The sequence below is a fragment of the Flavobacterium araucananum genome (assembly GCF_002222055.1).
Lineage (GTDB): Bacteria > Bacteroidota > Bacteroidia > Flavobacteriales > Flavobacteriaceae > Flavobacterium > Flavobacterium araucananum.
Genome location: NZ_MUGS01000014.1, coordinates 230,687 through 288,357, shown reverse-complemented (window position 1 = coordinate 288,357; position 57,671 = coordinate 230,687). Strand labels below are relative to the sequence as shown.

Sequence of the window (57,671 nt, the reverse complement as noted above, 5' to 3'; positions counted from 1 at the left end):
GGAATCTTTTACCGAGATTTTAGAAACCTGCGAGAGGGCCATAAAAAATCTTACGGCAGATGAAGTGCCTTTTTTTTATAAAAGAAAATTAGAAACCTATATCGAACTTATCGATGGAAGTTTTGGGAGTTGGTATACCAAAAACAAAGATCTGACAGATCAATTTATAGGCGAAATGCTACAAAAATATCCGGAGAATATCTCTGTGCTCAAAAGACTGCACAGGTTATACGATGTGCTGGGCAGAGACGATGAAGCAGCAACACTATTAGACAAAATGTATAAAATGACCAATGGTAATGATTTTAGGGTGATGATCTTGAAAATTGGTGCTCTAAAAAATACCCAAAATACAGAGGAAGCCATAGAAATACTCGAAACCTATGTCGAGAAATACAAAGACGGGGCCAATAATCTAAAAAATATTTATACCCAACTTATCGCTTTGTACAAGAAAATAAACAACCATGCAAAAGCAAATTATTACGACACGCTATTAGATAATATAGATTAAAATGAAGATAGAAATACAAGAGACAGAACCTGTAGATTATAATTTTGCGTATAAAAAAGACAGTTTTTATAAAACAAAAGCGTTATTGAAAACAAAAAGCAACGGTAAATTTAATCTTAAAATCAATACAGATACCAATTTAGAATTGGTTTTTAAAAGCAAAATTTACAACAATACTATTTCAACTGATCCCTTGGTATTTAGCCCCGTAAAGCTTAATTACGATGTAGAATCGAACTTGTATTTTATAAAAAACAAAGAACATATCAGGCAACAATGGGATCGCTATAAAGAGAAATATCGAAATAAGAGTAATCTGGCTACGTTATTACTATTCGAAAGATTATATTTTTATATTCCCTTAGGATTAGAATATGATCTGTTATCGAATGGTGCATATTTGCCCTTTTTTCTAAACATATACGATCAGGAGCTACAATCAGACACTGTTTATGCGGGTATGAACTGGGTACACTCTCCTTTGAATTTACCCTTAAAAATTAATTATGAATTTGATTATCAAAGAGAAAATGTAACTTATTTTGGAGGTCAGGTGATATTGGATGATCAAAAATTAGCGAAACTTATAGCCGATAAACATTTTCAGAAACACCTGAAACCGTATCATTATACCAAAGATTTTACCATTGAATCTGATATTAAAATTGCCTATAATACAGAAACGGGATATATAATGTCGTCTCTATTTTGGCTGAAAATTTATAGTAAAGCCGAAGAAATCAATGAAGAAATTGAATTTGAGGTTGTAGAGGATAAAAAAGATAATCTGTTAGCGTTTCATAGTTCTAAACAAAATTATAAGAGTAACCTTCCTGATTCGCCAAAACGTATCGAAGAAAAAGAAGCAGAGAGTAAGAGACTATTGGTGTTATTGTTATGTTTATTATTGGTTCTTTTTATGTTTTTTGGAGCGTTACTTTATTTAACGGAAAGCAAAAATTAGATCCTTTTATGGCATTAAAACAGGGTTACGCCAAAACTCCATCCCATCCATCCGCTTAACCCTTTGCTGTTTTCTTTGATCACAGTATACCGTTTTGTACGATCCTGAACAAAAGTAGACATATTGTTATCCGATGCATTTTTGTCGCTGCTTTGAGACGAATACACATTAAAAGCAGGTCCCGCAGAAAGTGCCACTCCTTTGAATATGCGGAAACTAAAAGAAGAATCGAACTTATTCAATGTGTTTAAGCGGTCCCAATTTCCTAAATAAAGATAGTGCGTACTAATTTCCGGATTATAGGTAAAACGATTGCCCAGTTTAATATTTGTTCCTAATCCTACCCCAAAAGAAGTTAGCTTTTCTTCGCCTTGTCGGTCACTTCGTCCTACCGTTAGAATAGTGTAGAGCTTATTGTCTCCCGTTTTTACAGAGAGATTGAGATCTGAAATTTCATTGCTGGTAATACTGATTTTTTTGTATCCGTTCTTTTTAAAATTTAACAGACCAAAACTATATCCTGATGGTGACCCCGTAATATTGATCAGTCCAAACTGAACTCCGTTTAATTCCTTGGCATAATTTAAAATTCCGGCAATTTGAGCCCCTCGAACCGCTTCGTTCCCAATGTTATAAATTCCGGAAATTTGCAATCCGTCCTGAGAACAATTGACAGTATTATGAATAGCGGCCATTTGCATTCCTTTAGAATCGTTTTGTACACTGTTGAAAATACCGCTTATTTGTAACCCTATTTGTGATCCTTTTACGCTATTGTGAATTCCGCTCATTTGCAAACCTTTCAGATCACCAAATACATTATTATAAATTCCGGCTAACTGAACTCCTTTTACAGTTCCTCCCACAGTATTAAATAGTCCTGCCATTTGCAAGGCATCAACATTCATGCGGTTAATATTGTACAGTCCTGCCATTTCCAGTCCGCGAACCCCACCGGTATAACCTCCTAATAAGTTCAAAGAAAAATTACTGTTTATTTGAGAATTCATCATACCCCGTGTGCTCAAACTCGGAATCAGGGATGCCTGTACAGGAACATTAGAGATAAAGCCTCCAAGGTTAAGCGATTGTATTTTTTGTTTAGAAGAAATAAAGAAACGACCAATTCCCGTTCGTTCAATTTCAGAGAAATCACCATCGACATAATCCGTGGCTGATTTTCGGGAACCCATCTGGATCTTAATTTCAGAGAGAAAAATCGTCGTGATCGTTTTATAGTTTTCCTTTACAACGGTGAGTTCGATGCTTTGTGGTATGTTTTTTAGCTTTAGTTCAAAAAAGCCATCCTTATCGGTCAGGGTAGATTGCAGCGCATTCCTTTCGAGAACACTGGCATTCTCGATTCGTTTGTTGGTTTTTGCATCCATTATGTAGCCACTTACAATTTGTTGATCGCCCACAACACTGTTTTTTTCTAACACCAGTGCAAGGTCTAAAGGAGCATAACGGAGAATAATAAAGCCTTTCGATTCTTTGTATTCATACCGGTTGTTTAATAACTGATCCAGGATTTCTTTTATGGCATACTGATCTGCATGAATGCTTACCAGACTGTCTTTTACGACTAGTTTACCGTAATACGCAAAGCGAAAATTTCCTTTTTGCTCCATAATGTCGAGCACATCACCTAATGGTTTTTTATCGGCATGTACCGACATTGGGGTGTCCAGCATGGCTTGTGCATAAACAGGGGAAAAAATACCTGAAATAAGTAGTAATAAAATCGATACAAAAGTGAACTTTGAATTTTGGAGCATAAAAAAAAGAATTACTCTAATAGAATTTGGTTACCATTGCGTACAATATCAATCATAAAGTCTCCTGAGCGACTTCTAAAGCCTGATCGTTATATACACTACATAATTCAATCAAAGATAGAAATACTTTAGATATTCAGCGCTTTAATTTCAGGTGTCAAAAAGCATATTTGAGGACTAAAATAAGATTGTTCAGTCATTTTTTTACTACAGTGAAATTGATAATTAAAGATCTTTACAAGATATAGATAACTTAATTAATAAAATTTATGATGTCCTTTTTTATTATTCTTGTTGTGAAATTCTTTTGTATCCTGTCGCATTATTTGATTAGTTATGTGCTGGATTTTACTAAAACATCACAAGCCGAACTTATTCGTATTAATTCTTTGTGCAGGATGGAGGTAACCATTTCCAGAGTATGCGCCTGATATTTTATTTCTTCATAATAGCAAAGCACATACAGTGAGCGTGCTGGCTTCTGTATTTTTTGATTTAAAAGTACCAATGGTACTTTTTAGAACAATGATTAAAAATATTGGATTTTTTTTTCAGGAAATATAAGTACAATCACAAATCAATCAAAAAGATTGTCTGCATATCTGATCCTGTGACGGAGGATCATTGGTACCAAAGTTTTTGATGTTGCAAAAGAAGTTGTTGTTTATACTATCTTTTAAAAAAAAACTTAAGTTATGCCAAATTAAGAAAGAGCTGTCTACAAGACAGCTCTTTCTATTTGAATGATCTAAAAATCTTTATTTGATTTTAAGCATTTTCTATTTTGTCTGCCCGGCCAGATTTCGAAGTTCAGCAATTGCTATTGTATTAGACAATTTTGCTGTGTACAAATCTGTTTCTGCTTCTGCCAGCTGCGATTTTGCTTCCAGAAGAGCTGTTTTTATACCCAATCCTGCATCTTCCTTATCTTGCTGCTCTTTTAAGGCATCTTTGCGGTAGCCAACCAATTTTTTGGCCGACGCTATAAGACCTTGTGATAATTCGACTTTGCGCCAGGTTTGGTCAATAGTACTGTTAACCTGCTTTTGGGTGTAGGTGATGGTTTCTTCGGCTTGCCTGAGCTGAAACTGCCTTTGATTTTTTAACTCATTATTAGAGAAAAGGTCCTGAAGATTCCATTTTAAGCTTAGCCCTGCAAAGGGGCTGTTTTTGGGTAGAAACGGACTTCCTTGCTGTACATAATAACCTGCCACAAGTCCAAAATCAGGGAGGTTACTTTCTTTTGCCGCCTGTATGGCCAATACTGCTTTTTCTTTTTGCAGCCTGGCAATCTCCATATCGGGATTATGATCCGCCAGATTTTTATAATCGTTCACAGCAAAGGTGTTTATATTGCCCTGCTCTTCGTCCTGGGGCTGCAGTACTACTATAGAAAGGGTAGTGAGCCTGCTTAATTCCGCAAGGTAATCTTGCAGTTGAAATTCAATTTTCAAGAGATTTTGTTCCTCGCCGGCGATCACAGCCTGAAGACCGGAAAGATTAGCCTGGATGGTTTTGCCTGTAGTTAAAGCTCCCTGAGCATCATATAAGCGGGACTTTGCCAATTCTAGCTTTGCCTTTGTGGCATCAGTTTGTTTTTGGGCAATTATTGCCCCGTAATACAATTGTTCTATGGCAAGCTGTAGCTCCAAGGCTGTTTTTTCTTTTTCTGCCTGTCCCAGTTTAATATCAACCTTGTCCATATTCAGCCCAGTATTTATTTTGAATAATTGTGTTACGGGCTGGTAAAAGTTCAGTCCAACATTATAGCTTCCTTTTTGACCTGTAGGAAACTTACTTGCCTGTGAGGGCAACAGCTGGGTCTGGCCATTACCGGTATCAATTGTTCCTAATGAGCCCGCAGGTATTGTGATCTCGGGTTGATTAAAACTATATTGGTAGGTTCCGTCAACTATTGCCGAAGGATATTGTTTTATTTTATTTTCCTTAAGCTTGCTCATTTTTTCCTGAACCTGATATTCTTTTATCCTGATCAGGGAGTTATTTTTTTTGGCAGCTTCTATGAGTTCTTGTAAGGAATACGATGATTCCTGGGCAGATAAGCGCAATGAACCCAGTAATATGGCACCCAGTAATTGCAGGCCAGTTTTTATTTTATGATTCATGTGGCATACTTGTTTTATTATTTTCTAAAATGTCTTTTTTATCATTCTCGTTTATGATCCCTATGTACATTACAGGTACAGTAAGCAAAGCCATTATCATACTCCACACTACACCAAAGGCCAGTACACTTGCCAATGGTGCCCACATAGGCGATTTTGAAATGATCATGGGCAGTACACCCACGGCAGCTGCCATGGCGGTAAGAAAGATGGGACGAAGCCTGCGTTTGGCTGCTTCCATAGCGGCAGTTTTTATATCCATTCCCTGTTTGAGCAGGATGTTGGTATAATCTACCAAGATGATGGCGTTACGAACGACAATACCCGATAGTGAAATGATTCCGATAAAAGCGGTAAAACTGAAGTTATTGCCCGTTATAGCCAGACCCAGTATCGCTCCAAACAAACTCAACGGAATGGTGGCCATAATGATCAGTGCTTCTTTTATGTTTTTGAATTGAAACAACAGAATAAAAAAGATCAGTACCAGACTTAAGGACAATGCCATTACCATATCGCTTTCTGTTTCTTCTTTTCCACCTTCTTCTCCACCATATTCTATGCGGTATCCATTAGGAAGTTTAAGTTTGCTTATCAGAGGTTTTACCTCTTCAAGAAGTTCTGCCGGGAGAACACCAAATTTGGTTTCGCTTTGTACGGTTAATGTTTTCAGGCCATTACGATGCATGATTTTACCACTTTGCCATTGCGGTTTGAGCTCGGCAATTTGTCTTAAGGGTACCTCAGCATTGGTAATTGGCGAGTTGAGATAAATGTTTTGGAGATCTGCCGTGTTGCGGCGTACAGCTGCATTGAGTCGCAATGAAATGTTGATGGGATTATTGCCCTCATACATGATTGAAACCGGTGTACCGCTGAACCCTGTAAAAACAGATTGGGCTATGCCGCTGGTTGTGAATCCCAAACGGTCTGCTTCCTGGTTTGGCGTTATTTGTATACCATAATAATCCTCTGCAAAATCATTTCTGACCAGACGTCCTCCTTTGGCTTTTCGTAAAATATCTGCTATTTGTTCCCCTGTGGTTTTTAGCTGTGTTAGATCATCGCCTATAATACGTACTTCTACCGGTGCTTTTAAATCAGATCCCTGCTGCATTAATTTGACAAAAAAGGTTCCGTCAGGGGCAAGGTGTTTTACTTTTGCTGAAAGCTCCTCTGCCATTTCTTCGGTAGTTTGCTCAGTGGTGGTATTAACCAGAATCAAAGCATAATTAGAGGTTGTCATCTCTGGCGAAAAATTATAATAAAACCTCGGTGCCGATGTTCCTGTAAAAGTGGCATAGGATAAAACTCTTTTGTCTCCTTTTATCAGTTTTTCCGCTTTTAAAATAGCAGTACTTGTTTTTTCGAGTTTAGTCCCGGTAGGCATCCACAATTCTACTATAAACTGGTTGCGTTCTGCCGGCGGAAAAAACAGATCACGAACCCCGTATTTAAATACCACACCGGTAAGCATTATAAATACGATGCTGGTGATAATGGTAAGTTTAGGATGTTTTACACACCATGACAAAGCTGTATTATAGCCATCCTGCATGTAGGTCAGGATTGACTTTTTTTCTTGATGAGCTGTGTGTTCGCCTCCTTGGTCATTATGCTGGTGCAGTCCTTTTTTGATAAAGGTATAACACAGAAGAGGAGTAAGGAACAAGGCCACAAAATAAGATGCAATAAGGGCTACAGCTACTGTGATGGGTAATGTAAATATAAACTCTCCGGTAGAACCTTTAATGAGTACCATTGGCATAAATGAAGCAATAATGGTAACAGTTGCGGCAAGTACAGGTATAAGCAAATCATGTGCACTGCGCCATGCTGCGGTCCATCGGTCCAGACCTTCATCCAGGAGTTCGACATAATTATCTGCAATTACAATGGCATCATCCACAACCATACCCAGCACCAATATAAGACCCGCAAGTGAAACCTGATGCAGTTCAATACCCAGTGCGTTCAAAATGGCAAAAGTCAGTGCCACGGTCATTGGTATTGCCATTGCCGATACAGATGCAATGCGGAACGGCAGTAACAAAATAACTACCACAATAACCGATAATATAGCAAGGAAAAACTCCTTGATAAAGTGTGATATGTTTTCGTCAACCAGTGTTGGTTGTGATACCAGTGTGGTGATTTTTATATTCGAGGGCATTAGTTTTTTTGCCTCAGCTATCTTTTTTTCGACTTCCTTACCAAAATCAACGATGTTGTTGCCTTCATGCATTTGTATAGACAAAAGCATGGCTTTATTACCATTTACCGTTATCGTACTTTCCGGTTCGGTATATCCTCTTTTAAGCTCTGCTACATCACCTAGTTTTACCGGTGAACCGTTAGACGAAGTACCTACAATTTTGTTGGCAAGTTCTGTTTCGGTATGAAAGTAACCATCGGTGTACAACGGGGTTTTACTGTTGGAGGTTTTAACTTCTCCGGTAGCATCTATCGTATTTTGTGCTTGCAGGACCTGGGCTACCTGACCGATATTTATGCCATATTGCGATAACTTGTTTGAGGAGGAGGAGATAACAACTTCTTCTTTTTGTTCTCCAATGCGTTTTATTTTAGAAGCCTGTTTTATGGTGCGAATCTGCTCTTCAACCTTTTGTGTATACCCTTTTAGCTGCTCATAAGTAGCATTGTTACTTTCCAGGGCTATCACAACAGCTTCAGTATCCCCAAAGTCAGAATCAACCATTGGTCCCTGGACACCTTGCGGGAGGTCGACTGCTTTTGAGTTCAGTAACTGATGTCTTAATTTGCTCCAGAATATATCGGGCTGTTTCACACGCTCTGTAAGCTCAACATTAATAACCACTGATCCGTCTTTAGTGGTAGAAATGGTTTTGTCTTTATCAACTTCTTCGTATTGAAAAAGATATTCTTCGAGTTTTTTGGTCACCTGTTCCTCTACCTGAGTAGAGGTTGCGCCGGGAAAGTAGGCTACGACCAGTCCGGTTCTAATGGTAATTTTAGGATCTTCACGACGCGGCATATTGAGCAATGAGTTAACTCCCACAGCAAAAAGCATCAACAAGACCGCCAGGGTAACATGTTTGTATTTAAGCGCTCCTTCTATAAAATTCATAATACTTATTTGTTTTCAATTGATATTAGCACACCATCAGAAAGTTTGGTCTGTCCTGATGTAATTACGGTTTCTCCAAGAGCCAGCCCGGATAAGATTTCGATTTTGTTGGCTATCATTTTGCCCAGACTTACTTTACGTTTAAAAGCTTTTTGCTCATTTTTATCCACAACATATACAAAGCTTTGGTTTCCAAGATCACTTATAATACATTCTGTAGGCAATTGAATACCTGTTTTGGGTTTAGTGATTATAATTCTGGCCTCGGCGATCATACCCGGACGGATCTGCATACCAATATTGGCGACTTCTATTTTTATGGTAAAAGCCCGTGAAGCGGCATCAGCAATGCTTCCTATTTCGGTTATCCTGCCTGCAAAGGTTTTGTCAAGCGCGGCAATATGTACATTGGCTGCTTGTCCAATATGCAAGCCGTTAAGTTCCCCTTCTGGGACAAAGGCCAGTACGGTAACTTTTTTAATATCAGACACAACAAAGAGTTCTGTTCCTGCATCAATAATTTCGCCTGTCTCGGCCTGCTTGCTTAGCAGTACGCCGTTAATTGGAGAATGCAGTTTTGTATCGTTTAGTTTTTTTAATTCCAGTTTTTGCTGTGCCTGTGCTTTTTGCAGTGCAAAACCTATTTTCGAGAAATCACTTTGGCTCAGGCTTCCTCTGCTGTGCAGTATTTTTAAACGTCCGTATTCATCGGTTACTTCACTTAGTTCTACATCAGCAAGCTGCTTGTTAAGGGCATAGTTGGTAGGATCAAGACTGGCTATTAGTTGTCCTTTGGTTACAAACTGTCCCACTTTGCTGGTTATCAGGTTGATTTTTCCAGGAACCATAAACCCCATTTTTACAGTAGTTGCACCTTCTATATTACCGCTTACAGAAATTTCGTTGGCCATTGATACAGCAGCTACTTTTTCTGCTTTTACTTGTATGGGATCCTCCGTTTCTTTTACCGGATCTTTTTTATCACTGCCGCAAGCTGCGCATAATACTGCTGCAGTAATGGCCATAAAGATGTTTTTCATGGTGTTTTTCTTTATTTTATTTTGTTTCATTTTTTTAATATTTCAGGCAAAACTAGATAAAGACCCTGCGCGTATTTTTGAAAAACTGACTGAACTAACGAAAATTGAAACTGAGATTCTGGTTAAGGGAACTGAATTAAAAAAAGGCATACAGGCTTTAAAAATAGCTGTGGGAGCAGGGATCTAAAGAAATTAAGGATACTCTCAAAATGTAAAATTTGATTTGAGTTTACGTATATTAGAGTTCAGATATAAAATTTACGGGTTGGGTTGTTTTTACACTTTAAGAGCTTTGTTTACTTACTACCTTGCGCTCTTAAAGACAGATTATCAATAGCGATAATTAAATTAGGAAGTGCTGTCTGGAATTATTTTATATATAATTATTAAATTTATGGTTATGCAGGCACATTATAAATATGTCAGACTATATGGTTATCCGGTTTTTGCACTGGTGCTTTATTTTATCATGATAATCATTGATTCTGATGCAGAGAATACCTTAGAATTAATGCTCTCTCATGCTACAGACTACATAGTCGAGGCATTGTTTTGTCTGCTTTTTACCATAACATTATTCGAAACGGGTTTGTGGCTCTCGAAGTTATCAAACAACAAATTTCATTGGTATACAAATAATGCTATACGTTTTAGCCTTCAGCTTATCCTTCATATAGCAATAGTAAGTGTGGTTATTTTATTATTCTTTACCATCGAACTCCCTAAAAGATATCATTATGATGACCTGACCATTCGCAGAGCTTTAATTTTTGGAGCTATTTTTTCGATATTGATCTCGACGGGTTTTACTGCCGTACAGTTATTCAGGAATTGGACAGAAAGCAGTCTTGAGGCAATGGAAATCAAAAAACAGGCACTTCAAGCGGAGCTTAACGCACTAAAGCTTCAGTTGGATCCTCACTTTCTTTTTAACAATCTCAGCACACTTACTTCATTAATTGAGGAAAATCAAGGTATGGCGGTAAAGTATGTAGCCAATCTTTCGGCAGTATATCGTTATGTATTGTCCAACAGGCATAAAAACATGATTGCCCTAAAAGTCGAACTTGATTTTATCAAAGAGTACTTGTTTCTTTACCAGATTAGGTACGGTGATTCTATTAAAGTAAAAATCTCAGACGAAAGTCTTTATTTATCCAGTTACATTCCACCCTTGACACTTCAGCTTTTGATTGAAAATGCCATAAAGCATAATTCATTTTCTCTGGTAACTCCCCTTATAATAACGATAAGTTATCAGGATCAATTGATTATTGTACACAATAATAAATCAGCAAAGTTTGCTAACGAACACAGCGAGGGAATAGGACTGGAGCATATTTTTCATAGTTACAGGCTTTTGGGAAGCAGTGTAATGCCAGAGGTTCATGATCTTGAAACTGCATTTGAGGTTAGAATCCCTTTGCTTAACAATAAATAAAATATTTTATGATACGTGCTTTAATTATAGAAGATGAACCGGCAAATGCTGTCAGATTGCAGAAAATGCTCCTTAAGGCCGAAGGAGAAATTGTAGTAGCGGGTATTTTGCAGACCGTTCGCGAGAGCATTACCTGGCTTAAAAACGAAGAGCATCCAGATGTTATCTTTATGGATATACGACTAACTGATGGTCTGAGCTTTGAGATTTTTAATCGTATTGATATAAGCTCTTATGTAGTTTTTACCACTGCTTATGATGAATACGCCCTTCAGGCATTTGAAGTAAACGGAATAGATTATCTTTTAAAGCCGATAGAGCAAAAAAAACTGGAGTTCAGCATCCAGAGGATTAAAGGTTTTATGACCAATAATGTAGATCAGAGTCTTGCTGATGTTTTAAAGAAAATGAGTACGTATAAGAGTATTTACAGATCCCGTTTCTTAATTAGTTATAAGGATTTTTATATCCCGATAGCGACCAATGACATTGCTTATTTTACTTCTGATAATAAAACAGTTTATCTCACCACACACGCTAACCAGCGATATGCAATCAGACAGAACCTTGACGAGCTCATAGAGGAGCTTGATCCGGATGAATTTTTTAAAGTTACCAGAAGATATATAGTCTCTGTAAAATCAATTTCAAAATTGTCTCAGTCTTTTGATTATAAGCTCAAACTTGAATTAATCCCTGCAGTAAATGAAATTATTTTACTGAGTCGCGAAAAGGGTATTTCTTTTAAAAACTGGCTCGACAGAAAATGATAACCTGACAGTCATTCCGGGAATTTAATTCTCAATTATTTCGTAAAACATATTTAAACAGATCGTAATTCGCAGGCATTTATTTAACACTTAAATGCTTTGAGCTTAAACGATGATAGTTTGAAGGGGCTTCTTGTGCCTAATTTTTTTTAAAAAAGTATCATGAATTTAGATCAATCAAATAAAAATTTTATTAAACCCATTCCAATTATGAAGAAGAAGTTATTGTTGTTCTCACCGCTATTATTATGTATGTATGCCAACGCTCAGGACAATGAACAAACAGATAAGCAAAAGATAGAGGCAGCAATTGCCGATAAATTTTCTTTTGCGAGGATTATAGATGTAAAATACACTCAATTCCTGCCAGCCGACTTTGACAGTGAACTTTATGATAAAGATTTTGTAAAGGGACGTATAAAAAATAAATCCAAATTTAATGCGATTGTCAATCTTCCTATTATTATGAAACCTACCTGGAATCTTACCGGATCAGCAGAATATAAATATGAGGCTGCAGATCTCGAGCAAGTAAAAGATTATAATGGAATACCACAGTCAACTTTTGACAAAAAGTATGATTTTCATTACCTCTCAGCAGCGTTAAGTTTTACTTATTTTGCAACGTTATTCGAAAAAACAATTATCTATAACGCCAGTCTTATAGTAGACGGGACAGAAAAAGATCCGCAGCGTATTAAAGGACTTGTGGGAGCTTCTATAGTATTGAAGGCCACCGAAAAAACTATAATTACAGTAGGTGTGATTGTTTTTGCAGACCCAACATCGACATTGCCTTTGTTTCCTACTTTTAGTCTTGAACATCACTTTGCTTCAGGATGGGTTGCAGATATTGTATTGCCACAACGAATATATTTTACGCACAACATATTCTCTAATGGCAGACTTTCGCTTGGGAGCGAACTTATTACAGATGGTTTCTACATGCAACCACAACAATCAGGACTGTCAAAAGTATTCGATTATCGCCAGATGGAGGTCAAATCAGGACTTACCTACGAACATTGGCTTGCCAAAGATCTGATCGCTACATTTAAGGTGGGGGTATCCAATGTTTTTAATTCAAGGCTTACCGAAAGAGGAAAATCTACCAATGATTATATTTTAGATACCAAGCAAGACGGTATGGGCTACTTTAGTCTTGGATTTTCATTTAATCCATTTACCAAAAAGAAAAAGTAACAACACCACAGTCTAAATTGGGTATTAGACTGTGGGTATAAGGAGAATATGAACCTACCTACTGATTCAAATTTTGTTTAAGAAATTCAAGACTTCCCGCAGCGAGTTCCTGCGCATTATGGGGAGATGTTTGCCACAATGAAACTGCCTGTTGCATACCGGGTACAGCCGATGAGAAATTTTCCAGGACCAGATTACCTTCAAAATCAATTTCTTTAAGAGCCTTAAAGAGTTCATCCCAATTTACAGTCCCTTCTCCCGGCATACCACGGTTGCTCTCGGTAATGTGCAGGTGTTTTAGCCGTTTGCCCGAAGCTATAACGGGATCATAAAAATTACGTTCTTCAATATTCATGTGAAAAGTATCGAGATGAACCGCCAGATTTGGCATCTTCGTTTTTTCGATAAGTTCTATCACGTTGGCAGCCGTATTGCACACGTAACTTTCATAACGGTTGATAGGTTCTATGCCAATCGTTATACCCAGTTTTTGGGCATAAAGAGCTGCTTGTTGCCAGGTATCGACAATAATTTGTTTTTCATCGCTGGTTATTGGGTTTCCTGAAAATACGCCTATGCCACCGTGTAATACCCCTCCTAAAAAAACAGCATCAAGAGCCGCTGTTTTATCGAGTGCTTTGCAGATTAATGCTAAAGCTTCTTGTGGGTAAAACGGGATATGTGCTTCTTTAGGCAAATTAAGGGAACAGGCTACAGCAAGGTTGTTTTCTATAAGTTGTTTTTTTACTGTTTTTGCATCAAAGTCCATACTATTGGGCAAGAGTATTTCGATCAGGTCAAAACCCGTCTGAGCAGTTTTCTGTATGGCATAATGTCCCGCTTCGGCTGTCCATAAAGGAGTTATCCAGGAGAGGAGCGAAGCCCCGAATTTTATTTTCATTTGTATTGTTTTTAAGTTAAAATATCCACCACTCTGAGCGGACACCAAAATAAGTTCCGATTCTTTTTTGTCCTGCTTGTTGCAGAAATGGAGAATACATGGCATTTTTTGCGTAGTCATTGTATCGGGAGACTTCGGCTATAAAGCGAATATGTGGTCGCGCCCACGGACTGCGCTCGGCAGTAGGAACAATAGTAGGAGCCAGAGCAAACTTAACCATCGAAGCCGTTGGGTTGTAACTGTCTTTTCGAGCCGTGTAATGCAGTTCTGAAACGAGGTGAAACCAATTGGTGAGATAATAAATTACCCTGGTGCCCATGGCGAGATCAGTTTTATAGTTGTAAATGTCTTTATTATAAAAGTCAGGTGCCTTTCCGTTTGTGTCAGCTCCACCTTTGCTTTGTGTGTAAACCGCATAGGGGTTAATACTGATCCTGTCCGAAAGGTTAAGCATAAGATGTTCTACCATCGTAAAAGAGTAGGCACCCTTGTAAGTCCGGTCATCTGCACTTGGTGCGCCAAAAGTGCGCCATGTTTGTGTGTTACCGTTATCGCCACCATTGGCGATTCCTGTTCCGTACCGAATAGAAAATTGGTTAAACGATCCTGTTTTTCTTGTTTTAAGATCAGAATTTATTTTGACACCTGCGACAAACCCATTATCAGACGGATAGGCTGGATCTGCATTTTTATGTACCTCCGGTACGTGGTGATATTCTGCCAATAATTTTATAATGTGCTTTTTAGATACATTAAAACTATGTTCTGCAACCATAACCTCACGCTGTCGATAGGTAAGATTCTTATTCCCGGAGATGATGTTAGAATAAGAATAAGGAGATGTACCCGCAGAAGACGTCGTATCTATTGCCGCAGGGAAAAACATAGAGAACGAAGTTTTTTTGTATTTGATCCCAAATCCCTGCGAAGAATGGTCATCAAAATAAAAATAATCTGCAATGTGCACATCATCATAACGCATGTATCTCGCTCCTGCCCAAACACTCCATTGACTTCCTATGATATTGCGGGCTTCTACAAAAGCTTCAGGCAAACTAACGATCATACCGTCTGTTGAGCCCGAGTTTACATTGCCCAAAAAAGTACCGTTTGAGGAATAAAAAGCAAGCCTTGCCTGAAAATCAATTTCGGTACTGTCTTTACTGGCGTTTACAGGCATGAAATGAAAGGAGGGTAGCAAGTCTACATAATCGCCCTGATCCATTCTGCCGCCTAGTGAACCCTGATTTAAAAGATTTAACTGACGCCCGGTATGTCCTTCAATATCCGGAGTATAACCAAATCCAATTCTTCCGGTAGTACCAAAAGAGAAATTTTTGTTTTTGATTACAATCTGACTCTGTACAGTAATCGTACAAAATAGTAAAAGGACTACCGTTATTAATCTGAAAAAAGCATTGGATATCATAAACCTGTTTCGTTTATAACCTTAGCCTGAATATCTAATGTTTTTGGTTTGTAGTATTTTACGGCAAATAAAAGGATAACAATATAGCAAACAATAGGCAAAAGATAAGCATAAGCAATGTTGGTATTGGCAACAAACCCCATGATAGGAGGGAATACCGCACCACCAAACATAGCCATAACTAAAAACGAAGAAGCCTGTTCTGTTTTATTGCCTAACTTTTTTAATCCCAGACTAAAAATAGTAGGATACATAACGCTTAGAAAGAAGTTGAGCATGATTAATGCGGCAAATGAAACCCAGCCAAAACTTTGAGAAATTATGATACAAAGAATCATGTTGCAAACACTGTACACGGCAAGTAATTTATTGGGAGCGATGTAGCGCATTAAAAAAGTTCCAATAAAGCGTCCTGCCATCATCATTGCCATGCTTAGCGAAAAATAATAGGCAACCTTATTATCAGCCATTCCTGTTTTTTCGACTCCATAATTAATAAAATAGGCCCATGTACCACCTTGTGCACCTATATTAAAGAACTGTGCCGCTACTGCCCACATAAAATGACGCTGACGGTATAAAGGGGCATTAGGAACCACATTTGGGTTTTCGAGGTCGGTTGTATTTTCTCCATGCCCTTCATGCGGATCTTTTAGTGCCGGAACTTTTACAAACCAAAAAGCAAGGGCGATGGCAAGAATCACACCTCCAATAATCATATACAGCGTTTTTACAGATTCCAGACCTTCGGCACCTTTGGTATTGAGTATAAAAAAGCCACCCAAAAGAGGTCCTATAATAGCGCCAAGTCCATTAAAGGATTGTGCAAAATTAATACGCTGATCGCTGGTTCGCTCATCTCCCAGTGCCGCTACAAAAGGATGAGCAACGGTTTCAAGAGTGGCAAGACCGGATGCAAGTATAAACAAAGCAATCCTGAAATAAGTAAAAGATTCGTTTTGCGCTGCCGGAATAAATAAAAAAGCACCCAGAGCATATAGAATAAGTCCTAATAATACGCCTTTTTTGTAGCCATATCTTTTCATGAATAAACCTGCCGGAATTCCCATAACGGCATAAGCGCCAAAAATAGACAACTGCACCAGTCCGGATTCTGATTTACTAATGTGCAGTACATTCTGGAAGTGTTTGTTCAGGACATCACCCATTGTAATGGCGATCGCCCAAAACAGAAACAAAGAGATTACAAATACGAAGGTAATGGTATATTTTTTTTCGGTAAATTTTGCTTGTGACATTTTTTTTTGAGGTTATTTAGAGGTTAGTTAAAGTTGATTGTAGGCCAGTTCATTCTGATCCTTAAAAGATTCAAAATCTTTTAAGCTGTAAGAAGGGCAGGCACCTTCTTTTGAAGTGATAAAACCACCCAGAGCCACAGCTTGTTTCATGATTTCCTCCGGACTTGAATTCATTATTCGTTTAGAAAGAAATCCTGCCAGAAATGCGTCACCGCTTCCTACAGTGTCGGCAATCGCAACGGGCACTGCGGGAGTCTGATAATGATGATCTCCATTATAATATATAGCACCTTTACTGCCTTTACTGATCAGAACTTCTCTAATGTCAAAAGTATCCTGTATGTAGCGGATGCTGTCGTCTTCATTGTGATAGTCTTTGGATAAAAAATCTAGAATAAGCCTGAGTTCCGCTTTGTTCATCTTAACCAGATCTGCCTTAAAAAGAAGCTCTTTAAGAACAGGAAGAGAGTAAAAAGGAGGTCGTAAATTGACATCGAATACCTTAAATTTTGCTATTTCCAAAAGTTCGAAAAGAGTCTTTCGAGATTTTTCGCCTCTGGTAATAAGGCTTCCAAAAACAAATGCTGCCGCAGCATTTACTTTATTGGTATGGTTGGCATCGAATTCGATAAAATCCCAGGCAGCAGGTTCAATAATATCATAATGCGCCTCATTGTGTTCGTCGATAGTAGCAATTACAGTTCCGGTAGCATATTGAGAATCTGTTTGTATGTTTTGGGTCGCAATATTCCAATTGGTCAGCTGGCTTAAAAGATCGTTTCCCAGTTTGTCATTGCCAACGCGGCTTATCATTTGGGCATCAATTCCCATTCTCATTAAATTGTAAGCAACATTAAACGGTGCTCCGCCAGCGCGTGATCCGGCGGGAAAGATATCCCATAATACTTCTCCATAACAATATACAGAAGGTTGAGTTGGTGTTTGTTTTTTCATAATTAGACAGGTTAAACGTTTAAGCAAATTGATAAATAAAAAAAGTGTGGTTAATTTTTATGTTTTGAAGAATCCCTAATGTGCATTTGAGCATTTAATACAATAGTTTTAAAAGGCAGTAAAGGATCTGTAATTTTGTCGTGGAGCAGTGTTACAGCCGAGATTCCAATATCGGTTAGCGGCTGGCTTACATAAGATAACGGTACGCTAAAGAGTTCATAAGCTTCTGTTTCATCAAAGGCAACTATGGCAAGATCAGCAGGTATGTTTATACCTGATTTCATGAGCTTTTTAAGACCGGATACGGCAAGTTTATTACTGGTAAAAAAGACAGCATCAGGTTTGCTATTGGTTTGAAACAAGCGATTAAAGCCATTGTCAATATCCTGATCGATATAATCTTTGTTGACATTTAATAGGTTATCCGGAGTAAATTCTAAATTATTTGCTTTTAAAGCATCCGTAAACCCTTTGTTTCTTTGTAGTAAATGTTCCAGCATTGTATCGTAAGCAACCAAAAGGATGTTTTTACGACCTCCGTTTATAAGATGCTGCGTAACGGTATAACTTATGTCATAATTGTTAATCTGAATACTATCCGCCTGCATTTTTGGTAGGTAACGATCTATAAAAACAAAGGGCAATTTTTGTTTTTGTAATTTCTCCAGGCAGATCTCAGAATTTTCGACCGGTGCAATAATCAAACCTTCGGCCTGGCGGTGGTAAAACATATTAAGGAGACTTTCAAATTTCTCTTTATTCTCGTCAGAACTACCAATAATAAGCGTGTAGCCTTTTTTAGTAGCTTCGTTTTCGATAATTCGGGCAATTTGCGAGAAATAGGGATTGGCAATATCGGCCACAATTAGCCCTATAATATTAGTACGTTGTGTTTTCAGGTTTTTGGCAGCAGTATTGGCACGATAATTAAGTTCCTCGGCTGCTTTAATAACCTTGTCTGCAGTGTCTTTGCCAATGCGGCTGTTTTCTTTATTATTAAGCACATAAGAAACCGAGGCGATCGATACACCCGCTTTTAATGCTACATCTTTTATAGAAACTTTTTTCACTATAACGTTTTCTTGATGGCAAATATAATAAAGTTAAACGTTTAAGCAAATTTTATTAAAAAAATATTATTGGCTGAATTTTTCTCATATAACGCACTAACAGTAAAGAAGCGATTGTTTTTTAGAAATGATATAGGTAAACTTAAAGATATTGAACAGTAAACTTGTTAAATTTTTGAATGACGTATTAAAAATCATTTTATATTTACAAAAAAATTAATATGAAAAAACTTTACATTTTCTTTTTTATCATTTTTAATGCATATGCTCAAAATCCAGCAGACAGAGATCCTACTTTTAATACTTTTAGCCTGCCTTTGGGAAGTCATTTTGTAGATTATAACATTTTGAAATCAGGTGTTCAGTCCGATGGAAAATTTGTTTTCCTGAAAAGCAAAAATTCCGGAGGTATGGAATTGATAAGGGTTAACAATAATATATTAGATACCGGTTTTAATACCGGAACAGGATTTAAGTATGCAGGGTATAATTTTAAAATTCAGACGGATGGAAAAATTATTGCAATTGGTTATTTTACTGCTTACAATGAGGTAAGTGTTACTAATATAGTACGCTTAAATACAGACGGTAATGTAGATAAAAGTTTTGTTTTAGCACCGGGAGTGTCTATTAGCGGAAGTAGTGAAGATAACATACCCGATGTTGCTATACAGCCCGACGGTAAAATTTTGATATCAGGAGTTCTCAACTCAAAAGGAGGCGTGATACGACTTAACAGCAACGGAAGTCTGGATAATTCGTTTACTCCTTTTACCGCCATAACCGGTGGTGTAACTGCTATAAGGTTGCAGCCTGATGGCAAAATTATTGTTGCCGGAGCAACCAGCAGTGTAAATAAAGTTTTCAGGATCAATAAAGACGGAAGCTTAGATACAGACCTGACCCCTTTATTGGATAAAATAAGCGTTCAATATGATATTGTCTCACAAACGGATGGAAAAATTCTGTTTTCGGCAGCTTTTGAAGGCCCTAATAATACTTACAATAGTAAATTAATCAGGTTAAATAATGATTGTACTATTGATACGAGCTTCAAAACAAATACGATCAGTGCCTCGACAAAGCCTGGAATTGCGAGAATTATAGTCCAGCCTGATGGTAAAATCCTTCTTGGGGGGAGATTTAATATAACAGGTTCGAGTTCTACCGGAATGATTAGACTTAATGCTGATGGCACAATCGATACCACTTTTAAAACAGGAGTTGGAACAGATTATCAGATTAATGATTTGAGTTTGCTTCCTACCGGAAAAGTACTTGTTTCCGGACAGTTCAATAATTATAACAAAGAAGTTGCCAATTATGTCTTATTACTAAATAGTGATGGGACCAGAGACAGCAGTTTTAGTAATATCGTAACAGGTTTTGATTCCGGAAATGCAGTTGCAATAACAGTTCTTCCCGATGATAAAATTTTAGTTCCCGGAAATTTTTTTAGTTATAACGGCAAAACAACACCTAATGGTCTGGTACGATTAAATAGTGATGGAAGCCAGGATGAGTCCTTAACATTTGGGGGTTTACGCGGATTTACGGATCAGTCTATGTTTTCGACGGTAAATTCTATAGCCGTACAAAAAGATGGAAAAATGGTAGCCGGAGGTAATTTTTTAGGATTCAATGGTATTACTACCAATAGATTAGTGAGACTAAATAATAACGGTAGCAGAGACAATACATTTGTTATTGGTACAGGATTTAATTATGAAGTAAAAAAAGTAGTTGTACTTGCTGATAACAAAATACTGGTTGCAGGAGATTTTACCACCTATAAAGGTAATACATGTGTAGGGCTGGTACGCTTGAATACTGATGGATCTGTAGATACAACTTTCAAAGCGGTATGGAAAGGGATGAATGATGCTTTCCTGCCTTATGTATCAGACATCATAGTCCTGACAGATGGCAAAATTTTAATGTCATCAAGTACATTTCAAAATGGGAGAGGATTAACAAGACTTAATACGGATGGATCAGAAGACGCTTCATTTGTGCTCGATCCTATTGTAAAGCCAAATGGAAGTGGAGTATTTGTTCAAAGTGATGGAAAAATTATTTTCTCTGGACAAAAAAATAAAGTTAATGGGGTTTTTAGATTGAATCCTGATGGAAGTCTGGATAATTCTTTTAATTATAAAACTATAGATACTGAGGATTACGGAACATTTTTATCAGGAATACAGAAAGATGATAAAATTTTGGTTTCAGGATATAGTGCAAATAATAATAGCAATCATTTTTTTGCCAGATTAAATTTAGACGGAAGCTATGATGAAACCTTTACTAATATATTTCATAACAAGGATATAGATTATACAGCCAAACTTTTACCGCAATCAGACGGAAAGCTTATTTATGCAGGAAGTTTTGTCAATTACAGAGGAGTACCAGCGGGCAAAATAATTCGTTTGTTAGGACAGGATTATAAATTTGTTCAGGGACAAAATAAACTAGATTCAGACAATAATGGCTGTGATCTTAATGATGTTCCTTTTGCTTCTTTAAAATTGAATATTGCTTCAGGTCCCGATACAAAAAGTTACATCACAAATAATACAGGAAATTATACCCTTACCTTAAAAAATGGATCTCATACGATAACGCCTGTTTTCGAAAATCCGGATTATTTTAATGTACTTCCTGCCAGTCTTACAGTAGATTTTCCTTTGCAGGCGAGCCCATACAATGGTAATTTTTGTATTACTCCAAAAGGGATTCACCCGGATCTGGAAATTGTTATTTTGCCATTGACCCCGGCAAGACCAGGATTTGATGCCAAATATAAAATTGTATATACCAACAAAGGAAATCAGCAGCTTTCAGGCACAGTATCTTTTGATTTTATGGATGCCGTGATAGACGTTGTAGAGGCTAACCCTAATTATACCAATCAGTCCGAGAACAATTTAAAGTGGGATTTTGTTAATTTGAAACCGCTGGAAACAAGAGAAATCACAGTTGTGCTCAATGTAAATTCGCCTCAGGAAACACCACCTGTCAATGGAGGAACGTTATTGAAATATACAACAAAAATTTCTTCGTCCCAAACAGATGAAACTCCGGCAAATAATACCTTTGCATTCGATCAGGTTGTACTTAATTCATTTGATCCAAATGATAAGACCTGTATCGAAGGAAATGTTATTTCGAAAACAAAGGTTGGAGATTATGTACATTACATCATTCGTTTTGAAAATACAGGTACTTATCCTGCACAAAATATTAGTGTAAAAGACATAATCGATGGCACCAAGTACGATATAAATACCTTGTCTCCCCTGAGCGGAAGCCATTTATTCTCGACGGAGATATCAGATAATAATAAGGTCGAATTTAAATTTGAGAATATCAATCTCCCTTTTGATGATGCACACAATGATGGTTATCTTGCTTTTAAGATAAAAACAAAAGCAACATTGGTCGAAGGAGATACCTTTGGTAACTCTGCCAATATCTTTTTTGATTACAACAGCGCAATTACAACAAATGTGCCTACTACAACAATCAGTAAAACACTGGGAGTTCAGGATTTCCCGTTTAGTAAATACTTTGTTTTATATCCAAATCCTGTAAGCGAAACGTTGAATATAAATGCCAACAGCGACATTCAATTGTCTACCATACAAATTTACAATGTATTAGGGCAGTTAATAAGAGTAGTTTCTAATGCCAATAACATTCATGCTATTGATGTTTCGACACTAACACCAGGTAATTATTTCATTAAAATTGTTTCTGACAAAGGAACTTCTAACGCAAAATTTATAAAAAAATAAATAGAATTTATTGCTATTCTAAAATCCTGAAAATGAATAATTTTCAGGATTTTTTTTTATCTATTATTTATACAAATTCAAAGAAGTGTTTTAGTAATGGAAGTTGTTCCATTAGAATTTAGGTAATCTTTTAGTCAAAGTCAATGGCAAAAACAGAAATAACGAATTTAAATCTCAACAGATTGAAACTTAAAAAGACGAAGGCTCTATTTTAATTAAAAGAATTTCTAAATTCTAAAGGAGTCAGATTCGTTTTGGTTTTAAACAACTTGCTAAAAGATTGCGGATGTTCAAACCCTAATTCGTAAGCGATTTCAGTCGCTGATAAATCGGTAGTCGAAAGTTTTAATTTGGCTTTTTCTATAATCTTTTGATGAATGTGCTGTTGGGTATTCTGGCCCGTTAAAACCTTAAGTAATTCACTTAAATAATTGGATGACATATGGAGTGCTTCAGCAATTTTATGAACCGTTGGCAATCCTTTACCAATTAATTTATCGTTATCAAAATAACCGTTTAGGATATCTTCTAAATTTTCTAAAACTTTATGATTCGTTTTTCTTCTTGTCAGGAATTGACGTTGGTAAAATCGCTCTGCATAATTTAGCAAAACTTCGAGTTGGGAAATGATGATGTCATGACTGAATTTATCAATATTAGAATGATATTCCTGTTTTATATTTTCAAGAATAGTATTAATAACAGTTTCTTCTTTTTGCGAAAGGAACAAGGATTCATTTACGGAGTAGTCGAAGTAGTTGTACTTTTTAATATTTTTTGCGAGAGATGTATTCCAAATAAAATCAGGATGAATAAGCAACATCCACCCTGAATGATCGGAGATGGCATTTTGCTCCATTTCGATTTTTAAGACCTGCCCGGGAGCCAGAAAAAACATAACTCCTTCATCAAAATCATATTTTTGCTGGCCGTAAAATAATTTATAATTTAAATTTCGTTTAATAGAAATCGAATAAAAATCAAAGACAGCGCTTGCTGGATTATTTTCCGGAGAATGCTGAATCTTCGAATAATCGACGATGCTGATGAGCGGATTTTCCGGAAGCGGAAGTCCCATTTTTCGATGAAATTCTGTTATCGAATTAATCCTGAATAATTTTGATTGTACCATCTTTTATACCTGTTTTGCTTTTGCCTTTTCGATACTTTTATCCATTACATTCAATATAAAATTTGGAGCCACCCGACTCATGAATTTCAACACTCTGGCCAAGCCGGGTTTTATTTCAAAATTATTTTTTAATAAACCTTCTATAGCAATTTGAACCATTTTGTCCACTTTCATGTTCTGTTTGGGATCAATAAGCCCTTCAAAAGCATCACCCAAAGGTGTTTCTGTACTTGGTGGAGCAAGTTCAAATACTTTAATATTAGAGTTCTTCAATTGCAGTCTTAATACCTGAGTATAAGAATGTATACCTGCTTTTGTGGCACTATAAATTGGCGATATCGGAAAAGGTACAAATGCCAAACCCGAGGATACGTTTACAATAGCGGCACTTTTTTTTGTTTTTAAATGGGGCAAAAACTGATGCACCATTCTAATTGGACCAGACAAATTGATTGCTATCTCACGGGTAATATTTTCTAAATCCATACTCGTGTCCTGCAAATCTAAATTACGCATTATTCCCGCATTATTGATAATAATATTCAACTCCGGGAATTGTTGAGTGACCTCAATATACAATTTTTCTATTTCTTTGGGCTTACTAACATCACTTTGAAAGGTATAAATGTTTGGAAACTGTTTTTTTGCTTTGTCCAGTTTTTCAGGATCGCGTCCCGTTATTATAATATTTTTGACCTCTTTTTTAGTAAGTTGTTTAACAAACTCAAGTCCAATTCCGCTTGTTCCTCCTGTAATTAGGATCGTACTGCCTTTTAATTCCATTTTTTCTATTTGTTTTATTTCATGACAAAGGTAAATAGCGACCCTCAATGGTTTTGTAGCTAAAACCATGTTTGCAGTAGTCAAAATCAGGTTTGTTGTATCTTATTTTTTCAGAGCTTATAAAAGGCAGCTATTATGTAGTCGAAAATAGCGAAATCTTCTTAGATTTGTATACCGCACCAAAAACTTTTCGTATCATGCCAGTAATTGAACAATCAGAATATAATTTTCCTTCGATTATGCATAGAAACAGGCATGTTTCTACTATTTATGCTGCTTTGTTTAAAAAGTTTGAAGTTCCGGGATATACAAGACAAAAACATGAATTAAGCGACGGCGATTTTATCAATATCGATTTTATTATCAACGATCCTAAAAAAGCAGTTATTTTATGTCATGGTTTAGAAGGAGATTCCCGCAGAACTTACAATAATAGCTGTGCGAGTTATTTTCAGGAAAAAGGTTTTTCGGTTTTTGCATGGAATAATCGAACTTGCGGGGGCGAAATGAACCGTTTGCCAAGACTTTATCACCACGGCGCAGTTGATGACCTGGATGATGTGGTTCAGTTTGTTTTGCAAAAAGGATTCGAAGATGTTTACTTAATTGGGTATTCGATGGGAGGAGTACAGCTGCTGAATTATTTTGGCTGGACAAAAATCGATGAACGCATCAAGGCAGGAGTATCGATTTCGGTACCTACACATATTGCAACAAGTGCAGAGATACTCAAACAAGGGTTTAACAGGGTTTATCTAAAGAATTTTACAATTGATATTAAAAGAAAACTGAAACACAAAGCCGCACAGTTTCCTGATTTTATAAACAGCGATCAAATTGATAATATTACTTCTTTTGATGAAGTAGACCATTACTTTACCGCGCCGCTACATGGTTTTGCCAGTCGGGATGATTATTATGAGCGTGTTTCTCCAGAATTTTCTCTTCAAAATATTACGACACCCGTTTTGATCATTAATTCGCTCGATGATCCTTTTTTAGGCGAACGATGTTATCCCAGAGCTATCGCAAGAGACAGTGCTTATGTGTATCTCGAAACGCCTAAGTATGGCGGACATTGTGCTTTTCCGCTCCGCAATTCGACCTATTCGTATGCAGAGAAAAGAGCCTATGACTTTTTTAAATCCTACAAATAACCGGTACAACTTATTCTTTTTTAGTTTCAAGCTGCACCTTAAATTTACCCCAAAAAGGAGTGTCGGCCATTTGCGAATCTCCAACAACCAGAGTAGTAGGATGAATAGAATCTAACATACCGCTGTAAGTACAATCTCATATTGTATATTTGTTATTGTATTAATATGAAGTGTTTTTTAGTATAATATTGAATAAGTTTTAAAATAAATATACCCTAACCAATGAACCCTAGCGATAAAAATGTTTTACAAGGAATGACAGATAGTGACAGACGCTATTTTTCGCTCTTGTCAGATTCGCCTTTCGCTGTTTCGGTTATGCTTGGCAAAGAGATGCAGATTGTGTATGCAAACAGTCTTATGAAAAAAATCTGGGGTAAAGGCGATGCTGTAGAGGGAAAATTCATGACAGAACTCAATCCTGAAGTCAGGGATCAGCCCTTTCCGGAAATATTTGCAGCTGTTTATGAGACAGGAGTCGCAATTGAGAAAAAGGAAATACTTGCCCGATTAAACCATAATGGAATTATTAAAGAAAGTTATTTTAACGCTGTTTTCCAGCCCCACCGCGATACTGACGGAAAAATAATTGGAGTAATTACGATTGGTCATGAAGTTACAGATCAGGTAATTGCACGTCAGGCAGCACAAAAATCAGAGAGCCAGTATCATAACCTGATTTATTCCTCTCCATCGGCAGTTGGAATATTGTATGGTGAAGAATTTATAATTACCATTGCCAATGATGCCATGCTTGCTATTTTTGGCAAAGGAAAAGAAGTTATAGGCAAGCCTTATTTTGAGGTAATGCCGGAGCTTATAGATCAGGGTTACCGCGAAATTTTTGCAGAAGTGTACCACAAGGGTAAAATCTACAATGCCATAGAAACGCCCATGAATATTTTGCGCAATGATACCATGAATCAGGAGTACTATAATTTTATGCTGCAGCCACAGCGGGATGGATATGGAGTAATTAACGGAGTTGGTATTTTTGCTGCCGAAGTTACGATTCATGCACTGGCTAATCAGAAAATTAAAGCCAGTGAAGAAAAATTCAGAAGAATGTCTGATCTGGTTCCTGCAAAAATCAGTAATGCAAATGCAGATGGTGAAGTCACTTATTTTAACCGCCACTGGCTCGATTATACCGGCAAGAATTTTGAAGAACTCAAAAGTTTTGGTTACCATAATATCATGCATCCTGATGAAGTGCCCGAATTTCAGACGCTGTTGCAATTTGCTGCTGAAACAGGAAAAACGATTGAAATGGAAATGCGCTTCCTGAATAAAAAAGGCAAATATAAGTGGCACTTAAATATTGCAAGTCCAATACTGGATGAAGATGGAAATGTGAGGATGTGGGTAGGCAGCACAACCGAAATACACAAACAGCTACAAGAGAAAAGGGTTCTGGAAAAAGCCGTAAAGGAAAGAACAGCAGAGTTGCAATTGGCAAACCAGGAATTGCTACAGCAAAATCAGGAAATGGAAAAACGAACTGCCGAGTTAGTTCGCGTCAATTTAGAATTGACAGCTTTTGCTTATGTTGCCAGTCATGATCTTCAGGAACCTTTGCGTAAAATACAAACTTTTGCAGGCCGCTTATCGACAGATGAACATAAAAATCTCTCGTTTTCCGGACAGCATGGCTTGGAGCGTATTCTTGTATCAGCTTCAAAAATGAGAGAATTAATAGACGATTTACTGGATTATTCCCGAATTAGCAAATCGCACACAAATACTACAGCAGTCGATTTAAATTTGGTCGTAAAAGAAGTAATAGAGATGCTGGATCATATAATAGTAGATAAAAAAGCGGAGATAATTTATGGAAGCCTTCCTACTATTGATGCTGTACAATTTCAAATCCGGCAGGTATTTGTTAATCTTTTGAGTAATTCATTAAAATTTACAGCCAACCACAGAACACCGCTAATAGCTATAAACGGTGCGCTAAAAAAAGGGAAACTATTTTCTTATCCTGAATTGCTTCCCGAAACGACATACTGCCATATTGCTATTAGCGATAATGGTATAGGATTTGAATCGCAATACACGCATCAAATTTTCAAATTATTTCAGCGCCTTTACAATTACTCTGATTACAAAGGTACCGGCATTGGTCTGGCTATTGTAAAAAAAGTTGTAGAGAACCATTCAGGATTTATTTCTGTAAGCAGTGAGATAGATATGGGTTCTACATTTGACATCTATTTTCCTGTTTCTAAAAATCCTTAGCAGCCTTTTATCCCAGTTAATCTAAAAAAGTAACGCTTAATTTTCTGAAAGTGTTTCAGAAATTTTTTCTCCCAAAGCTTTTAGTTTCTCAAAGGTTTCATTAGAAACTAATTCTTTATCAATACTTACTTTTAATTTTTCTTCTTTTAATATAAAAGAATAAGCGGTTTCGCCTTTGCTTTCCTTTTTCCAGATTTTGCTGCCGCCATCGGTAGATAATAGGTTGTTGTCTAAGTTATCAGCTAATAATTTTTCGATTTTTTTGGTTTTAAAAGTATCAAAATTTGCAAGTAAAGAATAATAATTATCTGAGTTAGAAACCGAAACAGATACGGAGGTTCTTGTCGTTTTTGTTGCTTTAGGAGTTGCTTTTGCAACTGCTGTCGTTTTTCCGGAAGTAGCTTCTGCTGTTTGTGCCTGAACCAGAGTGCCCCAAGTCAGGAGTGCTACTATTAAAATAATTTTCATAAGTAAAAGTTTTAAGTTTTTATTCGTCTTTGCTGGTAAATTTAAAGCCCAGACCTCTTACGCTGGGAATAGAAATATCCGGATCTTCGCTAAAATATTTTCGAAGACGGCTAATAAAAACATCCATGCTTCGTCCTGAAAAGAAGTCGTCATTGCCCCAGATTTCTTTTAAAATGTCTTCCCGTTTTACCAGCTTGTTCTTATTGGCATATAAAAACCGAATCAGCTGTGCGTCCTTTTCGGTAATACGATGCGTAATTTTTTCATGAGAAAGAGTATAATTAGCGCCATCAAAAACATAGCTTCCTATAGAAAATACCATCGATTCTGGACTATGTATTGCAAGAGGCTTTTGGCTTCGTTTCAGGATGTTCTGAATTCGCAAAATCAATTCTTCGACTTCAAAAGGTTTCACTACATAATCATCAGCGCCAAGACGCAGTCCTTTGATTTTGTCTTCCTTAAAGCTTTTTGCTGTTAAAAAGAGAAAAGGCGTTTCGGCATATTTGTCAATAATATTTTCAGCAAGCGTAAAGCCATCCATGTGGGGCATCATGACATCCAAAATACAGATATCCGGTTTGGTATCTGCAAAAATTTTCAAGGCTTCCTTACCATCTTTTGCCCACGTAACCCTGAACCCTGAAAATTCAAGGTATTGTTTTAATATAGAAGCATAATCAAAATCGTCTTCTGCTAATAAAATATGTTGTTTCATATTGGAATTGTAATGGTGAATAATGACCCTTTGTGTTCCTCACTTTTTACAGTAATGGTTCCTCCATACGTTTGCACTAATTGTTTGATGTAGAACAATCCAAGTCCAAGACCCTTGCTATTGTGAATATTTCCTTTTTCGACCCTGTAAAATTTATCAAAAATAGAAACCTGTTCCTGAACAGGAATGCCTTTTCCGTTGTCTTTTACAGATAGAATAAAGTTTCCGGTTGTTATTCTCAGATCTGCTTCAACTTTTATAGCGCCATATTTTACGGCATTGTCTAAAAGATTGATCAGAATGGTATTGAGATGAAAACGATCCATCGAAATGACAAAAGCTTCTTTTGGACATGTAAAATCAATCGCTACATCTGGTTTCGAAAGCTTGAAATCGTCTATCATATTATTAATTTCCTGACTGGTAACCTGAATAGTTTCTTTATTGGCAACAGGCATGACGGAAGCTTCTGTTACCTGACGAAACAATTTTTGCAGTCTTTCATTTTGCCTTGCAATCATGGCGAGCGTACTTTTATAATGCTCCGCACTCATTTGCCCGTCTTTTCGCTGCAATGTTTTGATGGCAATATCCATTGTAGCGAGTGGCGTTTGAAATTCGTGTGTAATATTATTGACAAAGTCTGTCTTGATATCGGCAATTCGTTTTTGCGAGATCAGGTTTTTTAGGGACATATAGTACAGGAAAACGACAAAAGTCATCAATACCACTGAAAAGATTAACAAGCTTGCCATTTTAGAAATAATGGTTTGCTGCAATTCATCAAAACTATAGCAGCGGTCACTTTTTACAATCATTGTAAATTCGTCTTCATTGTTTTTTGTCTCCCAACGTCCCATAGACGAGAGGATTTGGTTCTTTTTTAGGGTATCATTGGCTAAGATTAGTATTTTGCCTTTAAAAAAAATATCGGTTTTCTCATGATTGATTAGCGCAATAGAATTGAGATAAATAGAATAATCAATATCATAATCTTCAGGCTGAACCATTTTTTTCATATAGATATTCATGGCTCTCGAAAGCGAATCTTTGTTGTCTCTGATGTATTTGGTAAAATTTTGCTTTGTCACATTTCCTTTTACATATTCTTTGACATACTTTTTTGATTGTCTTGTCCAGGCATCATTCAGGTTTTCCCATTCTTCAGTATCTTCCAGACGCGCGATTTGTTTTTTTATGGAGCTGTTTATTTCCTTTTCATATAATTTGTAGGTATTGTAGATAAAATAGCCTTGAATTGTAGCCAGGGCTATTACCGTAAAGACACAGGCACCAATTAAGAGCATTATTTTTCTTTTCATCTGTCGTCAGTGTTTGATCCGCAAAGAGAATCAGTTGTTTTATGGAGACAAAGCTATTGCATTTTAAGCTTTTTCAGCTTAAAAATAACCCCGTTAACCCTACGTTAACCAAATTTAGAAACAATAAGTCAGACAAACCCGTGTCTGGACTAAAATGTCTTTATCAAAAGTTTTTTTGTGTTTACAATCTGTTCTTCATCTTGGGGTGTTTAACCCTTCGTTAACCCTGTATTAACCGTTTTTAGAAAATGATTTACAGAGCTTTGCATCAAATAAATCATCAATGAAAAAATTAATCATGTTACTGTTGTTGGGTTCTTTTGCGGGATATTCGCAAGAGATTTCCCTATCTGCAAAGGTAGTCGACGGCTCTCATCAAGCCGTACCTTTTGCAGAGGTCTTGCTTTTGCAGGCAAATGATTCTGTGCGTTATAAGGAGGCCCAGACCAATGAATCCGGAGAATTTCGCTTTGGCGGTGTAGCAAAAGGCGATTATCTGCTTCAAGTAAAAACAATTGGTTTTGAGGAGTATTACAAAAAGATAACAGTCCAAAAAGATACACTTTTGGGGATACTTTCTTTAAAAGAAATTTCGAATAATCTGGACGGTGTAACAATTACCTCCAAAAGGCCCATTGTAAAACGGCTGACAGACAGACTTGAGTTTGCGGTAGAAAACTCCTCTCTTGCTTCAAACAATGCCTGGGAAATTTTAAGCAAAACTCCGGGTGTAATGACCGGATCTACAGGAACAATAAGTATTCGCGGCAGCCAGAGCATCTTAGTAACGATCAACGACAAGAAGGTTTATCTAAGTGGCGAAGAATTAAAGCAGTTTTTAGAAAATACGAGCGGAGAAGAGGTAAAATCGATAGAAGTTATTACCAATCCGCCGGCAAAATACGAAGCACAGGGAAGTGCAGTTTTAAACATTAAACTAAAAAAGAATCTGTCATTAGGTTACAAAGGTTCTGTAAACACTGCATACATACAATCCATATATCCTAAAGGTATTGCATCTGTAAACCAGTTTTATAAAGGAGAAAAATTATCTCTTGCCGGAAGGTATGGCTTTGGAGCTGGTGTATATGTCAATGAAGGTAAAGATGTTGTGCATTATTTAAAAGAGGATGGTTCGCTCGATTCCCGTTGGGAAAGCATCATGAAACGCAAGACAAAGTCGTTAGAACAGCATTCTTACCGCCTGCAGGCATCTTATGAAATTGATTCGCTTAATACCATTTCTGGTGGTGGTACCGGATTAATGACACCAAGGCAGCAGGGAGACTTTACAGTACCTACGTTTATTTATGGTGCCAATGGCGCTGTAGATTCTCTTTATGTAACCCGAAACAACCGAAGAAATCCGTTAAGAAACAATGCTTATAATATGTCTTTTGACCACTTGTTTAGCGCAAAAGAGAAAATGTCTGTAACGGCAGATTATACAAAATACTGGCGTCAGGAACGTCAGGATATCAATTCTGCATTTTCGCTTCCGGAACAAAGCCTTTATCGCACCACACGTTTTATTAGTGATAATGTACAGGATATTCAGCTTTTTTCGGCTCAGACAGATTATTCGAATGAAAATAATGGCACGCTCGAAGCAGGACTAAAATTTGGAAACGTAAAAGCCCAAAGTAACCTTGACTACAAAGACGAAATCAATGGCAGTTTTGTCAACAACCCTAACAGAACCAGTCTTTATCTTTATGATGAGTCCATATTGGCGGGTTACACGAGTTATAATAAAGAATTTGGAAAGTGGAGCCTTAAAGCGGGGTTGCGTGGCGAATATACAAGTCTGGAAGGAAATTCGGTTACGACTTTTGAGGTTAATCAACAGCATTATTTTAAGCTTTTTCCAACATTTTATGGACTGTATAAACCTGTAGAGGGTCATGAAATAGGCATTTCGTACGGCAAGCGAATTACACGTCCGCAATACAGCAGGCTAAATCCGTTCCGTTCTTATTATAATTCGTATTCCTATTTTATGGGTGATCCCAAATTGCTGCCTACTATTAGCCATAATATTAATTTGCTTTATACGCTGAAAAGTAAATACAATTTTGATCTTTTTTACCGCCTTGAAAAAAATCCCTCGATGGAAATCTCTTATCAGGACTATGAAACCAACATGTTGGTCTATCATTTTACGAATATAAAAAAGGATTTTGCTTTTGGGCTGGAGTTTAATACAAACCTTACTTTGTATGATTTCTGGGAATCCGGAATTCAGGCAGGATTGAGTTATGTCGAAGACCGTTTTCAGGGCAGGGATGGTAATTTCTATAAAAACGGAAAGCCCACTTATAACACAAGCATTAGCAATCGTTTTGTACTGAACAAAAAGAAAGACTTAACTGCAGAATTAAACTTTCAATATAATTCGTCATCCGTACAAGGTACTTTTGTTTTCAGCCAGACTTCTAACCTTTCTGCGGCTATCCGCAAGAAAATATGGAAAAGCAATGGAGAAATATATGCGATATTATCGGACATCTACCGTGGTGAAAAAGAAACAGTTGTTACTGATTATGCCAACCAATACAATTATTTTAATTCTTATGGTGACACCCAAAGTATTAGATTAGGGCTTCGTTATAATTTTGGAAACCAGAATTTGGTCAACAAAAAGAAAGAAGGTCAGACTGAAGAGCAACAACGATTATAATCAAAAAAGTAGCTTACTTCATTAGAGTTAAACTTTTCCATAAAAGGAATAGTGTTTAGAAATACTCAATAATGATGCGTATATTTGGAATAATAAATAAACCCGTTAGTTGTAATTAATTTTAACACATAGAAACATAGATTTTTGACCATCAAAAAAGGCGTTTCGCTTTTTAAAATACACATAGTCTGCTATGTGAAAGAAATGTATTTCTTTTTTGAATTCTTATTAGCTAAAAAAATCTATGTTTCTATGTGTTAAATGTTTTTTTGACCCGAGCGAAGAGAACAGACGAAGTAATTGCACCCAACGGGTTAGTAAACAACAATGCTATATATGAAAAAAATAGGATTTTTATCTTTTGGACATTGGGCAAATCATCCTTCCTATAAAGCCCGTACAGCAAGCGATACACTACTGCAATCTATTGATTTGGCGGTCGCTGCCGAAGAAATTGGTTTGGATGGCGCTTATTTCCGGGTTCATCATTTTGCACAACAGTTGGCGTCGCCTTTTCCTTTGCTTTCGGCAATTGGAGCTAAAACCAGCAAAATAGAAATTGGAACGGGCGTTATAGACATGCGCTATGAAAACCCTTTGTACATGGTAGAAGATGCCGGTGCTGCTGATTTAATTTCAGAAGGACGTTTACAATTAGGAATCAGCAGGGGATCTCCGGAACAGGTTATTGACGGTTGGCGCTCTTTTGGTTATGAACCTGAAAAAGGCGAAACGGATGCTGATATGGGACGCAAAAAAGCTTTGGAGTTTTTAGAAAGACTTAAAGGCGAAGGATTTGCCGAGCCAAACCCAAATCCTATGTTTCCTAATCCGCCGGGTTTATTGCGCCTTGAACCATATTCTGAAGGATTACGAGAACGAATCTGGTGGGGAGCAGCCTCTAATGCTACTGCTGTTTGGGCGGCTGAAAACGGTATGCACCTGCAAAGTTCTACCCTGAAATATGACGAAAATGGGAAACCTTTCCATATTCAACAAGCAGAACAGATTAGAATATATAAGGAAGCCTGGAAAAAAGCCGGACATCAGCGGGAACCACGAGTTTCAGTAAGCCGTTCGATTTTTGCACTGATGAACGATCAGGACAAATACTACTTTGGCGATCAGGGCAGAGGATCGGACAGTTTTGGTAATATCGAAAGTGATAAACGGGCAATTTTTGGAAAAAGCTATGCTGCAGAACCGGAAAAACTTATCGCAGAGTTGGCTCAGGACGAAGCTATTCAGGAAGCAGACACATTGCTGTTGACTATACCCAACACATTGGGTGTTGAATATAATGTACATGTGCTGTCGTCTATACTAAAATACATTGCACCTGAACTGGGTTGGCGTTAAATCTTTTCAAAAAATACAGCAAAGCTCCCTGAGTTAAAAACCATAGAAAAAGCCCATTTCGTGAGAAATGGGCTTTTATTTATTACTACTATATTGTTTATAAAGTATAAATATTATTGGGCATCCCAGGATGCACTAGGATAATAAATAGAACTTGTTACCGGAGCTGTCCAGTAATCCTGACTACCACCACGGAAAGTGTGCAGACTTACTGCATTTACATTTCGTTTAGAATCATTAGTTACCCAACGAATTGTTTGATTTAGTACCTCTGTACCATTTACATAATATTTGACATATCCATCCGTATTTGACCCTGTATTTAACTTAACAGATATCTGACAGTTATAGGTTACATTTTCTTGTATGTAATATTTTTTTCCAAAATCATTACCAAATTGCCCGGGCTGATCTTTGTAATATACGTAAGGTTGAAGATAAGCTCCGCTTCCTTTGGCAGTGTTTGATCCGTTGGGACAATACCACATAAATCGGGCACTACCGCCATTGCCATCCCATCCCGGGTCTCCACCGGTATTCTGATCGCCAATTAGTATACCATATCCACATTTACCGCCTCTGCTCCAGTAAAATCCGGAATTAAATTTCATCTGGAACCAAACGGTGTAAACACCCTCTGACCAAACGCCAAACGAGGTACACAAACCACCGGGGCAGGTTAGGGTATTGGTTTTTAAGGTGATCGTTCTGGCTCCGGCACCACCACCTGCTAATGCTGCACTGGCTGCTGCGCTTTTATTAGTGTTTTGCGACACGTCGTTGTTTACGATCGGTAGCTCATCTTTGTTAGTGCTTTGCAACACATTTGAATTTTGTTCCTTTTCGCAGGAATTAAATACAAGAGCTGTAATAAACAGTAAACTTGTTAATTTTAAGAATTTTTTCATTTTTAAAAGGTTAAAGGTTAATAAAATAATAGATAGTAAACTTGGCATTGTGGTTATATATTATTGTGCATTACCAATTACATTTACGCTCGTTAAATACTTCGTAATTAGTGTTACAAAGTTGATTAATAACGAGTTATGCTAGGGTATAAAAAAGTACGTTTTTTGGTACAAAAAAATCCTGTTTATGTATTTTGTGTATTATTTTTAGGTTTTAAAAATGATATTGATAAAATATTATAAAAAAAAGCGAACAGGATTTAAAAAATTAAGAATTATGTGCTTTTATAAAAAGAGATGCAATATTTCGTAATCCTTTTTCAATAAAAAGAATTTGTTTTTAAACCAAACAAGTTCTACTATGCTTAAACTTACTATCGAATTGACTGAGCCCGAAGTGAATAGATTTAGAATTGATAAATAAAAAAAACAAAATTTATTGTTAAATTTTATTTTAAAATATACTTTTTAGTATATTTGCAGTCTAATTAATGAACAATGCTTAGTAAAGCCGAAAGAACAAAACAATTTATACTCGAAACTGCTGTACCACTTTATAATGAAAAAGGTATCTCGGGTGTCAATATTGATGATATCCTCGAAGCTACAAAACTTACAAAGGGTTGTCTTTACGGTCATTTTGAAAACAAAGAAGATTTATCAGGGCAAGTTATTGATTTGTCGTTGAAAATGGTTTCAGACAGAATCAGAGCAGAAGTTTATACAGCAAAAACTATAAAAGGTAAAGTGTTTGCCTTTTTGGATTTTTATAAAAACCCAATTGAAACTTATATTTCCGGTGGTTGTCCTATATTTAATACTGCCGTAGAAGCAGATGATAATTATCCTTTTATAAAAGAGAAAGTTGCCAAAGTATTTAGAAGTGGTCAGGAAGAATTAGTCGGTTTACTTCAGGAGGGAATTAATATAGGTGAGTTTTCCGGGAAACTGGACCCTGCTGTTTTTGCCTTTAAATTGGTAGCATCAGTCGAAGGAGGTATTGTAATGTGCAGAGTTATGGGCACAGCAAAACCAATGCAAGGACTTGTTAAAAGTCTTAAGTCTGAATTAGAACAATACATCATATAATTTTTTTTTGACTTAAAATAGACTAAAAAGTATATTATAAAATAGACCAAAAAGTCTAAAATATAGAAAATTTATAAAAAAACAACTTTTTAAATATATCATTATGAACATACAAGGAAAAACAATATTAATAACCGGTGGAGCATCAGGTATTGGGCTCGAAGCTGCAAAACAGTTTTTGACAATTGGGGCTAAAGTAATTATCACCGGAAGAAATCAGGCAAAACTTGATGCTGTAAAAAAAGCATATCCTGCTATCACAGTAATCCAAAGTGATGTAGCAAATAATGAAGATGCAAAATTTCTTTTTTCGAAAGTAAAAGAATTGGGCGGTATCGATATCTTATATAATAATGCGGCTGTACTTGTACCACCATCCAATTTAGGTATTGCAAATGATAAACATACTGATGGCGCTGCCTACGAAATAGAAGTAAATTATCTGGGAGTAGTAAGGCTTAATAATCTCTTTATGAACATGCTTCAATCAAGAAAAGAAGCAGCAATAATAAATACAACATCAATTCTTAGTCAGGCCCCATCACTATTAGAAGCGACCTATTCTTCTTCAAAAACAGCACTCGCTTTTTATACCATATCGCTACGTGAACATTTGAAAATCATGGGCAGTAACATAAAAATATTTGAACTGATCCCACCGCTAGTGGCTACACAAATGACTACTGACCGAAATGATAAAAAAATATCTGTCGAAGAAATGGTAAAAGGTCTCATCACGGGGCTGGAAAAAGAACATTATACGATACGTGTAGGCGACGCAAAACTATTTAACCTCATCAACAGGCTTTTTCCAAAAACGGCTTATAAATTAATTAATCCGAAGAAAAGCTATCAACTTTTAAAAAATTAAAATGAAAGCATTTATTATAAATAAATATACAAAAGGAGGTCTTGAACTTGCAGATGTTCCAACTCCCGTTGTGGGAAACAATGATGTTTTGATTGAAGTGCATTCAGCAGGTGTTAACCTTCTGGATTCAAAACTTAAAACAGGAGAGTTTAAATTGATACTTCCTTATAAACTACCTATGATCCTTGGTCACGATGTTGCCGGAGTTGTGACTACAGTGGGAAAAAATGTTAAGAAATTTAAAGTTGGTGATGCAGTATATTCTCGCCCTGAGGATTATCATGTAGGAACTTTTGCCCAATTTATTGCCATAAATGAAAAGGATGTGGCATTTAAGCCCGTAAACATTTCTATGGATGAAGCGGCATCTATTCCGTTGGTCGCGCTTACGGCATGGCAGGCATTGATGGAGCATGCCCAATTAAAAAAAGGGGAGAAAGTATTTATACAGGCAGGTTCAGGTGGTGTGGGAACTATAGCGATACAGCTGGCAAAACATCTGGGGGCAAACATTGCCACAACAGCCAGTAAAAAAAGTTTTGAATTACTAAAAAACCTTGGTGCTGATGTACTTATCGATTATACAACGCAGGATTTTGAACATATACTTAAAGATTATGATGTGGTAGTAAACAGTCAGGACCAAAAAACACTTGAAAAAGCATTCAACGTGTTAAAACCGGGCGGGCAGGTTATCTCTATTTCCGGTCCGCCAACACCCGTATTTGCAAAAGATATGGGATTACCATGGTATATCAGAATGATTATAACGCTACTTAGTTTTGGCACAAGAAGTAAGGCTCAAAAAAAGAACATCAACTTTAGCTTTCTCTTTATGAGGGCAGAAGGAAACCAACTACAGGAAATTACTAAGCTTATTGAAGCCGAAGTTATTAAACCTGTAGTAGACAAAGTATTTGCTTTTGAACAAACAAATGATGCGCTGAAATACGTAGAAAGCGGTCGTGCCAAAGGTAAAGTCGTAATACGGGTAAAGAATTAAAAACTCTGATTGCAGGATTAATTTCTAACCCATTACAGCGCTCCAAATTATAAACTTATGAATCGCAGCCAATGCAAAAAATTAATGACACCCCTAATAAAGCTGCTGAATATCATCTAAATCAATATCAGCCGGATACAGCAAGGTTTTCGCTGTACGAAATTGAAAATTATTTAAAAAAATATGACAAAAAAAGGAGGAAAGTTCATGCTGAGAATTATTGCCAGATCATTTGGTTTAAAAAAGGAAACGGCAGGTATTTTGTTAATTTTAAAGCGTATGATATTGACGAAAATACTCTTTTCTTTTTGACTAAAAATGATAGTCATTATTTCGACAGGAAAACCAATTACAGCGGAGTTTTAATTCAGTTTAATGAAGAATTCCTGAGTCAAAATAATAATGATATTGACTCTTTTTTCAAACAGCGTTTGTTTAACACTGGCAAAAGTCCGTATTGTTTGCTTCATACAGATGATACCTTTATTTTAGATGAATATTTAGACCTGATAAAAAATGAACTGGCAAATAAAAAGGAGACGAGCCATGAGGAACTTTTAAGGTCTTATCTCAAAGTATTTTTGATCCAGGTGCAGTACAGATGGAAAAAATCAAATACAATTGATGGACGCCAGATTGCACCTGAGGATAAAAAGCAGTCAAAATTAATGAAATTTGTTGATCTGATAGATGAAAATTACAAAAGAGGATTTAAAGTGACTGACTACGCAGGACTTATGCAAATATCCTCCAGAACATTATCTGACCTGACGAGTCAGTTATTGGATAAAAGTCCATCTGAGATGATACACGAAAGGATTATAAAAGAAGCACAGAGAATGCTTCTGGATACCACTTACAACATTAGTAAAATTGGATACTTTCTTGGTTTTGATGATGACTCTTATTTTGTAAAATATTTTAAAAAACACACTAGTCTCTCGCCTTTAGAATTTAGAAAGTTTAATTTAAGAGAAACAATAAGGGCGAAAATATCTTAATTAAAATAATTAGTTTCAAAAAATGTACATTATAACTTAAGGATCAATAAGAATCTTTATTACCGTTATTTAATACGAATTAATTATAAAGGCTAAATTTTTAATAGCACTTTCAACTTTATTAGTCCATAAAGGGCAGTAGTTTAATCGAATATAGTTTTGATAGTATTTCATAGAAGAAAAGATATGACCCGGACTGAATCCCTTCTTGCAAGATAGCCATATAGTGTCATGGCTGGGTCTATGCGAAGTTTAAATTTTCTAAAATTTGACGCTAAAACGATGCAAATTATCCTCGAAAGAATAGCATATATGCCAATGGTTAAGTTCTATAATTTTTTTAATAATTGCCAGACCAAGCCCATTTCCGGGAGAAGAATGATCGGTTTTGGAAAATCGGTTAAAGAGCTTCTCAATTTTTAAAGGAGTGATTTGTCCGGAGTTTGAAAATATCAATTCATTCCCGAGGGTTTCAATAATGATTTGACCATTTTTTGTGTTGTGGCGAATCGCATTCAAAAATAAGTTATTGATGAGCACCTCTGTTAAGGCTGGATTTCCTGTTACAGTCAAAGTTGAAGTAAATTGAGTTATAATATTGATTTTTTTAGCATTAGCCTGTTCCGTAAAAAAGTCTAAATGTTTTGTGATATAATCATTAAGGACAATACTGTTTTTTTCGAGAAAACTTTCGTTGTCAATTTTAGAGAGCAGCAGCAGGTTTTTATTAAGCCTGTTGAGTCTTGATACATCCATATTCAAAGAGGCAACCACATGAGACTGTTCTTCGTTAAGGTTTAGCTGCGTGAGTGTATCAATTTTAGTTTGAAATAATGCCAGTGGAGTCTGAAGTTCGTGAGCGGCATTTTCTACAAACTCTCTCTGACTTTTGTAGATGGTTGTATTTTTTTCAATCAGTCTTTCAAGGCTTTTATTAAGTCTGTCAAATTCATCGATATCAGTCGGGATAAAATGTGGCGGTTTATTTTTATCGATTTCAAAATCCTGAATCTGGTTCAGCGTATTATAGAAAGGACTCCAGATTTTGACGGCAGTAGCTTTTGAGATCCAGATAATCCCTATTAAAAGTATAATAATGATAAAAAGAAACATGAAGGCAATACTAAAGACCATTCCTTCCATCTCTACCAGATTTATCTTCTCGGTGTAGGTATATTTTTTACCATTTATAGTTACAGGAGCATACAGTATGCGAAAAGGTTCTTTTTCCTTCGCAATAAAATCATACAGCATTTTGCCTACAATAGAATCGCTGCTAACACCCATATCACGTACAATCATTACTTCACGATTGTATTTGTTCCATAAATCAATATCTTTTTGAGTAAAATCCTGGTGACTTTCCTTTATAAAAGCACCTTTATGAAAATGCAGTACTTCATCAGTTTCATAAATATAAAGTTGCTGGCTTATGTAGTAAAATAATGGTGCCGCTATCAATAAAATAATGATTGCATAGGCAAGAAAGGTGTTGGTTGTTTTGTTGAGTAATTTTTTATTATTCATTTTCCCATTTATATCCCAAGCCATACGCTGTTTTGATGTAATCAGCGCTTCCTGCCTGATGGAGTTTCTTTTTTAGATTTTTGATATGTGCATAGATAAAATCATGGTTGTCCAGCATATCTGCCATATCGCCCGAGAGATGTTCTGCAATGGCGGCTTTGGGTAATACCTTATTTTCATTTCCTATTAAAAAAAGAAGCAGATCCAGTTCTTTTTTGGTCAGTTCTAATTTTCTATTATTAACCGTTACGGATTTGGATAATATGTCAATTACAATTTCATTGAAAATGATGTTATTACATCCTTTAAAATTTTTGCGGCGTATAAGTGCCTGCATGCGAACCAGAAGTTCTGATAAGTGAAAAGGCTTGGTCAGATAATCATCTGCACCAAGGTTAAATCCTTTTAGACGCGTTTCAAGAGTTTCTTTGGCAGAAACCACAATAACTCCGTCACTTTTGTTTTTTCTTTTAAGTTCCCTTAATATATCAAATCCGTCACCATCAGGCAACATCAAATCCAGAAGTATACAATCATAATCATAAGAATCAATTTTACGCAATGCCAGATTATAGCTTTCGGCCGTTTCGCATTGGATCCCGTTGGTTCTAAAATAATTTTTGATGCTTTGAGCAATTTCAGGCTCATCTTCTATAATTAAAATTTTCATAGTGCAAGTTTATAGATACATTTTGAAGAAAATTTGAATTAGTAATGGTTTGCATTTATTTTATAATAAAGTCTAAAGTAATGATTTAAGGTTGGATGTTGGGTATAAATCTAAAAAATCTCACACATATTATTATGTCTTACTGTATTACAAATAAAACTTTTAGAGATTGATTGTAACGCTGGAAGTTTGATAATTTGCCAGATAAAGAAAGTCTGATAATCATTAAGGGATTAAACTACTCATTTTGTATTTCTCTCACAGAGACAACGCTGTTTTTAAACAACTAAATGAGATCGTAGATCGTAAGCCAAAGCATTTCCAGTTTAAATTTTTTAATAGAATTGAAATTATTCGTTAAAAAAAATCAATTACCGTAGAAATTCTAAATTTCTTCAAAATTGACCAATTATTTTACTTTTTGTTAAAGTATAAAGCAAGAACAGAATAATGAGATTAATTAATCTTACAGCCGGAAAATTTAATGAATTATTAACTGTTTTGCCAAAAAGATAGATCGGTTCATAAGTAAGAAGAATTATCGTTTTTAGTGCTTTTCATGATTTTTAACTCAGGGCAAAGAACAACCATATTTTAAGATTGAAATTATTTGAGAACCTAATAAAAATATTAATACAGTAAAAACAATGAATACGTATATTATTAATAATTATTCAAGACTTAAACCTTTTCTATTTTTTCTTCCTGCATTTTTCCTGGCAGCTATTGTTCTGTTTTTGTATAGTCGAAATGCTTTAAATGCAGATCAGTATGTACAAATTCAAAAAGGCACATTTTATTTTATCAATCATCATTTGGGACATTATCCAAGTTTTGAATACAATCTTACCCAGATGGGAGATGCGGTGGTTTTTTTATCATTTTTGAGTGTTTTAATTGTTTATGCCCCCAAACTTTGGGAGGCTTTACTATCAGGTTTACTAGTTTCGATTTTGCTTTCTTGTCCCCTCAAAAGTATATTTGCAGTACCAAGACCCGGAGCAGTATATAATAATGATACTTTTTTTATTGTGGGAAAAACATTATGCGGCCATAATAGTTTACCATCCGGACACTCCATTACAATTTTTACCATACTTACCGTTTTATTGTTTGCCTTTATGCCCAAAAAGTTAAAAGCTAAAATTTTATGGATTTTTGCAATCCTGATTATAGGATCAATTCTTGTCTTTACCAGAGTAGGTGTGGGGGCACATCATCCGCTTGATGTTATTATAGGTAGTATTATTGGATATATCTCAGGATTATTGGGTATTTTTATCTGCCGAAAATTTAGAATCTTCAATTGGATTAACAATAAAAAATACTATCCAATATTCGTGGTTTTGTTTCTTATTTGCGGTATTTGCCTGATCAACAAAATAATTAATGAAGATTTAATCATCTTTTATTTAGCATTCATTAGTTTAGCCCTTTCGATATATAAAATAACCACTGTTTCCCTATATGAAATTACTGCCATTTACGCTAAAAAGTAACTTAAAACTAACTCATTTTGTTTTATTAATGAGTATTTTGAATTTTGTATTCTTTCATTTGCCTTTTTATACCTATGTTTTTAATCATATCGATTATAAAAGCCTCAACGGTATTGTTTTAATTGTTAGTCTTGTGATTCTGATGTTGGTTTTGAACGCCTTTGTTTTCTACCTCATGTTTTCGCTCTCCCGTTATTTTGGAAAATTTTTATTGGTCTTATTTTTTATGATCAATGCAATTGCAGTTTACTTTGTTAATACTTATAGTGTTATAATAGATGAAACGATGATTGGGAACGTGCTCAATACCAATTATGAAGAATCGAGTAATTTTTTCTCTTTTAAGTTGGTACTATACATCATCTTTCTGGGTATTATTCCCAGTATTTATATCATAAAAGTCGATATTATAAATGTTGCCCTGAAGAAATTTTTAACCCTTTCTTCTCTGACTTTATTGTTTATTGTTGTTTTGGTATTTGCCAATGCAAGCAACTGGCTCTGGATTGATAAAAACTCGAAACAATTGGGAGGTCTTGCCATGCCGTGGTCCTATTCTGTAAACACTTCGCTTTTTTATATTCATAAATACAAGAAGAATGAAAAAGAAATTTTACTGCCAAATGCAGTAATAAAAGACAATCAGAAGTCGGTTGTTGTTTTAGTAATTGGAGAATCTGCCAGAAGCCAGAATTTTTCGCTGTACGGATATAAGAAAAACACCAATCCGCTGCTTTCTAAAATACCCAATTTATTTCATTTTGATGCCAATTCCTGCGCTACATATACTACCGCTGGTGTAAAATGTATTCTGGAACATACCAACTCTGATGATTTATATGAAATCTTACCCAACTACCTTTATAGAAATAATGTCGAAGTGGTCTGGAGAACGACAAACTGGGGAGAACCTCCGGTGCATATAGAGAAATATCAAAACAGAGATGTTTTAAAAAAGGATTGTAAAGGCCAAGTGTGTGAGTATGATGAAGTCCTTTTAACAGGATTAAAAGAGCAGATTTTGTCCAGCAAAAAAAATAAAATATTGATTGTATTGCACACCAGTACAAGTCATGGACCTACTTATAGCAAGAAATACCCGCCTGCTTTTGAAACTTTTAAACCCGTTTGTAATAGTGTCGAACTGGGAAAATGTTCTCAGGAAGAACTCTTTAATGCTTATGATAACACTATTGTTTATACAGATTATATTTTATCAAAAGTAATCGAAGACCTAAAGGAGTTAAAAGAGTATAAAAGCGCCATGATTTTTGTTTCGGATCACGGAGAATCCTTAGGCGAAAAGAATCTGTACATGCATGGAGTACCTATAAGTTTTGCCCCAAAAGAACAATATCAAATCCCTTTTATAGTTTGGGTATCTGATAATTCGAAACAACTCAAGGCAAATAAAACAGTATCTCAAAACCATGTTTTTCATAGTGTTTTAAATTTTTTAAACATAGAAAGTCCTGTTTATAAGGAAGAAATGAACATTTTTAAATAATCTGAGTGTATGTACTAAAATCACAAGCCACTTATTTAGGAGTAAAACAGAGCGGCTCTGCAACCTTTAATATTATAGCTTAGTAAATACGGGACTTTGATTACTATTGCATAATTTTGCAACGCATGAAGTAACCAGCTTCTTACTATATATTATGAGCAATACATTTCTTGACAACAGCCAAATAGCCGTAGTCGCTACTTTTTCTGAGCTTGTACATACCAATTTTATTGGAGATAGGAATGCGTTGTGCTGGTACAGGCATTTGAATGGTGATTTTAATGAGATTGTAGCCCAGTTATCTCTAAAAGAAAACATAACCGAAGTTTATCCTGAAGATCTAATCGCGCTCCAACTATCAGAAAAAGGGAATATAGCGAGAGAAACAATCCTGAATGATTTACAATTATTAACGAATTTTGGCGCTTCGCCTTCTCTTAATTTACTCAAGTGTTATGAACGTGATGACGAATTTGATTTTATAGCGACAGATGTCTATTCGTTTCATGTTGATCGTTCGCCCATTGCAACAGATACTTTTTTATGTACCTATCACGGAGCAGCAAGTGATATTGTTTCTAACTCGCAAGCCGAGCAAAAAATCCTAATTCCGGAAATTAGAACAAAGCTCAAAGAGTTGTATGACGGACCACCGGAAGAATTCGAGAACTTTCTGGAAGAAAATTATTTTGATCTGCATTATCAGGTGCATCAGGATGCAAAACCAGTTAATTTAGGACTAGGGCATCTTTGGCGACTTGCCGTAGATCATCCAAAACAACAAGTGTTGCCTTGTATTCATAGAGCCCCAATAGAAAATGAAGGAGAATACAGGTTGTTGTTGATTTGTTAGAAGAAATTCACAATTTGTCAATTATGTTTCCAGGTTGCAAATCTATTTATGCCAATCAAGACTTGAAATGTGCCTAACGCCACAAATTGTAGACTTTTGACCCTTGAGAGGCTAATTAAAAATTTCTTAAAAAAATCTCTTTCAGGAACACAAGTATAATTTTCATACTTGGCAGGATTTCTTTTTTAACTTATATTCGCTGTTTATACATTTGTGAGTACATTTAGCTCATTTAAAAAACTAATTTGTGAAAAACACACAGCAAGACATACAAGAGAATCAGCTTAAACGCGGGCTAACCAATCGCCACATTCAGTTAATTGCCTTAGGCGGATCAATAGGAACAGGGCTTTTCCTGGGCATTGGTCCAGCGGCTGTACTGGCAGGACCATCTGTTATTTTGGGCTATGCTATTGCCGGAATTATCGCTTTTTTTATCATGAGACAACTTGGCGAAATGGTTGTCGAAGAGCCTGTATCAGGAAGCTTTAGTCATTTTGCCTATAAGTATTGCGGTTCTTTTGCCGGTTTTGCATCCGGTTGGAATTATTGGATTTTATACATTTTAGTCAGTATGGCTGAGCTTACCGCCATTGGTGTTTATGTCCAGTTTTGGTGGCCTGGAATTCCGCTGTGGGCATCCAGTTTATTTTTCTTTCTGGTTATTAATGCTCTGAATTTTGCCTCTGTAAAAGTTTATGGAGAAACTGAATTTTGGTTTTCGATCATAAAAGTGGTCGCAATTATTGCAATGATCCTTTTTGGTACGTACTTGCTTATAAGTGGTACAGGAGGCGAACATGCTACCATTCATAATTTATATAATGATGGAGGCTTTTTTCCTAAGGGTTTCTTTAAAAAAACTACTGATGGCAGTTTTCAAGGTTTGTTAGCGGCAATGGCGCTTATTATGTTCTCCTTTGGTGGTTTAGAACTTATTGGAATCACCGCTGCTGAGGCCGAAAATCCGGAAAAAAACATTCCAAAAGCTACCAATCAGGTCATTTATAGAATCCTTATATTTTATGTTGGGGCATTGATCATTTTATTTGCTTTGTCGCCCTGGCAACAAATTACTACAGATAGTAGCCCCTTTGTAATGGTTTTTCAAAATCTTAACGGGATGGAGTTTGAGCTATTTGGTAACAAAATATTTTTTACACGCCTTATTGCCAATGTTTTGAACTTAATCGTATTAACCGCAGCTTTATCCGTATACAATAGTAGTGTATACAGCAACTCCCGTATGTTATATGGTTTGGCAGATCAGGGCAATGCACCTAAGTTTTTAATGAAACTAAACAAACATTCAGTACCCATTAATGCCATTTTAATTTCGTCCTGTTTTGCAGCGATCTGTATTTTAATCAATAAAGTAATGCCTAAAGAGGCTTTTAGTATTTTAATGTCTCTGGTGGTGTCTTCTTTAATTATTAACTGGGTTATGATTTCGTATACGCACCTCAGATTTAGACGCTCGAAAGACAAGGAAAATACAAAAACTAAGTTTCCCTCTTTATTTTATCCGCTAAGTAACTACATCTGTTTTGTTTTTTTATTGGGTATTTTGTCCATCATGTGGATCACTGATATGAAGTTATCCGTAGAATTAATTCCTATTTGGTTAGGGATTCTTTTTGTATGTTATAAAGTTTTTAAAACAAAAAAATAATAGCTTTTACTATTTTTAAAGGCATTGATTATCAATTTGTAGTTGATTTTTAATGCCTTTTTTAAGTCTAAAATCATGTTTACTGATAGAATATGGTATGCTAATTTTTGATGAAGTAAATTGTAGTTTTACTTTATTATAGTTAACTCGTTGGGTATCATTAATTTTAACACATAGAAACATAGCTTTGGACCTTCAAAAAAGGCGTTTCACTTATTTAAAATTCACATACCTAGCTATGATGTGAAAGAAACATTTCTTTTGACTCAAGCGAAGCGAACAGACGAAGTAATTACACCCAACGGGTTAAAGTTATTTAACTTCTAATGAAGAGGCATCAGCAAAATTCGCTTTCAACTCTTCAGGTAAATAAGGTCTTCCTCCAGTTGCTGGAATACAAGTTCCTGTAAATACTGCCGAAGCCATTATTTTTCCGTTTTTTATTATCGATTGTTTAAAATGTAGCCTTGGTAATCCCTGAGCATCTGTATATACAGCACAGGTCACATCAAAATTATCATCTTTTTTGAGCGAGCGTATAAATTTGATCTTATACTCTGATAAAACCATAAATACACCATTTTCTGCCTGTTGCACAAAATCAAAACTCAGAACCTCCCTAATATAATCATGACGGCATTCCTCCATATAAAACGGATAATATAAGCCATCCATAATGCCTTGTACATCAATATGCGCGTCTGCAACGGTGTAATTTTTTGAGTATTCCATAGGATTTATAAAGTTTTAATTTTAATAGCTAACGCAAATATTTTGGGATTATTACGGTCTGAATTCCGCGGGTTATACACTACTTAAATAATAGCTATACATCAGGCAGATTTTTTTTAAATTCGGTTAACATTTCTTCTCCGCTCACCTAAGAGTTCTTGTAGGAGGCTCAGCGTTTGCGAGAGAGAATCTTTTCTATTGAAGTTACTATGAGGGCGATTAATTGCCTTATTCTGTTAGTTTAATAACTTTTTGTGGCTCGTGACTTATAATCCTAATGTTAGATTTATTGAATTACAATATTTTAAAAGACAGGATTATGACATCAGCCAGACTATTTATTTTAGGGGAAGAACGGGATTTATTATGGACAAACATGAATTATAAGAGACAAGTAGATGCATTTGGGGTGCCAAGTACTTATATCGAGGGCGGTTTGATAACTTTAAGTTTTGTATCGCAGGAAAATGATTATGCTTTATGGCATAACCTCCTAAAAGGTGTACATCAGGAAACCGATAGGATGGAAAAAGGCGAAATATATTTTTATGGTTCAGGAGATCAAGATATCCCAATAAGAAAGTATAAATTTAGTGATGCTTATATCGTGTTTTTTTCAGAAACATTTGATGCTTTTGGATCTGGAAGCCTGCAAACTGTTTTAACGCTTTCGCCTGCAATCCAGAATTATGGTCTCACCAAAGATTTTGTAAAGTATTGGCAAGTATCCTGGATTAAGCCAACTGAACCCGTTTATTACAGACCTGCGCAAGAAGAAGAAGATCGTATTATATACATCAACGGACATTTCTATAATAAAGACGGTACTTTTGAAGGTAAAGTTAATGAGACTGATTACGAAGGAACTATAAACGACGTATATGTTTGCGACGGAAAATCTACTCAAAAAGATAAAAACGGAAATGATTTTGTAACTTACAATAATACCAAATTATTGAAAGAAAATGATGTGAATGTGACACATTTAGATTTTCAAAAGATTTGTAATATCGTGAAGCACGAAGGTCTTTCAACAGATCAAAATGAATATTTATATATTGCTCACGCCAACTATAATGAAGGAAAATATAAAAATACAAATATGTTAGCAAGGTTAATGACAACATATTCATCTGTTGAATTAGAAGATAAGAAAAGACCTTTATCTGATGATGCAAAAGATAATATTTCACAGTATTCTCGTAAAGGAGTTATAGATGCGTTATTAAGAGAGATTAATATTTCTACTGATTTAACTGATGGTGCAAGATTTTGGGATGGAGTTGATTTTTTAGCGTGGGGTATTGAGATAGAATTAAAAGCAGACAGCAATACAAAAAATGGTCATAACAAATTTGGTGAGTATGATTATGTTAAAATTGAAAAAAAATTATATGGTAGATTTGTACTGAATGTACAAGAAAAATATCCGAATGGAGTTTCTTATAAATCATCACATGATATTGAAAATGATAAAGGAGACCATACACACAAAGAATCAAAAAAAGGTAATAAGGCTATTTATAAAATCCCTGCTGCTGATTTTTTAGATGAAACTTATTGGACAACGGGTGACTTTTTTTATAAAAATAAAAATAAGAGAGCATCAGGACTTGTTGCTACAAAAGTTGCAGGATACTCAATATTTTGGAAAGAAATTAAAAACTAAAAAAATGAAACCATTTACATTTATATTAATAATGTTAATTAATATTGCCAAAGTAACAGGACAAGTTAAAGATAATCAATATGAAAAATTAGAAATAAAAAATAAATACAGTATTATAAAAACATTAGTTAATGATAAACGGATTGAAAATGAGGATGACAATGTCTTACAATCTTACTCAATCATATACAATTCAAAAAAGGATTCTGTAGTTTATTATGGATTAGATAATTCATTTCCAATTTTATTTGTTTTAAAAACTGAAAAAAAAGCCAATAATGTAAAGTTTCTAATTGTAGAAAATAAAAAAACTGTTGATAGCTTAAATATTGTATTCTATAGTCAAAAAAATAAAATTGAGATTAATAAAGATCAGTACTATTTTAATTCTGGGTATTATTTATTCTTAAAAAAAAACATATTACAGCTAAAAAATATAGCAGATCTAGTTGATTTGTTAGATGATATGTTAGGCGATTATCCTTATCAAATGAGTTATTTAAGAGATTTTAGTTCGAATAATAAATATAGGTTAAATAATAATAGAATATTGAAAGCAGATATAGTAACGTTCCGGAATCAAGTTAGTGATTACAAAGATGACTGGGAGGTAAATTATTTGTACAACAGTAAAAATATTTTATCATCTGTTATTAAAAAATCTAACGAAGAAGTTCAATTTAAAAAAGAATTGATTAAATCTGATGGTTTAGAATATGAATATAGATTGTTCAGAAATGTAGAAAATAGATTTGAAGATAATGACATCATAAAATTTAATTTAAAAAAAAATACTTACGAAGAATATAATAAACATTTCCAGTTTGGACTACTAAAAGAAATCTCTACTAAACTTAAAAGGGTTTTTTATAAAAAAGAGAAGGTCAAAAAGTATAATTTACTTTAGATAAATAATTTCATCACTGGTTACTATTCCAGAACGTTATTTTATAAATTTTTATATCTGCATTTATAATAAATAAAAAAAAGATAGCATACGTTAGTTTTACGTTTTATGATGGAAACTAATCCCAGCTCTCCGAAGTGATCAACTGAAAAGCTGCGCAAATGTCCCCAGCTCTCCGAAGTGTTCAACTGAAAAGCTGCGTAAATGTCTCTGACTTTGCGCAATTTTTTTATACCTTGTCAGAGACATTTGCGCAGCGCTTGTAAGAAAACCTCGGAGAGCAGGGGCGTCGAGAAAATCAGGAAAAGGGATTGTATTGTCGCCATAGCAGAATAATATACCTCTGTTGTGGTAAAAAGACATAAAAAAATCCTCAATCGGTAATTGATTGAGGATTTAAATTGTTTTTAATCTTTTCCGGTAACTTTAATACGGATTACTGTAAGATTACCATATTTTACGAGATCTTCTTTTGTCCATTGGTATTCATTTCCTTTAGATCTTTGATCAAAGTGCCAATCTAAAGGTTCTTTTACATATACGTTAAGTCCTATAGTACCTGAATTAGTAGTTGCTTTATTTAATTCTTCTCTACTCTTAAAGCGAAAAGTAAAGTAGGATGGAGAATCTATTGTTCCCAACACAAATTTTACTTCAGGTTTTATTTCTTTCAATAAATCTTTTAACGGTTTATTGATAAAATTTTGTTCGTTAGTTTTTAATTTATAAGCGTCATTTGGCACTTGTACCAGTTGTTGTGCCTGACAGCTGCTTATTATAAAGGATAGGAATGCTAATAATTTGATTGTATTTTTCATGATTTATTTTTTTATAAATTAACAAGGAACAGCTATGTAGGATACTGTGCCATCAGGGTTGTTTGTTTTTTGCATTTTAATTCGATTAAATTTCCCGCTGCTGTCTTGTTTCATTAATGTAATTCCAGCATTGTTAGCATCTAAAACCGTTGCAATTGCTGCCGTTCGAGCTTCGATAGACTCTCCGAGTTTAGTTCTGACATCTAATATTTGATCAAAAATATTATCTGGGAATTCAGGAGGATAATTAGGTGATAAGTCAGGAGGGTTATTTTTTACAAATTCCTTTGCTGCCGGAAGGTTATTAATGACAATTGCATAAGTTTCACCTCCAATAACAATTATTGATGTATAAAAAGCTGCGTTTTTAGTGTTTAGTGTGACAGCAACATAAATATCGCCTGTCGATAACGGAGTATTATTGGGGTGGTTATGAATTGCTGCAAATGCTCCTGGGTGGGTTTCATTTACTGCTACGTCGTTCGTTCCTCCGTTTCTCATTGCCGACTGCGTATATGGGCCAGCAGGCCCCGGATAACCTAAAGTAATACTATGTTCCTTACCATCAGCACCTGCTTGACTAACAGCAGCTTTCGCATTTATAAAGCTTGTATTTGCTGCGATAGTAGATGCATTTATTGCCGCGGTGCAAGGATCAAAAGCGGGAATTCCATTTGGGAATAAAGGCCCTGAGATTCCTGGCATATATCCGGGAGGCAGGCTGCCTGGACCACCAGGACTAAAAGTATAATCTGGATACCATGACCAATCGCTGCAGGTTGTATAATTTCCTACCGTAACATAGTATGAACAAACAAGTCTGTTGGTTAATTTCTTTTCCGGACTATAATTATGAAGGCCTGAAAAATCACCATTTTCGTATTTTCCAGAGTAAGCAATTGTATTATCACTTTTTTGAATTGTTATGTAGCCGGAATATTGTCTGCCAATATCCAGAATATTAAAAGATTTATCATTGTTATTGAATGAAGTATTTTTAGTAGTATAAACAATATCAAATACTTTATATGTATCATCGACATCTTTAATAATCAGAAGCCTCATATAAGTTTTGTATTCTATGTCATCGACAACATTTGTAGAAGCGTTGCTTATTAATTTTAAAGGTACTTCAATTGCCTGCTCACCGTTGTTATCAAGTACTATGGCATTGCTCCAGTCGACAGTTTCTGTAAATTTTAATACTTCTAAATTAGGTTTGGTTTTTTCAAGCCATTCTTTTGCAGTGAGAACAGATGATTCTGGTTTTGATATTGCAATCTCATCTTTTTGGCAACTTGCAAAGAAAACAGCGGTGGTTAATGCAAGAAAAGAAATTGATTTGCGTAGTTTATTGCTCATAAATTTTATGCTGATTAATAAATTTAAATTATTTATTTCTAGTATTTCTTTCTGTTGTAAATTGTAAAATCCGTTGGCCATTCGGATGTATAATGAACGACAATGAACTCGGAAAGCTTTATTTTGAGCAAACTTAAAAATATATTCTTACAAATACGCTTTCATTTAAAATTTTATTTATAATTATTTTAAATAGTAAGTTTAAAACTCTTATAGCTAATCATTTGGTATACATCAGGAGATATTACCTTAGCAGATCAACGATGCGGAGTGCAATAAGTCCCACAAGATAGGGCAGAGGGTGATCAATATGCAGGTTGCACACCCTACGGTTTACAATTAATTTTTATATTTGATTTATTAAATTAATAAAATGAGCGAAAAAACTAAACCGTATGCCTTAATAACTGGCGCCAGCAAAGGCATAGGAAAATCTATTGCTTATGAATTGGCTAAACAGGGGTACCCACTATTGCTTGTTGCAAGAAGTGAAGAGGAATTAAAAGCACTATCTGATGATCTTAAGGTAAAATACGGTATCAATGCTTTTATTTTCTCGATTGATCTTTCGATAAATGATGCATCGGTAAAAGTAACCAATTGGATAAAAAGGAATAACTATCCAGTTGGGATTTTAGTTAACAATGCCGGTTATGGTGTTTGGGGCGATTTTAGTCAGTCTTCTCTAACCAATCAGCTTGGTATGATGCAACTTAACATGAATGTAGTTGTAGAACTTTCGCATTTATTAGTGCCCATACTTTTGCAAGAAAAACAAGCCTACATTTTAAATATATCCAGTACTGCTGCCTACCAAGCTGTACCTACGCTAGCTGTTTATTCAGCAACAAAGGCTTTTGTTTTATCGTTTACCCGTGCCTTGCGTTTCGAACTTGCCCAAACTTCAATTTCAGTAACCTGTTTTAGTCCGGGACCGGTTGATACCGGTTTTGCTGCAAGAGCTGGTCTAGACGCTTTTAGCAAAATGGCTCAAAAGTTTAATATGCAACCTGATGAAGTGGCAAAAATTGCTGTAAAAGCCCTGTTGAACAAAAAATCGGAAGTTATTCCAGGCTTTACAAATATCGTTTCGCTTTATGCCAATCGTATACTACCAAAGGCTTTTATCGAAAAAACGGCAGCCGGGATTTATAAAATTTAAATTTTTTCGAAAAAAATAAAAAAAATATTCTTTGCAAAAGAAAAATTATATTATGTTTGTATTAAATTCTACTAATTCTATAGAGTATGTCAAATAAAGGAAAAAATAAGTTCAATTTTACTAAAGGTCGAATGCACGCAAACATGCTATTGTATTGCTGTTGTTGCCGTCTTTTAGATAAAATTCAAACTATTATTCTTTCATTTTTTAAATCTATATTATCATGGTATCTACTTATAAAACCTTTACCCTTACTGAGCAATTAACTAACGAGCAAATTGACTTTTTTAACCAACATGGTTTCATCCATTTCAAAAAATTTATAAATCCAGAAACTGTTTCATCCATCATTGATGCCTCCAAACAAGTGCAGCAAAATTGGATTGACAACGACGTTGAAAAAGTAAACGGCGTTCCAATTAAATACGGAAAAGATTTAGATGGTTCTCCTATTGTACAACGTTTTGCTTTTATCAACCAACATCACCAAACCTTAAGCGGTCTTTTGCTTGATCCAAGATTTAATAGTTTACTGCAATTGGCAGGCGATGACGCAAGATTAGGTACAGAAGAAAAAGATGGAATGGTTTTTAACCATTATATCAATGGCCCAGAAAGTAAGTTTACTAAAATGGGCTGGCATACAGATGGTTTGAGAGATATTTTTTATGGTGCAAAATTAAACCCAATGCTAAATGTGGGTATTCACCTGAACACTTTGAAACCCGAAAATGGTGGTCTTAAAATCATTCCGGGTACGCACAAGCAAAGTATTTATCAAATGCTTTTTCGTAAAAAGTATTTTTTGGATAATAAAGCCGATCCAGAGGAAGTTTCGATCAATCCGGAAGCTGGAGATTTAACCATTCACGATGGACGTTTGTGGCACAGAGTTGCAGAATCATCTATTCGTGGCGAAGAAAGTAGAAGAAGAGTTATTTATATCCCAATTATAGCAGGAAAATATGCTCCTAAAAATGAGAATAGTCCAACGGTTTTCTATCAGCGCTTTGCGGGTATTGTAAAATAATATGCTTATTATCCTCGCATTTAGTTATCTGGTTAGATCAGGTAAACTAAAAAGAACCACAGATTTTTTTAAAAATACGCAAAGAAAAATAAAATTAAAACTTCTAAAACTAGAATTGGCGATACTATCAGGCTTGCAAATATTGGGCTAATAATGGGAAAAGAAACACAGGTTGAAGATTATAGTACAATTGCACAACGAACATTTTCAGACCGTAAACGAACTAATATTTTAAAAAGAGCAGAACAGTCAACGATTGTATTTTTACTTCCAAAGGTGCCTAAATTCATTTCGCCAAACTTACTCACTTTAATTGGTTTACTTGGTTCGGGATTGATTTTTTTAGCTTTTGTTTTAGGTACTTATGTAACAAATTTGTATTTGCTTTTGGGTATTATTGGTTTGGTTATAAATTGGTTAGGTGATTCTTTAGATGGAAGATTGGCTTATTATAGAAATATTTCGCGCCACTGGTATGGTTTTGCACTCGATATTATTGCCGATTGGATTGGTATTGTACTTATAGGCTTTGGCTACTACATTTATGCTAAAAATGGTACACAAATAGTAGCCTTTGCTTTTGTCGTATTGTATGGTTGGTCTATCATTATTAGCCAATTGCGTTACAAAATTACAAATGAATATAGTATTGATTCTGGCTTTGTTGGCCCAACAGAACTTCGATTTATTATTGCTTTAATTCTAATTATAGAAGTTTGGTTTCATGGATCAATTGCATATTTGGCGGGCTTTATATCTTTTATATTATTTATAATCAACACTGTAGATAGCTTTAAACTTTTAAGGTTGGGTGATTTAAGAGATAAAAACCAAGACTGATATGTTCAGGAAAAAGTCCATTTTTACTTTTCTACAAGCACAAATTGCGGCATTTGTAGGTGGCATTACAGATTATGGCTTAATGATTCTACTAACAGAAGTATTTAAATTTCATTTTACCTTTTCTATTCTAATCTCTGGAACCGTTGGTGCAATTATCAATTTTTGCATCAATAGATTTTGGGTATTTAAAAATCAATCCGGTTATAGCAGTCACATCAATAGTCAGCTTTTTAGATTTTCGTTGGTTGTATTGGGAAGCATTTCCTTAAAATCATTTGGCACGCTTATTTTGCAAAAATCATTGCAAATCGATTATAGAATTGGAAGATTAATCACGGATAGTTTTGTTTCTTATGGATTCAATTATCCACTGATTAGATATTGGGTTTTTAAGCTAAACAAAAAACAGAATGTAACCGAATCAAATTAATCTATTGGGGCTAATTTAACACATAGAAACATAGATTTTAGATACCTAAAAAAAGAATATAAAAAAGAAACTAGTTTGTTTACAAATAGCTATGATTGTTTAAACAAGTGAAACGCCTTTTTTAAGCATTGTGAATCTATGTTTCTATGTGTTAAAAAAATTACAACCAACAGATCATCAAATTTTCGTTATGAACAAATTATCATTTAAATATTTTACAAAATCACTAATCGTTATAACGATCTTAGTAAATATAATTTCTGGAAATCTATTAGCACAATCCAAAAATCCATCGCCATTAAATTTCCCAACGCCTAAAAACATAGATAATATGCTATTTTACATTCAGCGAGATCCCAATATAAACACTGCTATTTATGCCATAAACTACCAGGAAAATGGAAAAATAGACAAAAGCAATCCTATAAAAGCCTATTGGATTCGGTATGCTGAGAAAGGAGAAAAAAAAGATTTTAATTATATGCAACGCAAATTTGCATACGGACTAGAAAGCAAAACCATAAATAACGAGGAGTTTGAGCTTCAATTTGTATCCTATAAAAAGTTACCCTTAACTTTGAAAAAGATAGATTCAGATCAAAAATATCATGTTTTTGTGAGTGTAAATCAGAAAAGAATACAAGTAGAAAAAATATTTGTGCGAATTGAAGGAGGTTCTTTTTGGTTACCAAACGTTAAGTATGCCGAAGTTACCGGAATTGATGCTTCGTCGAATAAAACAATTACCGAAAGAATGTTGTTGTAGTAAGATCTCTTGACAATTTTTTTTTAAGTCTAAATTATAATATTTGTCTTTATCTTTAAAAATTAAATTGAAGTAACACAATCAAGATTTTTACCACAATCTAAGTACATTAAAATGAAGACCACTAATGATTATCACATTAAAAAAAGTTTAGTTATAATTTCTTTATTTTTTATAATTGGCTGCCAAAACTTTCATCATGTAGTAGAAAGTCCGGAGAAAGTAAATGAAACAGTATCTATTGATAAAAAGGATATTATTTCATCTGATATTTTAACAGCTGAACAGCAGGCAAAACTCACGCCTCATGAAGTACTAGAACGATTAAAAAAAGGTAATAAAGCTTTTGTTGAAGACAATCTTACGATTCGCAATACTACCGAAAGGGTTCGAAAAGCATCTTTAGGTCAGTATCCAAAAGCAGTGGTTCTATCGTGTTTAGACTCGCGTGTGCCGGTTGAAGATGTTTTTCATAGTGGTATCGGTAATCTATTTGTTGCCAGAGTAGCAGGAAATGTTGTAAATGATGATATTTTAGGAAGCTTAGAATATGCCTGTAAAGTATCCGGGGCAAAGCTCGTATTGGTGCTGGGACATGAATATTGCGGTGCTATTAAATCTGCAATAAGTGACGTCAAATTAGGAAATATAACCACATTGCTGGATAAAATACAGCCGGCAGTTAAAGAAGCACGTTTAAGTTTTAAAGGCGAAAAGACAGCCTCGAATGAAGCATTTGTAGAAGCAGTTTGTGATGCAAATGTTAGACTTGCCATTGATCAAATCCATCAAAGAAGCAGTATTTTGAAAGAAATGGAAGAAAAAGGCGAAATATTAATTGCAGGCGGTGTTTATAATATGAAAACAGGAGAGGTAGAGTTTTTTGATTCAAAGAAAACTACTCCCAACAAATAAATTAAAAAAGGCTGGCATTTGTAAGCAAACACATTCATTAAATAAAAAAGAGCATTATAAAAATGCTCTTTTTTGAATTCTAAAATAGATTTCACACTTTATTTAAAGTACTTTCTCATATTCTAAAGTTCCCAATTGATCTGTTGTAATGATTCTCTTTTTTGAATCAAAATAATCAATTTTAAAAGGTACTGTAAAGATTCCGGAAATTATTGTAAGTTC

General features: G+C 35.3%; 47 protein-coding genes (2 of these 47 running past the window's edge). 26 read left to right on the top strand and 21 right to left on the bottom strand.

Going from position 1 to position 57,671, the window contains the following annotated elements:
* Together B0A64_RS09975 and B0A64_RS09970 are read left to right on the top strand one after the other, a co-directional pair.
* Nucleotides 1–514: the 3' portion of a tetratricopeptide repeat protein gene (locus B0A64_RS09975; RefSeq protein WP_089479352.1), read on the top strand. It extends 197 nt beyond the left edge of the window; the window shows 514 of its 711 coding nt (coding positions 198–711); its start codon lies beyond the left edge, outside the window; its stop codon occupies nucleotides 512–514.
* Nucleotide 515: 1 nt separating this feature from the next.
* Nucleotides 516–1,478, top strand: coding sequence for a hypothetical protein (locus B0A64_RS09970; protein ID WP_089479351.1), 963 nt, complete (start codon nucleotides 516–518; stop codon nucleotides 1,476–1,478).
* Between the two features lie 14 nt (nucleotides 1,479–1,492).
* On the opposite strand, the gene B0A64_RS09965 is transcribed toward B0A64_RS09970, so the two are convergent.
* From B0A64_RS09965 to B0A64_RS09950, 4 genes are all read right to left on the bottom strand, one after another.
* Nucleotides 1,493–3,256 carry a peptidase associated/transthyretin-like domain-containing protein gene (locus B0A64_RS09965; RefSeq protein WP_089479350.1) on the bottom strand — a complete coding sequence of 588 codons (1,764 nt, stop codon included), beginning with the start codon at nucleotides 3,254–3,256 and terminating at the stop codon, nucleotides 1,493–1,495.
* Between the two features lie 779 nt (nucleotides 3,257–4,035).
* On the bottom strand, nucleotides 4,036–5,382 hold the full coding sequence (locus B0A64_RS09960) for a TolC family protein (protein WP_089479349.1): 1,347 nt from the start codon (nucleotides 5,380–5,382) through the stop codon (nucleotides 4,036–4,038).
* Nucleotides 5,372–8,491, bottom strand: coding sequence for an efflux RND transporter permease subunit (locus B0A64_RS09955; protein ID WP_089479348.1), 3,120 nt, complete (start codon nucleotides 8,489–8,491; stop codon nucleotides 5,372–5,374). The genes B0A64_RS09960 and B0A64_RS09955 overlap by 11 nt, the downstream gene beginning before the upstream one ends.
* Before the next feature lie 5 nt (nucleotides 8,492–8,496).
* The gene (locus B0A64_RS09950; RefSeq protein WP_208863531.1) at nucleotides 8,497–9,561 is read right to left on the bottom strand and encodes an efflux RND transporter periplasmic adaptor subunit; all 1,065 of its coding nucleotides are present in this window, start codon (nucleotides 9,559–9,561) and stop codon (nucleotides 8,497–8,499) included.
* 370 nt (nucleotides 9,562–9,931) lie between these two features.
* On the opposite strand from B0A64_RS09950, the gene B0A64_RS09940 reads away from it, so the two are divergent.
* The 3 genes from B0A64_RS09940 (at nucleotide 9,932) to B0A64_RS09930 (ending at nucleotide 12,945) form a co-directional block, all read left to right on the top strand.
* Complete coding sequence (locus tag B0A64_RS09940; protein WP_165769790.1) at nucleotides 9,932–10,972, top strand: sensor histidine kinase; 1,041 nt, start codon at nucleotides 9,932–9,934, stop codon at nucleotides 10,970–10,972.
* Nucleotides 10,973–10,980: 8 nt separating this feature from the next.
* Nucleotides 10,981–11,742, top strand: a complete 762-nt coding sequence (locus tag B0A64_RS09935) for a LytR/AlgR family response regulator transcription factor (protein WP_089479345.1) — start codon at nucleotides 10,981–10,983, stop codon at nucleotides 11,740–11,742.
* 210 nt (nucleotides 11,743–11,952) lie between these two features.
* A complete protein-coding gene (locus B0A64_RS09930; RefSeq protein WP_123875905.1) occupies nucleotides 11,953–12,945 on the top strand; it encodes a hypothetical protein in 993 nt (330 codons plus the stop codon).
* Between the two features lie 58 nt (nucleotides 12,946–13,003).
* Here B0A64_RS09930 and B0A64_RS09925 read toward each other — a convergent pair whose 3' ends face one another.
* From B0A64_RS09925 to B0A64_RS09905, 5 genes are read right to left on the bottom strand one after another with little or no spacing between them, the layout of a single operon-like run.
* Nucleotides 13,004–13,846 carry a sugar phosphate isomerase/epimerase family protein gene (locus B0A64_RS09925; RefSeq protein ID WP_089479343.1) on the bottom strand — a complete coding sequence of 281 codons (843 nt, stop codon included), beginning with the start codon at nucleotides 13,844–13,846 and terminating at the stop codon, nucleotides 13,004–13,006.
* Nucleotides 13,847–13,862: 16 nt separating this feature from the next.
* Nucleotides 13,863–15,275, bottom strand: a complete 1,413-nt coding sequence (locus B0A64_RS09920; protein ID WP_089479342.1) for a carbohydrate porin — start codon at nucleotides 15,273–15,275, stop codon at nucleotides 13,863–13,865.
* Entirely contained in the window at nucleotides 15,272–16,534 is a 1,263-nt protein-coding gene (locus B0A64_RS09915; protein ID WP_089479341.1) for a sugar MFS transporter, read from the bottom strand. The genes B0A64_RS09920 and B0A64_RS09915 overlap by 4 nt, the downstream gene beginning before the upstream one ends.
* 27 nt (nucleotides 16,535–16,561) lie before the next feature.
* On the bottom strand, nucleotides 16,562–17,488 hold the full coding sequence (locus tag B0A64_RS09910; RefSeq protein WP_089479340.1) for a carbohydrate kinase family protein: 927 nt from the start codon (nucleotides 17,486–17,488) through the stop codon (nucleotides 16,562–16,564).
* A 50-nt stretch (nucleotides 17,489–17,538) separates the two neighbouring features.
* The gene (locus tag B0A64_RS09905) at nucleotides 17,539–18,558 is read right to left on the bottom strand and encodes a LacI family DNA-binding transcriptional regulator (RefSeq protein ID WP_089479339.1); all 1,020 of its coding nucleotides are present in this window, start codon (nucleotides 18,556–18,558) and stop codon (nucleotides 17,539–17,541) included.
* Between the two features lie 221 nt (nucleotides 18,559–18,779).
* Here B0A64_RS09905 and B0A64_RS09900 point away from each other — a divergent pair, with 221 nt between their 5' ends.
* Nucleotides 18,780–22,355 (top strand): DUF7619 domain-containing protein, encoded by a 3,576-nt coding sequence (locus B0A64_RS09900; protein WP_089479338.1) that lies wholly within the window; start codon nucleotides 18,780–18,782, stop codon nucleotides 22,353–22,355.
* Between the two features lie 211 nt (nucleotides 22,356–22,566).
* On the opposite strand, the gene B0A64_RS09895 is transcribed toward B0A64_RS09900, so the two are convergent.
* Nucleotides 22,567–23,487, bottom strand: coding sequence for a helix-turn-helix domain-containing protein (locus B0A64_RS09895; RefSeq protein WP_089479337.1), 921 nt, complete (start codon nucleotides 23,485–23,487; stop codon nucleotides 22,567–22,569).
* Nucleotides 23,488–23,490: 3 nt separating this feature from the next.
* Nucleotides 23,491–24,270, bottom strand: a complete 780-nt coding sequence (locus B0A64_RS09890) for an SDR family oxidoreductase (protein WP_089479336.1) — start codon at nucleotides 24,268–24,270, stop codon at nucleotides 23,491–23,493.
* Between the two features lie 197 nt (nucleotides 24,271–24,467).
* Here B0A64_RS09890 and B0A64_RS09885 point away from each other — a divergent pair, with 197 nt between their 5' ends.
* Together B0A64_RS09885 and B0A64_RS09880 are read left to right on the top strand one after the other, a co-directional pair.
* Nucleotides 24,468–25,427: a YheT family hydrolase gene (locus B0A64_RS09885; protein ID WP_089479383.1), complete on the top strand. Its 960-nt coding sequence runs from the start codon at nucleotides 24,468–24,470 to the stop codon at nucleotides 25,425–25,427.
* 222 nt (nucleotides 25,428–25,649) lie between these two features.
* The gene (locus tag B0A64_RS09880) at nucleotides 25,650–27,668 is read left to right on the top strand and encodes a PAS domain-containing sensor histidine kinase (protein WP_089479335.1); all 2,019 of its coding nucleotides are present in this window, start codon (nucleotides 25,650–25,652) and stop codon (nucleotides 27,666–27,668) included.
* 36 nt (nucleotides 27,669–27,704) lie between these two features.
* Here B0A64_RS09880 and B0A64_RS09875 read toward each other — a convergent pair whose 3' ends face one another.
* The 3 genes from B0A64_RS09875 to B0A64_RS09865 are packed head-to-tail and all read right to left on the bottom strand — an operon-like array spanning nucleotide 27,705 to nucleotide 30,176.
* Nucleotides 27,705–28,136, bottom strand: coding sequence for a hypothetical protein (locus B0A64_RS09875; protein WP_089479334.1), 432 nt, complete (start codon nucleotides 28,134–28,136; stop codon nucleotides 27,705–27,707).
* Nucleotides 28,137–28,155: 19 nt separating this feature from the next.
* Nucleotides 28,156–28,854: a response regulator transcription factor gene (locus B0A64_RS09870; protein ID WP_089479333.1), complete on the bottom strand. Its 699-nt coding sequence runs from the start codon at nucleotides 28,852–28,854 to the stop codon at nucleotides 28,156–28,158.
* The gene (locus B0A64_RS09865) at nucleotides 28,851–30,176 is read right to left on the bottom strand and encodes a sensor histidine kinase (protein WP_089479332.1); all 1,326 of its coding nucleotides are present in this window, start codon (nucleotides 30,174–30,176) and stop codon (nucleotides 28,851–28,853) included. Before B0A64_RS09865 ends, B0A64_RS09870 begins: the two co-directional genes overlap by 4 nt.
* Nucleotides 30,177–30,459: 283 nt before the next feature.
* Between B0A64_RS09865 and B0A64_RS09860 the strand changes: the two genes are divergently transcribed.
* On the top strand, nucleotides 30,460–32,856 hold the full coding sequence (locus tag B0A64_RS09860) for an outer membrane beta-barrel family protein (protein WP_089479331.1): 2,397 nt from the start codon (nucleotides 30,460–30,462) through the stop codon (nucleotides 32,854–32,856).
* 336 nt (nucleotides 32,857–33,192) lie between these two features.
* Nucleotides 33,193–34,215 carry an LLM class flavin-dependent oxidoreductase gene (locus B0A64_RS09855; RefSeq protein ID WP_089479330.1) on the top strand — a complete coding sequence of 341 codons (1,023 nt, stop codon included), beginning with the start codon at nucleotides 33,193–33,195 and terminating at the stop codon, nucleotides 34,213–34,215.
* A 113-nt stretch (nucleotides 34,216–34,328) separates the two neighbouring features.
* On the opposite strand, the gene B0A64_RS09850 is transcribed toward B0A64_RS09855, so the two are convergent.
* On the bottom strand, nucleotides 34,329–35,123 hold the full coding sequence (locus tag B0A64_RS09850; protein WP_089479329.1) for a polysaccharide lyase: 795 nt from the start codon (nucleotides 35,121–35,123) through the stop codon (nucleotides 34,329–34,331).
* A gap of 498 nt (nucleotides 35,124–35,621) precedes the next feature.
* Here B0A64_RS09850 and B0A64_RS09845 point away from each other — a divergent pair, with 498 nt between their 5' ends.
* From B0A64_RS09845 to B0A64_RS09830, 4 genes are all read left to right on the top strand, one after another.
* The gene (locus B0A64_RS09845; protein WP_089479328.1) at nucleotides 35,622–36,212 is read left to right on the top strand and encodes a TetR/AcrR family transcriptional regulator; all 591 of its coding nucleotides are present in this window, start codon (nucleotides 35,622–35,624) and stop codon (nucleotides 36,210–36,212) included.
* A 103-nt stretch (nucleotides 36,213–36,315) separates the two neighbouring features.
* Nucleotides 36,316–37,083: an SDR family oxidoreductase gene (locus B0A64_RS09840; protein WP_089479327.1), complete on the top strand. Its 768-nt coding sequence runs from the start codon at nucleotides 36,316–36,318 to the stop codon at nucleotides 37,081–37,083.
* A gap of 1 nt (nucleotide 37,084) precedes the next feature.
* Nucleotides 37,085–38,086, top strand: coding sequence for an NADP-dependent oxidoreductase (locus tag B0A64_RS09835; protein WP_089479326.1), 1,002 nt, complete (start codon nucleotides 37,085–37,087; stop codon nucleotides 38,084–38,086).
* A 71-nt stretch (nucleotides 38,087–38,157) separates the two neighbouring features.
* Nucleotides 38,158–39,087, top strand: a complete 930-nt coding sequence (locus B0A64_RS09830; protein WP_089479325.1) for an AraC family transcriptional regulator — start codon at nucleotides 38,158–38,160, stop codon at nucleotides 39,085–39,087.
* Nucleotides 39,088–39,348: 261 nt separating this feature from the next.
* Here B0A64_RS09830 and B0A64_RS09825 read toward each other — a convergent pair whose 3' ends face one another.
* Nucleotides 39,349–40,638, bottom strand: a complete 1,290-nt coding sequence (locus tag B0A64_RS09825; protein ID WP_244285387.1) for a sensor histidine kinase — start codon at nucleotides 40,636–40,638, stop codon at nucleotides 39,349–39,351.
* The gene (locus B0A64_RS09820; RefSeq protein WP_089479324.1) at nucleotides 40,607–41,284 is read right to left on the bottom strand and encodes a response regulator transcription factor; all 678 of its coding nucleotides are present in this window, start codon (nucleotides 41,282–41,284) and stop codon (nucleotides 40,607–40,609) included. Before B0A64_RS09820 ends, B0A64_RS09825 begins: the two co-directional genes overlap by 32 nt.
* Before the next feature lie 647 nt (nucleotides 41,285–41,931).
* Here B0A64_RS09820 and B0A64_RS09815 point away from each other — a divergent pair.
* From B0A64_RS09815 to B0A64_RS09800, 4 genes are all read left to right on the top strand, one after another.
* Nucleotides 41,932–42,783, top strand: a complete 852-nt coding sequence (locus tag B0A64_RS09815) for a phosphatase PAP2 family protein (protein WP_089479323.1) — start codon at nucleotides 41,932–41,934, stop codon at nucleotides 42,781–42,783.
* On the top strand, nucleotides 42,752–44,290 hold the full coding sequence (gene eptA / locus B0A64_RS09810) for a phosphoethanolamine--lipid A transferase EptA (RefSeq protein WP_089479322.1): 1,539 nt from the start codon (nucleotides 42,752–42,754) through the stop codon (nucleotides 44,288–44,290). The genes B0A64_RS09815 and eptA overlap by 32 nt, the downstream gene beginning before the upstream one ends.
* Nucleotides 44,291–44,444: 154 nt before the next feature.
* Nucleotides 44,445–45,143: a DUF1826 domain-containing protein gene (locus B0A64_RS09805; RefSeq protein WP_089479321.1), complete on the top strand. Its 699-nt coding sequence runs from the start codon at nucleotides 44,445–44,447 to the stop codon at nucleotides 45,141–45,143.
* Between the two features lie 247 nt (nucleotides 45,144–45,390).
* Complete coding sequence (locus tag B0A64_RS09800) at nucleotides 45,391–46,815, top strand: amino acid permease (protein WP_089479320.1); 1,425 nt, start codon at nucleotides 45,391–45,393, stop codon at nucleotides 46,813–46,815.
* 312 nt (nucleotides 46,816–47,127) lie between these two features.
* Here B0A64_RS09800 and B0A64_RS09795 read toward each other — a convergent pair whose 3' ends face one another.
* Entirely contained in the window at nucleotides 47,128–47,547 is a 420-nt protein-coding gene (locus B0A64_RS09795; protein ID WP_089479319.1) for an acyl-CoA thioesterase, read from the bottom strand.
* A 319-nt stretch (nucleotides 47,548–47,866) separates the two neighbouring features.
* On the opposite strand from B0A64_RS09795, the gene tssD reads away from it, so the two are divergent.
* Nucleotides 47,867–49,216: a type VI secretion system tube protein TssD gene (gene tssD / locus B0A64_RS09790; RefSeq protein ID WP_123875904.1), complete on the top strand. Its 1,350-nt coding sequence runs from the start codon at nucleotides 47,867–47,869 to the stop codon at nucleotides 49,214–49,216.
* 4 nt (nucleotides 49,217–49,220) lie between these two features.
* Nucleotides 49,221–50,123 (top strand): hypothetical protein, encoded by a 903-nt coding sequence (locus B0A64_RS09785; RefSeq protein WP_123875903.1) that lies wholly within the window; start codon nucleotides 49,221–49,223, stop codon nucleotides 50,121–50,123.
* A 407-nt stretch (nucleotides 50,124–50,530) separates the two neighbouring features.
* Here the strand turns inward: B0A64_RS09785 and B0A64_RS09775 are convergent, their stop codons facing one another.
* Together B0A64_RS09775 and B0A64_RS09770 are read right to left on the bottom strand one after the other, a co-directional pair.
* A complete protein-coding gene (locus tag B0A64_RS09775; protein WP_089479315.1) occupies nucleotides 50,531–50,941 on the bottom strand; it encodes a hypothetical protein in 411 nt (136 codons plus the stop codon).
* Between the two features lie 18 nt (nucleotides 50,942–50,959).
* Nucleotides 50,960–52,303, bottom strand: a complete 1,344-nt coding sequence (locus B0A64_RS09770) for a hypothetical protein (RefSeq protein ID WP_123875902.1) — start codon at nucleotides 52,301–52,303, stop codon at nucleotides 50,960–50,962.
* 373 nt (nucleotides 52,304–52,676) lie between these two features.
* On the opposite strand from B0A64_RS09770, the gene B0A64_RS09765 reads away from it, so the two are divergent.
* The 6 genes from B0A64_RS09765 to B0A64_RS09740 all read left to right on the top strand — a co-directional run bounded on the left by B0A64_RS09765 (nucleotide 52,677) and on the right by B0A64_RS09740 (nucleotide 57,449).
* The gene (locus B0A64_RS09765; protein WP_089479313.1) at nucleotides 52,677–53,465 is read left to right on the top strand and encodes an SDR family NAD(P)-dependent oxidoreductase; all 789 of its coding nucleotides are present in this window, start codon (nucleotides 52,677–52,679) and stop codon (nucleotides 53,463–53,465) included.
* Between the two features lie 223 nt (nucleotides 53,466–53,688).
* Nucleotides 53,689–54,495, top strand: a complete 807-nt coding sequence (locus tag B0A64_RS09760; protein ID WP_089479312.1) for a phytanoyl-CoA dioxygenase family protein — start codon at nucleotides 53,689–53,691, stop codon at nucleotides 54,493–54,495.
* A 153-nt stretch (nucleotides 54,496–54,648) separates the two neighbouring features.
* Nucleotides 54,649–55,335 (top strand): CDP-alcohol phosphatidyltransferase family protein, encoded by a 687-nt coding sequence (locus B0A64_RS09755; RefSeq protein ID WP_089479311.1) that lies wholly within the window; start codon nucleotides 54,649–54,651, stop codon nucleotides 55,333–55,335.
* 1 nt (nucleotide 55,336) lies between these two features.
* Complete coding sequence (locus B0A64_RS09750; protein ID WP_089479310.1) at nucleotides 55,337–55,768, top strand: GtrA family protein; 432 nt, start codon at nucleotides 55,337–55,339, stop codon at nucleotides 55,766–55,768.
* Between the two features lie 190 nt (nucleotides 55,769–55,958).
* Nucleotides 55,959–56,534: a DUF4833 domain-containing protein gene (locus B0A64_RS09745; RefSeq protein ID WP_089479309.1), complete on the top strand. Its 576-nt coding sequence runs from the start codon at nucleotides 55,959–55,961 to the stop codon at nucleotides 56,532–56,534.
* A 114-nt stretch (nucleotides 56,535–56,648) separates the two neighbouring features.
* Nucleotides 56,649–57,449: a carbonic anhydrase family protein gene (locus tag B0A64_RS09740; RefSeq protein WP_089479308.1), complete on the top strand. Its 801-nt coding sequence runs from the start codon at nucleotides 56,649–56,651 to the stop codon at nucleotides 57,447–57,449.
* Between the two features lie 102 nt (nucleotides 57,450–57,551).
* On the opposite strand, the gene B0A64_RS09735 is transcribed toward B0A64_RS09740, so the two are convergent.
* Nucleotides 57,552–57,671, bottom strand: the 3' end of a protein-coding gene (locus tag B0A64_RS09735; RefSeq protein ID WP_089479307.1) for a lipocalin family protein. The gene runs 243 nt beyond the window's last position; only the last 120 of its 363 coding nucleotides appear in the window; the start codon falls outside the window, past its right edge; the stop codon is at nucleotides 57,552–57,554.

Excerpts from the sequence above, each read along its gene's own strand:
- B0A64_RS09970 (WP_089479351.1), top strand. The coding sequence starts at position 516 with ATGAAGATAGAAATACAAGAGACAGAACCTGTAGATTATAATTTTGCG.
- B0A64_RS09965 (WP_089479350.1), bottom strand. The coding sequence starts at position 3,256 with ATGCTCCAAAATTCAAAGTTCACTTTTGTATCGATTTTATTACTACTT.
- B0A64_RS09960 (WP_089479349.1), bottom strand. The coding sequence starts at position 5,382 with ATGAATCATAAAATAAAAACTGGCCTGCAATTACTGGGTGCCATATTA.
- B0A64_RS09955 (WP_089479348.1), bottom strand. The coding sequence starts at position 8,491 with ATGAATTTTATAGAAGGAGCGCTTAAATACAAACATGTTACCCTGGCG.
- B0A64_RS09950 (WP_208863531.1), bottom strand. The coding sequence starts at position 9,561 with ATGAAACAAAATAAAATAAAGAAAAACACCATGAAAAACATCTTTATG.
- B0A64_RS09940 (WP_165769790.1), top strand. The coding sequence starts at position 9,932 with ATGCAGGCACATTATAAATATGTCAGACTATATGGTTATCCGGTTTTT.
- B0A64_RS09935 (WP_089479345.1), top strand. The coding sequence starts at position 10,981 with ATGATACGTGCTTTAATTATAGAAGATGAACCGGCAAATGCTGTCAGA.
- B0A64_RS09930 (WP_123875905.1), top strand. The coding sequence starts at position 11,953 with ATGAAGAAGAAGTTATTGTTGTTCTCACCGCTATTATTATGTATGTAT.
- B0A64_RS09925 (WP_089479343.1), bottom strand. The coding sequence starts at position 13,846 with ATGAAAATAAAATTCGGGGCTTCGCTCCTCTCCTGGATAACTCCTTTA.
- B0A64_RS09920 (WP_089479342.1), bottom strand. The coding sequence starts at position 15,275 with ATGATATCCAATGCTTTTTTCAGATTAATAACGGTAGTCCTTTTACTA.
- B0A64_RS09915 (WP_089479341.1), bottom strand. The coding sequence starts at position 16,534 with ATGTCACAAGCAAAATTTACCGAAAAAAAATATACCATTACCTTCGTA.
- B0A64_RS09910 (WP_089479340.1), bottom strand. The coding sequence starts at position 17,488 with ATGAAAAAACAAACACCAACTCAACCTTCTGTATATTGTTATGGAGAA.
- B0A64_RS09900 (WP_089479338.1), top strand. The coding sequence starts at position 18,780 with ATGAAAAAACTTTACATTTTCTTTTTTATCATTTTTAATGCATATGCT.
- B0A64_RS09895 (WP_089479337.1), bottom strand. The coding sequence starts at position 23,487 with ATGGTACAATCAAAATTATTCAGGATTAATTCGATAACAGAATTTCAT.
- B0A64_RS09890 (WP_089479336.1), bottom strand. The coding sequence starts at position 24,270 with ATGGAATTAAAAGGCAGTACGATCCTAATTACAGGAGGAACAAGCGGA.
- B0A64_RS09885 (WP_089479383.1), top strand. The coding sequence starts at position 24,468 with ATGCCAGTAATTGAACAATCAGAATATAATTTTCCTTCGATTATGCAT.
- B0A64_RS09880 (WP_089479335.1), top strand. The coding sequence starts at position 25,650 with ATGAACCCTAGCGATAAAAATGTTTTACAAGGAATGACAGATAGTGAC.
- B0A64_RS09875 (WP_089479334.1), bottom strand. The coding sequence starts at position 28,136 with ATGAAAATTATTTTAATAGTAGCACTCCTGACTTGGGGCACTCTGGTT.
- B0A64_RS09870 (WP_089479333.1), bottom strand. The coding sequence starts at position 28,854 with ATGAAACAACATATTTTATTAGCAGAAGACGATTTTGATTATGCTTCT.
- B0A64_RS09865 (WP_089479332.1), bottom strand. The coding sequence starts at position 30,176 with ATGAAAAGAAAAATAATGCTCTTAATTGGTGCCTGTGTCTTTACGGTA.
- B0A64_RS09860 (WP_089479331.1), top strand. The coding sequence starts at position 30,460 with ATGAAAAAATTAATCATGTTACTGTTGTTGGGTTCTTTTGCGGGATAT.
- B0A64_RS09855 (WP_089479330.1), top strand. The coding sequence starts at position 33,193 with ATGAAAAAAATAGGATTTTTATCTTTTGGACATTGGGCAAATCATCCT.
- B0A64_RS09850 (WP_089479329.1), bottom strand. The coding sequence starts at position 35,123 with ATGAAAAAATTCTTAAAATTAACAAGTTTACTGTTTATTACAGCTCTT.
- B0A64_RS09845 (WP_089479328.1), top strand. The coding sequence starts at position 35,622 with ATGCTTAGTAAAGCCGAAAGAACAAAACAATTTATACTCGAAACTGCT.
- B0A64_RS09840 (WP_089479327.1), top strand. The coding sequence starts at position 36,316 with ATGAACATACAAGGAAAAACAATATTAATAACCGGTGGAGCATCAGGT.
- B0A64_RS09835 (WP_089479326.1), top strand. The coding sequence starts at position 37,085 with ATGAAAGCATTTATTATAAATAAATATACAAAAGGAGGTCTTGAACTT.
- B0A64_RS09830 (WP_089479325.1), top strand. The coding sequence starts at position 38,158 with ATGCAAAAAATTAATGACACCCCTAATAAAGCTGCTGAATATCATCTA.
- B0A64_RS09825 (WP_244285387.1), bottom strand. The coding sequence starts at position 40,638 with ATGGCTTGGGATATAAATGGGAAAATGAATAATAAAAAATTACTCAAC.
- B0A64_RS09820 (WP_089479324.1), bottom strand. The coding sequence starts at position 41,284 with ATGAAAATTTTAATTATAGAAGATGAGCCTGAAATTGCTCAAAGCATC.
- B0A64_RS09815 (WP_089479323.1), top strand. The coding sequence starts at position 41,932 with ATGAATACGTATATTATTAATAATTATTCAAGACTTAAACCTTTTCTA.
- eptA (WP_089479322.1), top strand. The coding sequence starts at position 42,752 with ATGAAATTACTGCCATTTACGCTAAAAAGTAACTTAAAACTAACTCAT.
- B0A64_RS09805 (WP_089479321.1), top strand. The coding sequence starts at position 44,445 with ATGAGCAATACATTTCTTGACAACAGCCAAATAGCCGTAGTCGCTACT.
- B0A64_RS09795 (WP_089479319.1), bottom strand. The coding sequence starts at position 47,547 with ATGGAATACTCAAAAAATTACACCGTTGCAGACGCGCATATTGATGTA.
- tssD (WP_123875904.1), top strand. The coding sequence starts at position 47,867 with ATGACATCAGCCAGACTATTTATTTTAGGGGAAGAACGGGATTTATTA.
- B0A64_RS09785 (WP_123875903.1), top strand. The coding sequence starts at position 49,221 with ATGAAACCATTTACATTTATATTAATAATGTTAATTAATATTGCCAAA.
- B0A64_RS09775 (WP_089479315.1), bottom strand. The coding sequence starts at position 50,941 with ATGAAAAATACAATCAAATTATTAGCATTCCTATCCTTTATAATAAGC.
- B0A64_RS09770 (WP_123875902.1), bottom strand. The coding sequence starts at position 52,303 with ATGAGCAATAAACTACGCAAATCAATTTCTTTTCTTGCATTAACCACC.
- B0A64_RS09765 (WP_089479313.1), top strand. The coding sequence starts at position 52,677 with ATGAGCGAAAAAACTAAACCGTATGCCTTAATAACTGGCGCCAGCAAA.
- B0A64_RS09760 (WP_089479312.1), top strand. The coding sequence starts at position 53,689 with ATGGTATCTACTTATAAAACCTTTACCCTTACTGAGCAATTAACTAAC.
- B0A64_RS09755 (WP_089479311.1), top strand. The coding sequence starts at position 54,649 with ATGGGAAAAGAAACACAGGTTGAAGATTATAGTACAATTGCACAACGA.
- B0A64_RS09750 (WP_089479310.1), top strand. The coding sequence starts at position 55,337 with ATGTTCAGGAAAAAGTCCATTTTTACTTTTCTACAAGCACAAATTGCG.
- B0A64_RS09745 (WP_089479309.1), top strand. The coding sequence starts at position 55,959 with ATGAACAAATTATCATTTAAATATTTTACAAAATCACTAATCGTTATA.
- B0A64_RS09740 (WP_089479308.1), top strand. The coding sequence starts at position 56,649 with ATGAAGACCACTAATGATTATCACATTAAAAAAAGTTTAGTTATAATT.